This window comes from Paenibacillus montaniterrae, from assembly GCF_018403185.1.
GTDB classification, from domain to species: Bacteria; Bacillota; Bacilli; order Paenibacillales; family Paenibacillaceae; genus Pristimantibacillus; species Pristimantibacillus montaniterrae.
In genome coordinates, this window is sequence record NZ_BOSE01000005.1 from 319,085 (window position 1) to 376,755 (window position 57,671).

The 57,671-nt window shown below is 46.0% G+C and carries 49 protein-coding genes (2 of these 49 running past the window's edge); 6 read left to right on the forward strand and 43 right to left on the reverse strand.

What is annotated here, in order from left to right:
* The 4 genes from KJS52_RS15175 to KJS52_RS15190 all read right to left on the reverse strand — a co-directional run.
* Positions 1–1,597: the 5' portion of an ABC1 kinase family protein gene (locus tag KJS52_RS15175; protein ID WP_246563603.1), read on the reverse strand. Its footprint begins 74 nt before the window's first position; only the first 1,597 of its 1,671 coding nucleotides appear in the window; its start codon is at positions 1,595–1,597; its stop codon lies beyond the left edge, outside the window.
* Between the two features lie 14 nt (positions 1,598–1,611).
* Positions 1,612–1,914 carry a phasin family protein gene (locus KJS52_RS15180; RefSeq protein ID WP_213516696.1) on the reverse strand — a complete coding sequence of 101 codons (303 nt, stop codon included), beginning with the start codon at positions 1,912–1,914 and terminating at the stop codon, positions 1,612–1,614.
* A 576-nt stretch (positions 1,915–2,490) separates the two neighbouring features.
* Positions 2,491–4,602 (reverse strand): glycosyl hydrolase family 18 protein, encoded by a 2,112-nt coding sequence (locus KJS52_RS15185; RefSeq protein ID WP_373871368.1) that lies wholly within the window; start codon positions 4,600–4,602, stop codon positions 2,491–2,493.
* A gap of 383 nt (positions 4,603–4,985) precedes the next feature.
* Entirely contained in the window at positions 4,986–6,158 is a 1,173-nt protein-coding gene (locus tag KJS52_RS15190) for a bis-aminopropyl spermidine synthase family protein (RefSeq protein WP_213516698.1), read from the reverse strand.
* A gap of 467 nt (positions 6,159–6,625) precedes the next feature.
* Between KJS52_RS15190 and KJS52_RS15195 the strand changes: the two genes are divergently transcribed.
* Both KJS52_RS15195 and KJS52_RS15200 read left to right on the forward strand, forming a co-directional pair.
* Entirely contained in the window at positions 6,626–7,255 is a 630-nt protein-coding gene (locus KJS52_RS15195) for a TetR/AcrR family transcriptional regulator (protein WP_213516700.1), read from the forward strand.
* 128 nt (positions 7,256–7,383) lie between these two features.
* Positions 7,384–8,049: an ArsR/SmtB family transcription factor gene (locus KJS52_RS15200; protein ID WP_213516702.1), complete on the forward strand. Its 666-nt coding sequence runs from the start codon at positions 7,384–7,386 to the stop codon at positions 8,047–8,049.
* An 82-nt stretch (positions 8,050–8,131) separates the two neighbouring features.
* Here the strand turns inward: KJS52_RS15200 and KJS52_RS15205 are convergent, their stop codons facing one another.
* The 8 genes from KJS52_RS15205 to KJS52_RS15240 all read right to left on the reverse strand — a co-directional run bounded on the left by KJS52_RS15205 (position 8,132) and on the right by KJS52_RS15240 (position 21,897).
* Positions 8,132–9,445 (reverse strand): MFS transporter, encoded by a 1,314-nt coding sequence (locus KJS52_RS15205; protein WP_213516704.1) that lies wholly within the window; start codon positions 9,443–9,445, stop codon positions 8,132–8,134.
* Positions 9,446–9,644: 199 nt separating this feature from the next.
* Positions 9,645–9,860 carry an Rpn/YhgA-type helix-turn-helix domain-containing protein gene (locus tag KJS52_RS15210; protein WP_213516706.1) on the reverse strand — a complete coding sequence of 72 codons (216 nt, stop codon included), beginning with the start codon at positions 9,858–9,860 and terminating at the stop codon, positions 9,645–9,647.
* A gap of 77 nt (positions 9,861–9,937) precedes the next feature.
* Positions 9,938–10,162, reverse strand: a complete 225-nt coding sequence (locus KJS52_RS15215; RefSeq protein ID WP_213516708.1) for an Rpn/YhgA-type helix-turn-helix domain-containing protein — start codon at positions 10,160–10,162, stop codon at positions 9,938–9,940.
* Between the two features lie 79 nt (positions 10,163–10,241).
* The gene (locus tag KJS52_RS15220; RefSeq protein WP_213516710.1) at positions 10,242–11,198 is read right to left on the reverse strand and encodes an Rpn family recombination-promoting nuclease/putative transposase; all 957 of its coding nucleotides are present in this window, start codon (positions 11,196–11,198) and stop codon (positions 10,242–10,244) included.
* A 189-nt stretch (positions 11,199–11,387) separates the two neighbouring features.
* Complete coding sequence (locus KJS52_RS15225; RefSeq protein WP_213516712.1) at positions 11,388–18,608, reverse strand: DUF5695 domain-containing protein; 7,221 nt, start codon at positions 18,606–18,608, stop codon at positions 11,388–11,390.
* A gap of 30 nt (positions 18,609–18,638) precedes the next feature.
* On the reverse strand, positions 18,639–19,508 hold the full coding sequence (locus KJS52_RS15230) for a carbohydrate ABC transporter permease (RefSeq protein ID WP_213516714.1): 870 nt from the start codon (positions 19,506–19,508) through the stop codon (positions 18,639–18,641).
* Positions 19,505–20,428 carry a carbohydrate ABC transporter permease gene (locus KJS52_RS15235; RefSeq protein ID WP_213516716.1) on the reverse strand — a complete coding sequence of 308 codons (924 nt, stop codon included), beginning with the start codon at positions 20,426–20,428 and terminating at the stop codon, positions 19,505–19,507. Before KJS52_RS15235 ends, KJS52_RS15230 begins: the two co-directional genes overlap by 4 nt.
* A 74-nt stretch (positions 20,429–20,502) precedes the next feature.
* On the reverse strand, positions 20,503–21,897 hold the full coding sequence (locus KJS52_RS15240) for an ABC transporter substrate-binding protein (protein WP_213516718.1): 1,395 nt from the start codon (positions 21,895–21,897) through the stop codon (positions 20,503–20,505).
* A 318-nt stretch (positions 21,898–22,215) separates the two neighbouring features.
* On the opposite strand from KJS52_RS15240, the gene KJS52_RS15245 reads away from it, so the two are divergent.
* Entirely contained in the window at positions 22,216–23,115 is a 900-nt protein-coding gene (locus KJS52_RS15245) for a helix-turn-helix domain-containing protein (protein ID WP_213516720.1), read from the forward strand.
* Between the two features lie 293 nt (positions 23,116–23,408).
* Here the strand turns inward: KJS52_RS15245 and KJS52_RS15250 are convergent, their stop codons facing one another.
* From KJS52_RS15250 to KJS52_RS15295, 10 genes are all read right to left on the reverse strand, one after another.
* Complete coding sequence (locus tag KJS52_RS15250) at positions 23,409–25,844, reverse strand: hypothetical protein (RefSeq protein WP_213516721.1); 2,436 nt, start codon at positions 25,842–25,844, stop codon at positions 23,409–23,411.
* A gap of 401 nt (positions 25,845–26,245) precedes the next feature.
* Positions 26,246–26,548, reverse strand: a complete 303-nt coding sequence (locus KJS52_RS15255; RefSeq protein WP_213516723.1) for a YfzA family protein — start codon at positions 26,546–26,548, stop codon at positions 26,246–26,248.
* A gap of 549 nt (positions 26,549–27,097) precedes the next feature.
* A complete protein-coding gene (gene rsgA / locus KJS52_RS15260; protein ID WP_213516725.1) occupies positions 27,098–28,168 on the reverse strand; it encodes a ribosome small subunit-dependent GTPase A in 1,071 nt (356 codons plus the stop codon).
* Positions 28,169–28,682: 514 nt separating this feature from the next.
* On the reverse strand, positions 28,683–29,450 hold the full coding sequence (locus tag KJS52_RS15265) for a hypothetical protein (RefSeq protein ID WP_213516727.1): 768 nt from the start codon (positions 29,448–29,450) through the stop codon (positions 28,683–28,685).
* Positions 29,451–29,617: 167 nt separating this feature from the next.
* On the reverse strand, positions 29,618–30,241 hold the full coding sequence (locus KJS52_RS15270; RefSeq protein ID WP_213516729.1) for a LysE family translocator: 624 nt from the start codon (positions 30,239–30,241) through the stop codon (positions 29,618–29,620).
* Between the two features lie 73 nt (positions 30,242–30,314).
* A complete protein-coding gene (locus tag KJS52_RS15275) occupies positions 30,315–31,706 on the reverse strand; it encodes a serine hydrolase domain-containing protein (RefSeq protein ID WP_213516731.1) in 1,392 nt (463 codons plus the stop codon).
* Between the two features lie 74 nt (positions 31,707–31,780).
* Positions 31,781–32,245, reverse strand: a complete 465-nt coding sequence (locus KJS52_RS15280; RefSeq protein WP_213516733.1) for a MarR family winged helix-turn-helix transcriptional regulator — start codon at positions 32,243–32,245, stop codon at positions 31,781–31,783.
* A gap of 88 nt (positions 32,246–32,333) precedes the next feature.
* Entirely contained in the window at positions 32,334–32,723 is a 390-nt protein-coding gene (locus KJS52_RS15285; RefSeq protein WP_213516741.1) for a hypothetical protein, read from the reverse strand.
* Entirely contained in the window at positions 32,720–33,496 is a 777-nt protein-coding gene (locus tag KJS52_RS15290; protein WP_213516743.1) for a CPBP family intramembrane glutamic endopeptidase, read from the reverse strand. Before KJS52_RS15290 ends, KJS52_RS15285 begins: the two co-directional genes overlap by 4 nt.
* Before the next feature lie 50 nt (positions 33,497–33,546).
* Entirely contained in the window at positions 33,547–34,128 is a 582-nt protein-coding gene (locus tag KJS52_RS15295; protein ID WP_213516745.1) for a TetR/AcrR family transcriptional regulator, read from the reverse strand.
* A 130-nt stretch (positions 34,129–34,258) separates the two neighbouring features.
* Here KJS52_RS15295 and KJS52_RS15300 point away from each other — a divergent pair, with 130 nt between their 5' ends.
* A complete protein-coding gene (locus KJS52_RS15300) occupies positions 34,259–34,672 on the forward strand; it encodes a VOC family protein (RefSeq protein ID WP_213516747.1) in 414 nt (137 codons plus the stop codon).
* Between the two features lie 147 nt (positions 34,673–34,819).
* Here KJS52_RS15300 and KJS52_RS15305 read toward each other — a convergent pair whose 3' ends face one another.
* The 7 genes from KJS52_RS15305 to KJS52_RS15335 form a co-directional block, all read right to left on the reverse strand.
* Positions 34,820–35,803, reverse strand: a complete 984-nt coding sequence (locus KJS52_RS15305) for a hypothetical protein (RefSeq protein ID WP_213516749.1) — start codon at positions 35,801–35,803, stop codon at positions 34,820–34,822.
* Between the two features lie 336 nt (positions 35,804–36,139).
* On the reverse strand, positions 36,140–36,388 hold the full coding sequence (gene lspA, locus KJS52_RS15310; protein WP_246563608.1) for a signal peptidase II: 249 nt from the start codon (positions 36,386–36,388) through the stop codon (positions 36,140–36,142).
* Positions 36,389–36,423: 35 nt separating this feature from the next.
* The gene (locus KJS52_RS15315; protein ID WP_213516751.1) at positions 36,424–37,491 is read right to left on the reverse strand and encodes a sensor histidine kinase; all 1,068 of its coding nucleotides are present in this window, start codon (positions 37,489–37,491) and stop codon (positions 36,424–36,426) included.
* Positions 37,488–38,186 (reverse strand): response regulator transcription factor, encoded by a 699-nt coding sequence (locus KJS52_RS15320; RefSeq protein WP_213516753.1) that lies wholly within the window; start codon positions 38,184–38,186, stop codon positions 37,488–37,490. Before KJS52_RS15320 ends, KJS52_RS15315 begins: the two co-directional genes overlap by 4 nt.
* A gap of 16 nt (positions 38,187–38,202) precedes the next feature.
* Positions 38,203–38,976: an ABC transporter permease gene (locus tag KJS52_RS15325; RefSeq protein WP_213516754.1), complete on the reverse strand. Its 774-nt coding sequence runs from the start codon at positions 38,974–38,976 to the stop codon at positions 38,203–38,205.
* 14 nt (positions 38,977–38,990) lie between these two features.
* Positions 38,991–39,767 carry an ABC transporter permease gene (locus tag KJS52_RS15330; protein ID WP_306433583.1) on the reverse strand — a complete coding sequence of 259 codons (777 nt, stop codon included), beginning with the start codon at positions 39,765–39,767 and terminating at the stop codon, positions 38,991–38,993.
* A complete protein-coding gene (locus KJS52_RS15335) occupies positions 39,764–40,504 on the reverse strand; it encodes an ABC transporter ATP-binding protein (protein WP_213516758.1) in 741 nt (246 codons plus the stop codon). The genes KJS52_RS15330 and KJS52_RS15335 overlap by 4 nt, the downstream gene beginning before the upstream one ends.
* Before the next feature lie 394 nt (positions 40,505–40,898).
* Between KJS52_RS15335 and serS the strand changes: the two genes are divergently transcribed.
* Entirely contained in the window at positions 40,899–42,182 is a 1,284-nt protein-coding gene (gene serS, locus KJS52_RS15340) for a serine--tRNA ligase (RefSeq protein WP_213516760.1), read from the forward strand.
* 105 nt (positions 42,183–42,287) lie between these two features.
* Here the strand turns inward: serS and xynC are convergent, their stop codons facing one another.
* Complete coding sequence (gene xynC / locus KJS52_RS15345) at positions 42,288–43,958, reverse strand: glucuronoarabinoxylan endo-1,4-beta-xylanase XynC (RefSeq protein ID WP_213516762.1); 1,671 nt, start codon at positions 43,956–43,958, stop codon at positions 42,288–42,290.
* A 300-nt stretch (positions 43,959–44,258) separates the two neighbouring features.
* The gene (locus KJS52_RS15350; protein ID WP_213516764.1) at positions 44,259–44,987 is read right to left on the reverse strand and encodes a Fic family protein; all 729 of its coding nucleotides are present in this window, start codon (positions 44,985–44,987) and stop codon (positions 44,259–44,261) included.
* A 95-nt stretch (positions 44,988–45,082) separates the two neighbouring features.
* Here KJS52_RS15350 and KJS52_RS15355 point away from each other — a divergent pair, with 95 nt between their 5' ends.
* Entirely contained in the window at positions 45,083–45,793 is a 711-nt protein-coding gene (locus tag KJS52_RS15355) for a DNA alkylation repair protein (protein WP_213516766.1), read from the forward strand.
* A 155-nt stretch (positions 45,794–45,948) separates the two neighbouring features.
* Here the strand turns inward: KJS52_RS15355 and KJS52_RS15360 are convergent, their stop codons facing one another.
* From KJS52_RS15360 to KJS52_RS15415, 12 genes are all read right to left on the reverse strand, one after another.
* The gene (locus tag KJS52_RS15360; RefSeq protein ID WP_246563610.1) at positions 45,949–46,407 is read right to left on the reverse strand and encodes a L,D-transpeptidase family protein; all 459 of its coding nucleotides are present in this window, start codon (positions 46,405–46,407) and stop codon (positions 45,949–45,951) included.
* A 235-nt stretch (positions 46,408–46,642) separates the two neighbouring features.
* Positions 46,643–46,834, reverse strand: coding sequence for a hypothetical protein (locus tag KJS52_RS15365; protein WP_213516775.1), 192 nt, complete (start codon positions 46,832–46,834; stop codon positions 46,643–46,645).
* Positions 46,835–46,892: 58 nt separating this feature from the next.
* Positions 46,893–48,155, reverse strand: coding sequence for a HipA domain-containing protein (locus KJS52_RS15370; protein ID WP_213516784.1), 1,263 nt, complete (start codon positions 48,153–48,155; stop codon positions 46,893–46,895).
* Positions 48,156–48,606: 451 nt separating this feature from the next.
* The gene (locus KJS52_RS15375) at positions 48,607–49,272 is read right to left on the reverse strand and encodes an ABC transporter permease (RefSeq protein ID WP_213516786.1); all 666 of its coding nucleotides are present in this window, start codon (positions 49,270–49,272) and stop codon (positions 48,607–48,609) included.
* A 19-nt stretch (positions 49,273–49,291) separates the two neighbouring features.
* Positions 49,292–50,290 carry a LytTR family transcriptional regulator DNA-binding domain-containing protein gene (locus KJS52_RS15380; RefSeq protein ID WP_213516788.1) on the reverse strand — a complete coding sequence of 333 codons (999 nt, stop codon included), beginning with the start codon at positions 50,288–50,290 and terminating at the stop codon, positions 49,292–49,294.
* 30 nt (positions 50,291–50,320) lie between these two features.
* Entirely contained in the window at positions 50,321–50,506 is a 186-nt protein-coding gene (locus KJS52_RS15385; protein WP_213516790.1) for a hypothetical protein, read from the reverse strand.
* Between the two features lie 12 nt (positions 50,507–50,518).
* On the reverse strand, positions 50,519–51,022 hold the full coding sequence (locus KJS52_RS15390) for a small multi-drug export protein (RefSeq protein ID WP_213516792.1): 504 nt from the start codon (positions 51,020–51,022) through the stop codon (positions 50,519–50,521).
* Positions 51,023–51,366: 344 nt separating this feature from the next.
* A complete protein-coding gene (locus tag KJS52_RS15395) occupies positions 51,367–52,308 on the reverse strand; it encodes a fumarylacetoacetate hydrolase family protein (RefSeq protein WP_213516794.1) in 942 nt (313 codons plus the stop codon).
* Between the two features lie 61 nt (positions 52,309–52,369).
* On the reverse strand, positions 52,370–53,695 hold the full coding sequence (locus KJS52_RS15400; protein WP_213516796.1) for an aspartate aminotransferase family protein: 1,326 nt from the start codon (positions 53,693–53,695) through the stop codon (positions 52,370–52,372).
* 44 nt (positions 53,696–53,739) lie between these two features.
* Entirely contained in the window at positions 53,740–55,239 is a 1,500-nt protein-coding gene (locus tag KJS52_RS15405) for a M81 family metallopeptidase (protein ID WP_213516797.1), read from the reverse strand.
* Positions 55,236–56,912, reverse strand: coding sequence for a DUF4091 domain-containing protein (locus KJS52_RS15410; protein WP_213516799.1), 1,677 nt, complete (start codon positions 56,910–56,912; stop codon positions 55,236–55,238). Before KJS52_RS15410 ends, KJS52_RS15405 begins: the two co-directional genes overlap by 4 nt.
* A gap of 122 nt (positions 56,913–57,034) precedes the next feature.
* Positions 57,035–57,671: the 3' portion of an extracellular solute-binding protein gene (locus KJS52_RS15415; RefSeq protein ID WP_246563612.1), read on the reverse strand. 902 nt of this gene lie beyond the right edge of the window; only the last 637 of its 1,539 coding nucleotides appear in the window; its start codon lies off the right edge, out of view — the gene reads right to left on this strand; its stop codon occupies positions 57,035–57,037.

Consider the following 57,671-nt stretch of genomic DNA (forward strand, 5'->3'; position numbering starts at 1 on the left):
CAACAATCGGAATTTTCCCAATAATCGGAGACAGCGTACCGCTAATTGCCGCGCCAATAATGAAGCCAAGCATAACAATGCTTAGCGAAAGCAGCACGATGCTGAACGATAGGCGGTTCACAATTCGATCAAGCTTGGTAAGCAGCTCGTCCAATTGGGGCGAATTCGCTTCAATTCGCAGCTTGCCCTGCCGCATCACCTTTACAAGCTGCCTGAAGCCTAGCGGCACTTCCCGGATCAGATCAAAATAGTCCGGCACCTCCTCCAGCAGCTGCTTTCCAAGCTCAAGTGGATTCAATCGGTCGACAAAAAGCTTTTTGCCAAATGGCTCTGAAACGTCAATGATGCTTATAGCGGGATCAAGAGCAATCGCGACACCTTCCATGGTCAGCAGCGATTTGCCCAGCATCGTCATATCGCTTGGCATGCGAATGCGATGTTTGAAGGCTACCTGAAATAAATCCTGCACAGCGACACCAATGCTAACTTGATTCAGTGGTACCTTATAATATTTTTGTCGCAGCTCATCCACATCTTCAAATAATTTCTCTTGATCCACATCATCGGGAACAATGCCCATATGCGAAACCGCCCGAATGACTCCCTTAGTGCTTTGATTGCGCAGTGCAATGACTAGCGAAACAAAATGCTTCTTGTGATGGGGCGATAGCTTCCCGACCATCCCAAAATCTAAAAAAGCCACCCTGCCATCCGCTAGAACCATTACGTTCCCGGGATGGGGATCGGCATGAAAAAATCCATTCTCCAATATTTGACTAAATATAGCCGTTGCCAAGCGCTGCGCCAGCTGCTTGCAGTCGATGCCTGCGTTCGCCAGTCGGGTATGATCGGATAATGGGATTCCATCCACAAATTCCATCGTTAATACTCGCTTCGTTGTAAAATCCCAGTAAATCTCGGGAATATACACATAGGGCAGCTTGCTGCAGCTTTTCATCTTCTCTGCATTGCGCGCTTCCTCCAAATAATTCAGCTCTCTTATTAACGCGTAGCTTAGCTCTTCTACAGCATCTCTTAATCGGTAGTGCTTTGCCCAGCCCATTTTCGCTTCGCTAATCCTCGCCCATTCCGCTAGTATATCGAGATCCGTCTCAATTGTCGCTTGGATGCCCGGACGTTGAATTTTAACGATCACCTCTGCGCCGTTCTTCAGCACGGCCCGATGAACCTGACCGATCGAGGCCGCAGCCAGCGGCTCTTTGGAAAATGAGAGGAAAATGTCAGAAAGCGAGGCATTCAGTTCACTTTCCACTAGCTTGACCGCTTCACTATAAGAAAACGGCTTGACGTGGTCTTGAAGCTTTTGCAGCTCATCGATAATATCTGCGGGAATCAGATCCGGACGTGTGCTGGCGATTTGACCCAGCTTAACAAAGGTTGGTCCCAGCTGCTCCAGAGCCATTCGAATTCTAATGCCGAGATGATTACGCTTTGATAAATCTGCTTCCTCGTCCTTTTGAAACCAGTTCTTCCCCGTTCCCTTCAGCTCATCAGCCGCATAACCGAGGCTATTGCGCGCCAAAGTGCTCATTATCGTCTGGTAACGCAGCAAATGCTGAAATCGGTTTTTATACAAGCCCCTCCCTCCAATCAATGCTGCTGGTGGTGAGCTTGCTCAAGCGCTTCTACTCGTTGTTTTAAAAGTTCGACCTCTTCTTTAGTAGCCAGGCCCTGCTCCTTCAAAAACTCACTAAAGCGCTCCTTGGCTGTTCTTTCCACAAGTGCTTCCGTTTCCTTCCCTTTTGTTACGACGGCATCGATCCAGGCTTTAGACTCATCCTTAGTCATCTCGCCCTTTTTTACAAGCTCCTCAACAACCTTCTCCACCTGCTCCTTGCCCAATGCCGCCAGCCCAAACGCAAGCGACACAGCTTTGCCTATTGTATCCTTCATCGCAATCTTCTCCTTGTCATCATTTGCTTTTTTATAGAATGCCCAGATTGCTCTAAAAGAAACAAAAAAAGCTGCGGAGCAAAGCTTCCTCCAGTCAGCGCTCCGGAGCAAAGCTTCCTCCAGTCGCTTTTTAAATCGTAATGCTATTATTTGAATTTTAATGGTAGCATTACGATGTTAAAGGCGACCCACTTCGTTTTCCGGATGCTTTGCTCCTCCGCTGTAGTTTTTTTGAGGGCAGGACCAAGAAGCTTGGACGCTAGTAGAAGGCGAGGAGCGCAGCGTAGAGCAATTGCTACGTGAGCACCGCAGCCTTCGGTAGCGTGACATATTCGCCGTCGACTAAGTATCGAAGCACCTCATCGTCATCAAAGTCCAGTCTTTTGAACCTACCTCTTTCCAATGAGGGTTCAAAAATTCGGCTTTCAGGACCAAGAAGATGGCACGATACTAGAGGGCGAGGAGCGCAGCGTAGATAGACCTACGTGAGCACCGCAGCCCTCGGTAGCGTGACATATTCGCCGTCGACTAAGCTACAACGAAACAGCATCGTCATCAAAGTCCAGTCTTTTGAACCTACCTTAGCTGCCATAATGCTGGGGTCGTCGACGGCTCCCACCCCATCAGTGAAGTATGAGATTGCAGGCAAATGTAGGTGCTGCCGTTGTAAGTCACTTCCGTGCCCACTGTGTACGCTACGCCTGCCGCCCAAGCACCAGCTCCGCTATTGTTGCCGCCTTCGCCTCCACCGTTGTTGCCGCCTTCGCCTCCACCGTTATTGCCGCCTTCGCCTCCGCCGTTATTGCCGCCTTCGCCTCCACCATTGTTACCGCCTTCGCTTCCGCCGTTATTGCCGCCGGCTCCGTCAACGCAAGGACCAATGACTTTCCAAGCTCCCCACTCCCCGGACTGATCAGGGCGATCACCTTGCGTCCACCATTTCGCTTCATAAATGACTCCGTTGTACACTGCCCGATCGCCGCCAATATAAATAGTGCTGGCTCCCCATTCCGCTACTGGGCAGGCTGGCGTGACAGCTTCATCTGTCGTTACGCTTAGCGGAGCGCTTGCTGCTGACAGGTTGCCCGCCGCATCGCGTGCTTTAACTGTAAATACGTAAGTCGTATTGCTGCTTAATCCGCCTATCGTCGCGCTAGTTCCCGCTACGCTTGATGCGAGCGCACCGTCTTTAAATACTTGGTAGCCTGTTACTGCTTTGTTATCCGTCGCAGCCGTCCAGCTCAATGATACTGAGGTTGCTGTTTTGCCCGTAACTGTCAAGCCTGTCGGAGCAGTAGGCGGTGTCGTGTCTGGCTCACCCGTGCCTGGGCCTGGACCCTCCCCGTTGTTTAATTGCTCAGCCAGTACATCGAGCAGCTTCGTACCGCTGCAGCTGAATTTGCTGCTAACGCGACAGTCGCCGGACAGCTCCCAGAACATCGCGCCGCCAAGACCTTTGGATTTGATGTAATTAACCTTATTTTCAAATGATTGAGGATCGTCATAGCTAATAAAGGTTCCCGAGGCAGCATTGTACAGATAAGGCACTTTTGCTTCATCGTTCCAGTAACGGACAAAGCCATTTTTATTGACATAGTTCGCAGCGAGATCGCCATAATCAAATACGCCCGCTTCCCAGGTTCCCGCAGGTGTGCCTGTACATTGCTGATATTGACCATCACCGTTTGGCCCAGGCGCACATCCAGTCCAGCCACGGCCATAGAACGGCACTCCAAGCACGATTTTTTCGGCTGGAACGCCTGCATCAAGATGACCTTGCACGCCGCTGTTTGTATTGAAGGTTGCAGCATTCTCTACGTTGGCCGCCACAGCTGCGTTATCAAGATATAAAGGAGAATTATGAGCGCTTTGATTGCTCCAGCCGCCATTGAAGTCATATGTCATAATGTTGATCCAATCGACGATTTCACTAATTTCATCCAGCTCATTGTTTTGCGCATAAGTTGGTGAAGCAGAGGAAGCAATTGTCAGCGTATAGGTTTTGCCATCTGCGACTTCCGCAGCATCCAAATAATTGCGTACTTCCTGTAGAAGAAGCGTATGGTTTTGCTTGTCTTCCGGTCGGTAGCTGTTGCCAGGAAGACCGCCGCTTACCGGATACTCCCAGTCAAGATCTACGCCGTCCATTTGGTATTTGCGAATGAAGTCAACCGCAGATTGTGCAAAGGCTTTACGCGTCGCATCAGTTGCCGCTACATCGGAGAAGCGGTTCGACCACGACCAGCCTCCAACTGAGATGATAGTCTTCAAATGAGGATATTTCTGCTTCAGCTTGATTAGCTCATTCAAATTGCCACGTATCGGCTGATCCCAGGTGTCGCCCGGGAATGATTTTTGCGCGTCAATCCACGGATCGCCTAGCACGATCGTGCCGTTCGGCACGTTGATCGCTTGCCCTGCTTCATTTTGACAAGACCATGTTTGCGGATTAGGGCTTGCCGGATCGGGATTGCCGTGTATGCCATTCCAGCAAATATCAGCAAAAGCATAATTAATATGAGTCAGCTTGGAGCCATCAATATCAGCAACGTTGAAATTGCGACCATATGCTCCCCATGAAGGAAAGTAACCTACAATCTTATAGCCGTCCTCCTGCTGCGTGCTTGCAAAAGCTGCTGCAAATGTCGTCGGACCGAAAGCGCTTACAATAAGTAGTAGCATCGACATCAGCATTAATCGAGCTGACCATTTCTTTCCACGTTTAACCGAAACCATATAACCATCTCTCCCTTCGATTTGGCAAAGCGATTTTAGCGACATCTACCATGCTGCGAACGGTTCAAAAGCAATTTTACAACGGCATCACCTCATGTATAAAATTGGATGATTATGCAATTGTTTCTTCTCTGTACTTCTATTTTGCTGGATAAATGCTTACGTTGAACAGGGGGGATTTTTTGTTTGCCGGGGAGAAATTTATTTAACTTGCATCGTTCTGCAGGTAATTTCGCATGAATCATGCATGTTAAAGAGCGAGTTCATCGCTTTGGAGCAAAGCGTTCCTCCAGTCGTTTTTCGGAATGCTTTGCTCCTTTGCAGTTAGTTTTAATTTAGCGATCCTCTCGCGATAACTGTTTTTTGGCTATCATATCGAAGATATCGTGGCCGCAGCCTGTACATCCTTCATTTTTAAGCTGTTCAATGGTCGCAAACTGACCACTTATGCCAACATAGACCTCTCTTAAGCATCGCTTGCAGCGGTAAGTGCGCAATGTTTGTCTCACTTCTCCGGTATACAAAGCATCGTTGAATGTCCCGGAGTATTCCGGCTTCGTCTGATCTGTTGTGCGCAGAATAAACATTTGGCTGCGATTGGCGATCATCTCCGCCCCTTCGTAAGCGTTGAATTGTGGGAAATTAGCACTGACTGTCAACCCCATTCGAACAAATTCACGCTGCATGGCAAGCATAAACTCAGGCGACTTATGGGCGAAGGATAGAAATATCGGGAGTCCCTTCTCCTTCTTCAAGGCCTGTATACCTCGTGAAACGAACAAACCAATTCCTTGAAGCGTGTAAGGTGGATCGGTAAAAAAGCAATCATACTGGCTATGCAGGCTTGACGGAAGCGGCTCTCTTAAATCAAGTCGATGACATCCAATCGACAATCCCCACTCCTTGGCAATCGATTCGATATAGCTTAAAAACCTTTCGTCAATATCAAAAACATTCACTTTCGTAACGGTATGTCCTCCATCTGGAAACAAGCGCTGCAGCAGCAAACCGACAGAAACACTTACAAGATCATCATCGCCAACACATAAAATCTTCTTTCCGATTAGTGCATGCTGCTTCAAACAAAGGATAGCTCGACGCAGACTTGTTTCCGGCGTGCATTTGGACTGATCAAGCTGAACATCGACGGTCGGCCTCAGCGAAAACAACTCCTCTAAAACAGGCAGCAAATCCTTTACACTTTCTCTCCATTTTGTATCATCAAGCAAAGCTCGATAAAGAGGAAAATTCAAACCGCGGTAACCCCATTGCTGTTCAATCCATGCGAGCCCATTCGTTGTGCAGCGGACGCCGCGTTCCTGCATAAGTGCCCCCGCATTAATCAATTCACGTTTAATTGCCGCCGCCACTGGGGTAGGAAGCAGCGTTTTGCGCGCTAGCTCCTTCGTTGAAATTCCCGGGTTCAAGTAGCATTCAAGCAACAACTGCTCAATCACTTGAGTCCCTTCCTGCAATCGTATATTGCGACTAGCTTGTTCAATGTACATATTTAAACAAATCCTCCTGTTTTTTCCGTTATATAAATACAAAAAGGGCAGGAATGAACATACGTCATCCCTGCCCTTTAAAATCGCTGACTAAATAAACACCCTCTACAAACAAAAAAATCCGAGCTGAACCCAGCACGGATTGTAGGTGCATAACAATAGCAGCACGAAGGCCATGATTATTATCCGCTGTTCTTAACTAATTCCGAAGCGCTCAAAAATCCCACAACAAATAAACCACGCTAAATTAGCGATTGGTAACAGGACTGTTGAAAGCTTCAAGTATGGAATTTGGTTAGTTAAGAACGACCGCCGACATCAACATCTCTCCTTATAAGTGCTTATTTCATCCTACTATACGCATTTGAAATAGTCAAGCTGATTGGTGCGTCTCTATTAGCCTAGTTTCATCCGAGCTAGTGCTCATGTTATAAAAGGTAGTATAATGTTGCAAAGTAGGTGATCAGATGGATAAGAAAATGGAAAGACGCAAAAATATGATTCAAGCAGCTAAAAAGCTATTTGCTGAACATGGTTTTGAAAAAACTACGATGCAGAAAATTGCTGACGAGGCCAATTTAGGAGTAGCTACTCTATTTCGCTATTTCCCGAAAAAAGAGCATTTAATGATTGAAGTGATTAAAGAGGTTATTGAACAACAAGTACCTTACTTTGAAAAGATTATTCATTCAAACAAATCGGGGATTGAGAAAATTGATGACGTACTAACAACTTATATCAAGTATATTTCGGAAGAAAACAGTGTCTCAACCAAGCTGTTAGAAGCATTTGAACTGTATATTGCCTTTATGCCCATTGAAGCAGGTCTTTTAGAAGAAATCAACAAGGAATACGGGAAAATTAGAAACATCATCAATGCCATTGTGCAGCAAGGGAAGCATGACGGCAGCATACAGCTTTCCGCAAGCAATGAACTAGCTACCAGCACCTTGTTGAATCTGTTCGGAACATCTGTAAAGAAGTATTCATTATACACCATATTGCCAGAGGATGTTATAGTCCCTGTTCCAAAAAGAGAGGAGCTCATTACAGTAAAAAACATGCTCCTCTCCTTCTTGCAGCAAGGCAAATCATGAGCATCCCTCCTATATGAAACGATCCATTCGGCTCTCAATCCTTTTGATCAATTGAATGCTTGAACAAATTGAGGTACACTATATACGACCTATAAGCTAATAATCGGGCAGAAAGGATGGTTAACATGATGACTGATAGGCTAGACTCTGCGAATAGTTTAAAAGAAGAGCTTTATCGGCAACTATCGAGAATTGGAAAATGTCTGTCGAGCGATAAACGTTTGGAGATTTTGAATTTATTGTCTCAAGGACCGAAAACGGTGGAAAAGCTAACGACTGCCTCGGGTATGAATTTTGCAAATGTATCTCGCCATCTGCAGGTTTTGCTGGACGCGAAGCTTGTTAAGTTTACAAAGCGAGGCACCTACGTCATCTATTCATTGGCATCGCCAGCTATTGTTGATTTGTTAACTTCCTTATGGAGAATTAGCGAGCAGCAACTTCCAGAGATCGCAAGGCTGAAGGACGACTTTTTTCATAACTTCGATAATATCGAAACGCTAACGATGGATGAAGTTATGGAAAAATTGCATACAGAATCGGTCATTCTTTTGGATTTGCGGCCAAAAGAAGAGTATGAAACCAGTCATATTGAGGGCGCGATATCCGTCCCAATGGAGGAGTTGGAATATTATATGCGCGAACTACCTAAGGATGCTGAAATCGTAGCTTATTGCCGTGGGCCGCTTTGTGCGTATTCTGCAATTGCTGCACAGAAATTGCAGGCAGAAGGCTTTAAAGCCTATCGGATGGATGAGGGATTGAATGAATGGCAGGAGCATTTCGCCCACTAACTCGCTTCATATAAATAGCCCCCTGCATACCTGACAGAATGTCCTGCCTTGTATGAGAGGGGCTTTGAAATCTGGCATGAAACTACTTTTCATTCTGCTTATGCGACCAGATCACAACTGGAATTAAAAGCAACGACATGAAGCCTCCAGCTAGCGAAAGTGTGGAATAACTGGACGAAGCGACAACCATCCCGGACAGTGCTCCGCCTGAGGCACCTGCCAAAGCGATCAGAACATCAACACTGCCTTGTGTCTTTGCCCGATTTTGCGGTGATGTTGCATCGACGATTGCTGCAGTCCCGCTAATCAAGCCGAAGTTCCAACCGATGCCTAGCAAAGCCAGCGCCAATATAAGCATAGCCATAGAATCGCCAGGTGCAAATGCAGCTAATAAGCCAGCGAGCAGCAAGGTAACACCTGAAGCGTAGGACATTTTAGTACGTCCAAATTTGTCAACGAGCACTCCGGTAATCAGGGAAGGCAAGTACATTGCCGCGACGTGAATGCCGATAACGATCCCCACCGCTCCTAGTCCGTGCCCGTGGTGCTGCATATGAACCGGTGTCATCGTCATAATTGCAACCATTACAATTTGCGTTAAGACCATAACGGTGGCCCCGACCACGATGCCTGGCTTGTGAACAGGTTGTTGTTCAGCATTTGGCATAGTCGCCACGCTGCGCTGTCCGTCCTTCACACGTTCAAGCTCTGCAATTGCCTTGGATACAATAAGCGGATCAGGACGTAGAAACAGCAGAAGCACAATCCCGGCTAACATAAAGGCTGCGGATGCCAGCATAAAAGGTCCTGAAAGTGCAGGAGCGCCCAAGGAAGTTGCAAACTTTCCAGTCACAGTAACCAGATTCGGCCCTGCGACCGCACCAAATGTTGTAAATACCATAGCGGCACTTATCGCTTTTGCCCGCTGATTCGGCTGTGCCAAATCCGTGCCCGCATAACGCGCCTGCAAATTTGTTGCGGTACCTGCACCATAAACCAGCAAAGAAATAAACAACAGCGCCACATTATTCAAAATCGCGGCAAGGACCACACCTGCAGCACCAAGCCCACCTGCTAAAAACCCGGCTGCAAGCCCAATGCGGCGACCTGAGCGTTGGGAAAGTCGGCCCACAAGAAATGCTGCTGCCGCTGACCCTAATGTAAACAAAGCGGAAGGAATTCCCGCATATCCTTCTGTTCCAAGCATATCTTGCGCGAGCAAGGCTCCTACTGTAATTCCAGCAGCCAATCCCGCACCGCCAAAAATTTGCGAAGCAATTACGATCCTCATCGTCTTCTTATACAACTGGCGCTGCCTGTCTGGCGAAGCATATTCCTTTAAAGGCTCAGGAATGTGTATTAACTTTTCTTCACCGACAGTTGAAATTTCAGGCATACCTATTCTCCCTATCCTCTTTAGATTCAATTGATCAAACGATCCAAATTGCGCAGCATCTAGTTGATGCTATACTATTCAATCAATTAATTGAATTATAGTCTTCAATTCTCTTTCTCGTCAAGCTCCTCTCTAAAAATACTATTCGATACAACAAAAAAGACCGCTCTGCGAACGGCCTTCATACAATCAATGAAATTTAATGAGATTTTTCCCGCAACTGATCGATCCTTTCGGGAGAGAAGCCGGTAGCTGCAGCGATCAGCGAGACATCCAGCCCCAAGTCAAGCATGCGTTTGGCTACTTCTTCTTTGCCTTCGATTCTGCCTTCGATCTTGCCTTCTATTCTGCCTTCAATTCTACCTTCGCGCTTTTCTTCTCTTATTATCTTTCTTAACGTTTGTGCCAAACCCATAATAGCTGCGCCCCCCTTCACGGTAGTAAAGTGGTATTGGAAGAAGGACATTCCCTTTTCCCGCAACACTTCACTAATTAATAGGATTCCCGCAACTGCTCGATCCTTTCGGGAGAGAAGCCGGTAGCTGCAGCGATCAGCGAGACATCCAGTCCCAAGTCAAGCATGCGTTTGGCTACTTCTTCTTTGCCTTCTATTTTGCCTTCTATTTTGCCTTCTATTTTGCCTTCTATTTTGCCTTCAATTCTGCCTTCGCGCTTTTCTTCTCTTATTATCTTTCTTAGCGTTTGTGCCAAACCCATAATAGCTGCGCCTCCCTTCACGGCAGAAAAGTGGTACTGAAAAAAAGGAACATTCCCTTTTCCCGCAACACTTCACTATTCAATAGGATTCCCCACGCAACTGCTCGATCTTTTCCGGAGAGAAGCCAGTTGCAGCAGCGATCACTGTCACTTCCATTCCCAAGTCAAGCATACGTTTGGCTACTTCTTCTTTCCCTTCAATTCTTCCTTCTAATTTACCTTCGTGCCTTTCTTCTTTTCTGATCTTTTTTAGCGTTTGTTCCAAGCCCATAATAGCTGCGCCTCCCTTCACGTTTTTCACAAGTTCTTCGATATGTGATTCGCCTGTTGGCAATTGTTGTTTTAATACATTTGCCATCCACGCCGTAAATTTCTGCTGGCTATCTTCCGGCAATTGTTGAATTGTATGCATGAGCTTGCCGAGTCGTTCCAACAGCTGTCCTTGGTCTTCCGTCTGGTCGAGTAAAAAGACTGCGCCAATCGTATTGGATAATGAGAGCAGTTCCTCCTCGGTGTATCGGGCCACATCAATTAATAAATATTCAAAGTCCAATAGCTCCGTACCAAACATTTCTTCATGCCCCAGCAGCTTGCGAAACTGGCGCTCCGCCGTCCATCGCTGTTTTCCGTTGTATAGTACAATTGGCACAATCGGCGGCAGACGGAATGACTTTTTACGGATTTGGGCTTTCTTTTCGTCTTTTAACAAGTATCGCCAAATCTCCACCTGGTATAACAACAGGCGATATGGCATCTGGAAGTCTACTTTCGATTGCATTTCCAGCAGCAAGTAAAAAACAACTTCCTGTCCGTTTAACTGTACGCGATAAACGAGATCCGCTTCCTTGCGCTTGAAGTCTTGAAGCACAAATGAATGCGGAATTTCCTGGACGTTCATTTCATCAATGCTGTTTACCCATCCTTTATGCACAAAAGAACGGAGCAATTCCACAAACAGTTTCTTGCTGGAAAGCAGGAAGCGATACGATGTATCGTGACGCTGGTGAACAAATTCCTCGCGATCATCGGTATTCATTCGTATCCACTCCAATCGGATTCTTCTCTTATATTATATCGCTTATAGCAATGGATCACAACGAATGTGAAGGCTCTCTGACTCACGTAGTGACAGAAAAATGGTATGGAAAGAGGGGAACATCCTCTTCCATACCATCTTCATTTGCTATAGCTTTTTTAGGCTCTTGCTTCTTATGTGACAATAAGGCTATTTGCCATTTAGCTGCAAATAAATCTTATACAAGACCTGCGCCGCCTCTGCTCTCGTTGTTGCATCAATAGGGTTCAACATATGATTGCCCCGCCCATTGATGAATCCTGACTCGATCATTGCAGCCATATCTTCCGTAGCGTATTTTGCTAATGCTGAGGCATCTTTAAATTGCAAGAGTTCCTCAGTTGAAGCGCTCTGCAGTTCTTTATTTACTGCTCGCAGCGCTCTCATCGTTATTACAGCCATATCCTGCCTTGTTAATTCCGCTTCAGAGTTGAACTTGCCATTGTAGCCAACAATTATTCCAAGTGCTTTGGCTACTCCTACTTCGTCATAATGCTTGCTTGTTTCCTCAATATCGCTGAAGTTTGTGCTAAATTCAGCAGTAAGCTCCAATGTCCTTACAAGCCATGCTACATATTCAGCTCTTGTAATCTTATTGTCGGGACTGAAGCTTGTAGTCGATGTGCCGTCTATAAAGTGCTTGGACGCCATCATTTCAACTGCTGCTTCGTACCAAGAGTTGCTTGCTACGTCATCGAAGCTTATCTTGCTGTAAGCCACTACGTAAAGACCTAAATGAGTCGTTGTAAATACAATAGCTTTTTCAGCAGCGTTGTACTTGGCATTTTTGATTGGGACAGGTTTTCCGTTTCCATCCATATACCAAACCTCAAGGTATTCGGTGCTTGCCAGTTCTTCAGCAGTAGGGACATATGGTATTTTCACCTCTACTGGTGCATTCAGGCTGCTCTCGCTAATTGCAGTTCCATCTATGCTGACCGCAAACTCTATTGCAGGTCTGCTGCCAGTAACGCTTTTTATGTCAGCAGCAAGTGTTGATGTGTCTGCCAGACGAATGATCAGCTCCACACTCTTTGTAGCTGATGCTTTTGCCTTGAGCATATTTGCCGGCACGACTATGGTACCGATATTTGTAGCAACGACCACCCTTACATTTGCTTTATCCGACATTATTGTAGCTTCAGGAAGCTTAACAGCATACGCTTTGGCTCCATCTGTTTTCGGTATTTCCACCTTAACAGTCTGAATACCGCTGCTGTCTGTTTTCGCATGTTCCAGTGCTTTATTAATGTCTTCCTGCTTTATCGGTACTACTGTTGCTATGCCAGTCACTTTATCCAAGCTTGGCGGCTCAACCTTAATTGTATCTCCGTCAACTGTGACAGCAGCCGGTGTCGGCGGCTGTGAAGTCGGAGCCGACGTTGGTGCCACTGTCGGTGTTGGCGTCATGCTCGGCGTTGGTGCCACCGTCGGTGTTGGCGTCATGCTCGGCGTTGGTGCCACCGTCGGTGTTGGCGCCACCGTCGGCGTTGGCGTTGGCGTCACCGTCGGTGTTGGCGCCACCGTCGGCGTTGGCGTTGGTGCCACTGTCGGTGTTGGCTTCACCGTCGGCGTTGGTGCCACCGTTGGTGTTGGCGTTGGTGCCGCCGTCGGTGTTGGTGCCACCGTTGGCGTTGGCTTCACCGTCGGTGTTGGCGTCACCGTCGGCGTCGGCTCCACCGTTGGCGTTGGCTCCACCGTTGGCGTTGGCTTCACCGTCGGCGTTGGCGTCACTGTCGGCGTTGGTGCCACTGGCGGTGTTGGCGTCACTGGCGGTGTTGGCGTCGGTGTGGCTGCCACTGGTGTTCCGCTTACGTTAACGCCCGCTGATCTATTGCCTGCCTTATCGACAGTCTGCAGCGTTATGGTATAGGTAGTCCCGTTTACAAGTCCGGTGATGGTTGCAAGATTGGCGCCTCCACCGATGTTTTGCGCAGCTATCCCTTTTCCTGTCACTAGAACGTGATCAAATTCCGCATTTATCGGATTGATCCATGTAATCGTTAATGCTTTATCACCAGCCGTTACTTTTACTTCTGTCACTTCCTCAAGCTCCGGATCGGTCGGATCTACAGGCGGATTGCTAATGATGACGATCACTGAGTTGCTAGCGTAGTGAGTTGCTGTCTCCTTATATCTCACGTAGTAGGTTCCGACGTCGAGATTCGCGACTTCTATGTCGGTAATCGACGTCCAGTCGTCTGGATTTGCCCCTTGCTTCTGGTACTCCATCGTGGAATCAACACCAATGATTTTGCCGTCGTTTCCATCAATGACGGTCGGTGCAACTCCTGTTGGTGTTGTTGGCGCTTCCTGCTCCTGCTTGGAAGCCGCCTGAATGACTTCCCACTCCCATAAGCCTACGCCAACTCCACTGCTTGCAGACTGCTTCGTCATCGTTACACGCAGCGCTTTAAGCTTCAGCGGCTCGTCAAATTCATATAGATTGGAAGAGCCGATTGGCGTATTATGGACCAGCGTAATCCCTTCGGTAATGGTTCCCGCCGTTACCCATTCATTGGAAGCGCTATCGACCGGGATATAGGCGTACTCGTACTTTACAGGCGCTAGTATACCGCCTTCGTCAGACCATAGCACCAGATTGGAGCTTTCAATTGTTGCGCCCTGCGGCCATTCATATTGCACCCATTCCTCCGTTCCACTATTGCCCCATGTTCCCCAATGCGGAATATTGCTCTCTGTTTTTCTGCCGTCATTAACGGCGGCCAGGCTTTCCCAAGGCGATGTGTAGCTGGAAGTTACAAGGGCTAGAAACGCCATATTGTTGTCGCGTGGGCTGAGCAGCTTCATGTCAGCAAGCAGCCTTTCAAGCGCTTGGGCAACCTCCTCCTCTGTAGCGTCCATCTTTTGAATGACAGCCGATGCGCCTGCCTTTGCCGCTTCAATTGGCGCAAGGCCTTGATCAACAAAGTTTAAAGGATTTAATGTATTGACATGATTGTAAACGCTGATCAGCTCTGACTTGTCTACTGCTCCTGTATAGCCATATACCTTCCATTCCAAAATCCCGCTTCCGCTTGCTGCAGGCCTCATATCAATCCGAACCCCAGTAATATAGGCGGGCTCAAAGGTAGTAGTGTTGTACTTATCCAGCTCATTTCCAAGTCCGGATATTGCTCTTGGCGTATACCAGACTCCATTCTCGTCGCGGAGCTTGAGCTGCATATCCTTAGGACGGAAGTTGCCGGCGCCGTCCTGGAAAACATACACATCCATTGACGAAGCGAGGAATGGCTGCTCCCATTCATACGTAACCCATGCCGGATCTCCTTCTCTTCCCCAGTTGTGCCATGCGCTGTTCGGAGCATTGCGATTAGGCGAGAAATCTCTTGAGCTTTTCGGCTCAACGCCGTTATTCATCGCTTCCGGGTACCCGTCACCACCAGAGAAGCTAGCAGAAGGCTTGGCTGTTAACGCGGCGTTTTGCAGCGGCACATCTACCACATATACGGTGGCGCGCACCTCCAGATCGCTGCCTGCAACTTTACCGCGAGCTTCAAAGCTGCCAATTGCCGCATAGCTGTCTGGATCGATCTCATCCCACTCGATCTCGCTCGCTTTATAGCCATCATCAAATAAAATATTCATCTGCCCTTGAAGCGTCGGTGCTATACCTTTCTGTGTCACGACACTAACTGCCCGATATGCATCAACAGTGTCCGCTTCAATAACAATCGTTACATCCTTGCTTGCCGTCTTGTCTCCATCAGCAGCTGTGAATGTAAACACATAGGTACCAGCCTTGCCGACTCGCGCATAAGCGGTCGCTTTGTCTCCATCAACGAATGTAATATCCCCTGCGCCTTCCGGCTTTTCCTTGACCGTCCATGCATAGCTCATCTCAGGCTCAAATGCTGCACTGTGTACAGGGTCGGGAATGGCCGTACCCGATAGGACCAAAATGCTTTCATTCGCGATATCTTGAACAGCCGTCACATCGCTTATCTGTGGAGGCTGTTTTTCCGGCGGGGCAGCCAGTTCGAAGGTCAGTTCGTCTGAACCGCTCAGCTGCCCATCATTGGCAGTGAGTCTGACTGTGTAGGAGCCTTCCCTTGTACCGACAGCCTGCGTAATGCTTGCATTAGGATAAACAAAGCTCAGCTTGCCATCTTGCGGTGCGCTTATGAGCTCCCATTGATAGGTGAGTCTGCCATCAGGCGCGCCATCGTCGCTTACAATTCCGTTCAGCATAAATGGAATCAGCGCCTGCGGGCCTTGTGTCGCCGTCTCTGCATGAACCTGCGGAGCTTGATTTTCACCCGCGTCCAGCTTTTCAATTGTTAATTGAGCGGTTGGATCACTGTTCATTTGGAACATCGCAATTCCTTTATTGTTTTGCACGTAAAATTGTCCGGTCGGTTCATTATTCAGCTTGATGGTATAATAGCCATTTTCCAGTCCGGCCCCGTCAATTTTAATTCTTGAAGCATGCTCTTTTTTATCAAGGTTCGAAAGTGTCAGCTGAAACAGCTTGCCGTCTTTTTCAATTTCTGCATGCTCTATCTTTTCATTTTGCGAAACGATATAAATGTTCTCATCGAGCAAATTGATCCGTTTGCCAAAGCCGTCCAGTGGCGTAATCTCATAGCTGCTGCCTTTATCTGCAACCAAAGCTCCGTACCCGAATAGGCCAAATACGGGATCAGTTACTATATCCGAGCTGATGCTTAGCAAGGAGCCATAAATGCCCTCACCCGCTTCGCCAGAAAAATCATTCCAGCCGTTGTTCATGACGCGGGAGCCGCCATCGAACACGTCCTTGGTGCCGGTGCCTCCCTTATACATGGAATATCTCCAGGAGGTACTGCCTACAGACTGTGCTGAGATTTGTCCCATGTTGATCGCATTGAAGTTTGAAATTTTCGCCGCATAGTTGCGCTGCTGTGCAATGGCTGTTTGAGCAGCAGATCTGCCGTCATCCTGATAACGGAGCCAGTCATCCATAATATATCCCGCCAAGGAGGCAGTATATTGGAAGTTCCACCAGCCCTCGCCGCCACGGAATACCGGTACAGCATAATGGTACCAGGTTGGCTGAATGCCGCGCATTGCACGAGTTTTCCAGTCGGCCATTTCCATGCTTTTCTCGGCTGCCGCTGCTTGCCCGTCCTCAGGGTAGTATGTGCGCAGCGCCTTGGCTGCGGCATATGCGCCTTCTTCTCCGGTATTGTCATATTCGAACTCCGAGCCGTAAGGATAAGCAGCGAATGTCATGCTGCGCCCTTTGTCCAGAGCAAACTTATTCTTCAAATTTTCATACTCCGCATGCATTCCTTCTTCCTTCAGCGCCTCAATCATATCCGGGACTTGCTGTTCGCCGTAGTAGCCGATGGCGCCGCTGGAAATGCGATTATAGTAGATGCCGTAGGCTTTTTCCAAATAGTACTGCGGCGATTCGCGATACTCGATCAGATGCGGATACGCCTTTTGGATCCGATACATGTTGAAGAAGCCCGTCGCTGCCATCATTTCGGAAAACTCTCGTGTATATGGCTTATCCTTATCCGTGAATGCCCCCGAATCTCTCAGCCAGTTCGCAACGATAAAGCTGTCCTGCGTATGCTTCATAAAGCGTTCCCACATAAAATCGATCAGGTACATTTCAATCGAGCGAATTTCATCCGGGTTGGGGTCCAGGTAATTTTTCATGGCTATGGCATTGATATTGTCATGCCCCCAGTCATCTCCCCAATGATTAATATCCCGATCAAGACCGCCTGTAAGATACCAATCAAAGTAGTTGCCGTAGGTAGGACTTTGAGGGTCCTTGTCCTGCGTATGCTCTACCATAAATTCGGTATGGGTTCGCATCGTTTCATCAAGCTCGGCCATAACATTGAATTCAAGCTGAGTGAATTTGTCCACCCATTCATCGCCGACCTTCAGCTGATAGTCTACCCGTACGCTGTTATTGCCCAAATTGCCAAACTGCAGCTCATAAATATGATACTGCTCCCCATCTACCACTTTGGTCTCCAGAAATTGATAGGCTTCCGTATAGCCCGGGTTTCCGTCAGCAAGTCCGCGTCCGGTGCGTGAATTGTTAACCATCTCGCTTCTTTGCTTGCCAGGCTTAATATTCGGAATATGCGTTTCATCAAACGGATCATTTTCATGAACAGATTGAATCTCTAGCGATGTAACGTTAATTTTACTGTCATCATAATGCAGGGCCAGCTTGGTTGGCATATTGATCGCGGTCTGGAAGCCAGGCAGCGCAACTGCGTCAATCATGCCGGATCGGTACAGGATGGAGCGAAGGTTTTTCTCACGCTCCTCCATGGAATTGGAAGCATTATTTGTGCTTTGAGCATTTTCCTGCGGCTGGTTGTCGCCTGCACGCACCGCTGAAAATTTAAACTGATAGGTTTTTTCCTCATCCGGGCCCAGTACAAGGCTGGAGGCATCGGTAAAATACCCTCGACCGGTTTTCTGAATATCCTTGGAGTGAATATAGAGCACATTCAGACCCGGAAACCAGCCGCCGCTGTCGCCAGTCCAGTTGGCGAACGTCTCTCCTGCCCGCAGCTCCCCTTCTTCGTGCATCCAGTAATCGACATATTCGATGCGTGCGCCACTTTCCGGCACTGGGGTAAACAGCATGAAATTTCCTTCTCCGCTAGTGCGAATAGCATAAGCGTATCCACTGTCCGCACCGGCAAAGTTATGCACCGTCACACGATTGTCGTACGTATCCGATACTGAACGATATTTGTTGTTCCAAGGCATCGGCAAGCCGATATCGCCGAATTCAATATATTTATCGCTTTTGTTTTTCACGGTTATTTCCCATAGCATCGAGCCATCATCCGTGTTCATATCAAACACCGACTTTACGTCAAAGCCTTTCATCGCTCGCTGAGCGGTAGAGCTCAGGTCCTGACCGATAAAGTTAATCTCAACCTTCTTGCCGTCAGCCGAAGTCGTTCTCTCAAAATAAGGATTATCAGGATTAATAGCAGAATAGGTTGTTGATCCACCAGCCGCCAATGTTTTATTGGTGTCGACCTCGACAAAGTCCTCCCTGTTGTCAGGAAAATGCTCATCGTCTCCGGTGCGGTAAGAAAAAATCATTTCGCCCATCCATTGATGCTGGACATTGTTCTGTGGCGATGTATCGTTTGGCAGCACAAAATTGATTGGATTGCCATTTCTATTCGCAGGGTTATTGTTGATGTACAGCTCTTCAATCTGACCTAAATCACCGATCTTGGCAGAAAGGCTGGCATTGGAAATTCCATCATTTGCTGCGGCTGCCGAAGTCGCTGCGCTAATCTGCAAAGGCAGCATCTGAAAAACTAGCAGCAGTGTGAGCGTGAGTGGCATCAGTTTCTTCGTAATCGTTTTCATCTTAACCTCCTGCTTGTACATGGATAATGGTTAATTTTTCAGTCCAGTCAGCGTAATTCCCTCTACGAAATACCTTTGACCAATGAGGTAGAAGATGACGCCTGGCGCAAACGATAAGCATGTTGCCGCCATCGTCAACGACCAGTCGCTTTTTAGCTGTCCTCTAAAGTTGGTTAGCCCAAGCGCAATCGTATATTTTTCACTCGAATTAATGTAAATCATCTGCTGCAGCAAATCGTTCCATAAGCCGATGAAGATAAACAACGCGACCACAATCATAGCTGGTCGAATCGCTGGCATAATGATACTGAACAAAATCCGGAAGTAGCCGGCACCGTCAATTGTTGCTGCTTGATCAAGCTCTCGCGGTATGGACATAATAAACTGCCGAATCAAGAAAATATTAAACGCGCCGCCACCGCAAAAATAAGGCAAAATCAATGGCCAATAGCTGTCGCTAAATCCCAGACCTCGCGTCCAACCAATGTAAAGCGGAATAAGCGTAACCATGGCTGGCAGCAGCATGGAGCCAATGCAAAGCGCCCAGATCAGGCTTTTACCGCGAAATCGCAGCCTTGCAAAGGCATAGCCGCACAGCGTAGCCGTAAACGTCCCTGCCAAACAAGAAGGAACGATAATCAACATCGTGTTCCATAAATACTTCCAAAATTTAAATACCTCTAGCGTTTTCTCATAATTGGAAAACAACCAATTCCCCGGTATAAGCGCCGGCGGATAGCGATAGATTTCGGCGCTCGACATGAGCGACGTACGAAAAATCCACCAAATTGGAAAGATAGCCAGAAGGGCGAAAAATACGACAGCGACAAAAGTGAGAATATTCATCGTTCTGTCTCTGCGTTTTTTGCTTCTTAGTCTGCCATATGCCGCTACGCTCATTTGTCGTCGCCTCCTTCATTGTAAATCCACAAATTGGACGTCTTAAACAGCACAAGCGTAAAGACAGCAAGAATAACAAAAATAATTACGGTTGTTGCTGATGCGTAGCCTATTCTGTAATTGACAAACGCCTGATCATACATCAAATACGTCAAAAATCGGGAAGAATTGCCCGGGCCGCCGTTAGTTAAGGCAAGCGCCGGCGTTACCACCTGAAGATTGGCGATTAAGCTTAGCAGCAGGTTGTAAAAGATGATCGGCGTCATGCATGGCAAAGTAATATGCCGAAAGCGCTGCCAACCGTTCGCACCATCCATTTCCGCGGCCTCATGATACACACCCGGAACATTTTGCAGCCCGGCCAAAAAAATAACGATCAAATTCCCCGCCAACCAAACCGAAATCAAGGAGAGCGACGGGATAACATAGCTGGAATCGGCGATAAATAATATTTTATTCAGTCCGAGCTCGGAGAGAAGATAGTTGAAAAAACCAAAGTTCCCCTCGTAAAGCCATGACCACCCTACATAGATTGCAACGGCTGGCAACACATACGGCACATAAAATACAGCTCTGAAAAAACCGCGTGCCGGAATTTTACGATTCAGCAGCAGCGCAATAAATAGCGAATAAATCATGCTACCCGCTACAGATAAAAACGCAAAGTAGATCGTCGCAATAATAGAATCCTTAATATAAGGATCAGTGGTAAAAATTTTAATATAATTATCAATACCGATGAACTCCGGACTTTTCAAGCCGGTCCAATTCGTCAAGCTAATGCCCAGCACCCCTAGAAGAGGCAGGTACGTCAGAAAGATCAATCCTACAAAAGCAGGAATCAAGCAAATATATGCAACGCGCGCCTCACTCGAATAAATACGGGAACGGCGCTTTCGCAGTTTATTAACGGCTTCCATATTCCACTCACCACCTCATTATTAGGATGGCCGCACCTATCCAATATCGTAATAGCGGCCACCCCTCTTATCTATTATTTGTTGCCTGCATGAGCCGCCTTCAAGGCGTCAAGATTTTTCGTAATAGCATCTTTAGCGGTCGTTTTTCCAGTCCAGACATCGCCCAGAACTGAGCCGAGCAACGTGTTAAAGTCCGATGTATAATTCGTATAGAACCATGCAGCAGGTCTGGCAGCAGAGGATTGTGCATAGTCGACTACCGCTGATTTGTACTCGTCATATGGAGGGAAGTTTGGATTTTCGACCCATTTGCGAGTGAGCGTTTCATCCTTGTACCATTTATCAAGCGTTGGCATCCAAATTCCCGATGAGATAAGCGTCCAGTTGTTTTCCTCGGAGTTGTACCATTTTAGCCATTCCATCGCTTCTTCTGGATGCTTCGTTTGGGAGAATACGACATTGGCGCCACCGGTGTTAAGCGTGACTTTATCCTTCATGTAAGGCAATACCGCTACACCGTAGTTCAATCCTTCTTCTTTGGCCGTATTCAGGCTGGTCCCTATGTTCCATTGTCCGTTTGTTGCCATCGCAACTGTGCCTGCAATGATCGTGCGCTGAATTCCGTCATCCGTCTGTCCAACCGACAATGGAGCAACATGATCCTTCAAGTACAGATCAGCAACCTTCTGGATCGCTTCAATGCTGGCATCTTCCCCGATTCTAACTTCTGTGCCATCCTCGGAATAGAAGCCGCCGCCATTGCTCAGTGCCCAGGTTTCCAGCTGCCATGGTAGATTTTCAACGGATGCGCCATACTGAACGATGCTTTGCGAATCAAAGCCCTCCTCGCCAGGATGCTTGCCGTTTTTGTCAATCGTCAGCTTCTTGGCCGTCTCTACAAATTCATCCCATGTCCATGCTTGATCGAGCGCAGATGGAGGATACGGTACATTCGCTTCATCAAACATATCCTTGTTGTAGTACAGCAGCAAAATTTCATTAGCAGCCGCATATGCTACCGTTTTGCCTTCATATTTGTAGGCAAGGCTATCCAACGGCTTGCTCTCGCTCCCCTCATACATCGCGCTTACATCATTCAGCATGCCTTCAGCAGACCATTGAATGACACCGCCTTCCTGCAGCATCCCTGTATCGGGCAGCTGACCACCGGTTGCGAGCGCATTCAACTTTGTCATATAATTTTCCCAAGGAATCGCCATCACTTCGACCTCGATTCTATCCTGAGATGCATTAAATTTGTCTGCTACCGCCTGAGTCGCACTCCCTTCCGACGCACTTCCCCACATCGAGTAAACGATCTTGACCTTTTCTTCCTTTGAGCTTGCAGGTGTATTTGCAGCATTCGACCCTGGTGTTGCCGTGTTCCCTCCATTGTTTGCACATCCTACTGCACTCATTGTCAATGCCGTCAGGATTAGACCTACTCCAAGCTTCTTAACTGTTTTCATTGCCCCCATACTCCCTTCAAAATTTGCTTTAATAAAGTTAAACGTTTAGAATAATATCTTTAAGAAAACGCTTACTTAATTGTAGCATTCCTCGTTTATGTTGAAAAACAAAAATTCCAACCTATATTTATGATATTTCAACCTATTTGTTTCTGTTTGAAAATTACGGGTAATTGTGCTATTTTAATACAAAAGTCTCTGATTCGCCCTACAATTATATTATTTTGCAAACATAGATTTCATTCTAGCAAAACGTTTAGATTTAATTTCTTCTTATGTTATTTCACCTTATTTTAGCGCGAAGTGAGGAAAATCATTATGTCAGAGTTCATCTTGCACTTTGTAACTCCACCTATACCTTATTTTATTGACAGCGGAAAGCATACTTTTTTACCGGGAGAACGTCATGTTAGCCGTTATTCTATTAATGTGTTCGATATTATTATCGTTACCAAAGGAAAGCTGTTTCTAGGTGAAAATGATAATGAGTGGGTCATAGGCAAAGATGAAGCGATTATTTTAAGACCTGATGCCTATCACTATAGCACTGCCCCATGTGAAGAAGAGACCGAAATTACATGGATTCATTTTCAAACATTTGGAGCCTGGGACGAAATGCGCAGCATCAATGAGTGCTATGAAAACCAGATTACTTTATTTGAAAAACATAAGCAGCAAGCTTACCTCAACCATTGCGAAGTGAGTTCGATCTTTATACCAAAGAAATTAAAGCTGTCAAGCAAATCAATGAACGATCTCACTGAATTTTACTCCCTGGATACGGCTCCACGTTCGCTGCGCAATTGGAAAAAGCAAACTGCTTTTCAAACCTTTATGCAAGATATCAACTACGAATCCGTAATTTCAATAAATTCAACGGCAATACATCTTGCTGAAAAAATTGAATTGTTTATTCGCCAAAACTATACTTCAAAGATCACGAACTCCTTACTTAAGGCTGAATTCAATTATCATCCCAACTACTTAGCCAAATGCATGTTAAAAGTTTACGGCGTAACACCCATTGATTACGTGCTGCAATATCGGATAGAGCAAGCAAAAAAACTGCTCATTCAAACTGACTGGTCAATTGCTCGAATCGCTGATGAATTAGGCTTTAGCAATCCTGCCTATTTCTCCTCCGTCTTCACTAATAAGCAAGGAATTTCTCCCGCAAATTTTCGCAAAAAGGAGTTTCGCAAGCCTGAACTTAGCTAGTAGAAAACGAGGAGCGCTAGCTGCGGCAAAAAACTACGTGAGCACCGCAGGCTCCCGATGAATGCTATATTCGACGTCGACTAAGCTCCGAAGCAACCGCATCGTCATCAAAGTCGTGCTTTTTGAACCTCCACTTCAATAAGAGTTCAAAAAGCTCGGCTTTCAGGACCAAGAAGATGGCACGATACTAGAAAGCGAGGAGCGCAGCGTAGGCACAAGCTACGTGAGCACCGGAGCTTTCGGTAGCGTGACATATTCGCCGTCGACTAAGCTGCAACGAAGTTACATCGTCATCAAAGCTGAGCTTTTTGAACCTCCTCTCTTTCGAACTTATCACCAGTGAACAGTACCCGCTTCACTCCCTCCCCAGCCTGGGCTGTGAATATGAGACCTTTTTCCAGCATTACATATCTGCTTGGATATGCAGCATAGCTAGTAATTTCATATCCTTTTTCGGTGGGCTCAATATAGCCGTTTACACATCTTAGCTCCCCCTCCCCATCTGTATAAAGATACGTCGTTGAACCAAAACCAAGCATGTAAGCTACAAGCTCTTCTCCCATATCCCAATCATCACTTTCAATATTTGCGAAAAGGCTGCTGAATAATGGGTCGCTTGATTTCTTGAATATCGATTGGCCAAAGCGGTTTCGGGAAAGCTCAGGCATGTTTAAATTGGGAGCTGCAATGCTATACGTAGAGGCGGCCTCACCCGGCTTTAGCTTGCGCATTGTCGACTGGACATTCCAGTCATAACAATTAAACACAGCCATCGTTGCCCGGTACCCCGCTTCCAATAAGCGTGTATCTCCAAGCTTTTCATAAGCAGCTCTGGCAGCGCCTGCGACCAATCCTCCCCATAACGAGTGCGTCATATAAGATAGTGCTTCCCACCAACGATCCGGTGCGTTAGCTCTATAATCGTTACTAAAGCCGATATTGGCAATAATTAGCGGCGCATACAATCTCGCTTCATCTGTTAACTCGGCTAGACATAACGCTTCACAAGTAGGGCCAAACCCGGCATTATCATAGAAATGCTCTGTTACAGCGCCTTTATACCCTTGCGAGCCTTGTTTTAGCCCCGTTACAAATGCTAGCCATAGCTTGTTAAGCTTGGCATACCAATCCGTTAATTCTTTTTTCTTCAAATCCTCTAGCAAGTCAGCAATATAAAGAATAAATACACCTACAAGTTGCGATTCTTCTTGTTCACGCTTATTTCGATGACATTCTGGATCCAGCCGCATGCACATAATTTGAGCGGCCCAGCATAAATAGGTTTCCGGATCTCCATAAGTCAAAAGAGATTTATCGAACTTAGACAACAAATAATATACATGACCAATATAATCAAAATCATAAATACGGTAAAAAGAGCCATACAGCGATTTGGGAAGCGTAAAGTCCCCATTTTCAAACCAATGCTGCTTCAGGTCAAGAAATGCAGACATTTCAACCTTTTTGACTTGTGCTGGCACAGGCGGAGATAAAAGATTTTTCATTAAAATAAATGATAATTTGCCAAGCGACTCTCCTTGATTCGATAATGGCAAAAAAGCGTATGGCCGGGTTTCCTCAGCAGATTGAAAGCTATGGTCACATAGCCAAGCTGCCCTCTCCTCTAATATGGCATGAATGGGCTCCAGCACATTTCCAACAAGTACATCGCATTTTCCGTTAGTGAGTTTAGCGACGAGCTTAATCTCGCCAGCTGACTTCAGCGTCAGCACTGCACGTAAACGTTTAGAATTGACATTTGAATTTAACTGGAATGTATTTGAAATGTCGAACTCCTTAATCGTGCCATTGTCAGCCGTCACGCTTAACATCTTTACCGAATCCAGCTCAGCATGTTCTGGCAAATCCACTTCAGCAACAAATTTACCTTCCGTAGTTGTAACCGGCGAATATGTCCAATGTGGATGTCCATACTTTTTTGCATTTTTATAAAATTGTTCTTGCTCTCCAAACGGTGTGAAGACAAACGACCATTCTCTTTCTTCTAAGGGGTTAAGTGTAATAGAGGAGTAGCCACCGCCATAGATCCAATCACTATCAGCCGACTGTTCCATAGAACGACCATCCTCAATAAATGATAATCGGTGGTAAAGCAATCCATCTAATGATGGCGAGACCTGTTCCAAAAATCGGTTTGTATAGCAGCAATACGTGCCGAAAGCTGCAACACGATCGCCAGTACTGTAAATGGCAAGATGAGGAGCCTCATTGCTTCTGCGCATCGCAGCAAATTTGGCAAAATCACCTCCCAAATGCGGGAACACCGCACAAGAATGCTTCATGTTCTTTAACACATCAGGATCGCGGAACATAATATACGCCAGCGAGAGCCAGCTATGAAATCCGCTTACCTTTACACAATTTTGCGCTGGATTCGAGCAACGAATAATCCACTTCCATTCACCATTTTGATGCAGCAGATATTCATACTGAACTTTAAAGGCATCATGTAAAAAAGTAACAATCGCCGACTGATCACTTACGACTTCAATATGCGGCTGCAGGTTAACACTTTCAATGAGGACATCATCCACGGTAGCACTCCACTGTCCAAAACGCTTATGCTGATTAGCATAACCAGCCTCCGCCACATATTGCGAATCAATTACCCAGTTCATTTTTTCCGGATCATCTGTCAATAATAACGACTCCACAGTTCCTTGCGGGGACAGATAAACTTCAAAAGTATCGTTGCGAAGCAGTTTCAAGTTCTCACTCCTATGATCATAATTGTTTCTAACGGATAGTAGCCAAAGCTAAGCACCTCACAAATTTAAACGTTTAAATAAAAGCTTACAAAACAGCGTTTTCTTAATGATATCAAGCAATCCTTTTGCACTCACGGGTCAAGCATCCATACAATAATTATTCTGATTCACTATAAGCAAAAACAAAATCTAAACGTTTAAGTTAAGTCTTACTATTTTTATATCATATGATTACAGTTATTTGCAAGCGCTTTTTCTGCGCAGCGCCCTAGAACAACGCCTATTGGCTCCATGTCGATGATCCAATTTCAAAATCAAGCCGCATAAAAAAAGCAGCCTCAGTTTTTTAGCAGGACTACTAGGACTGAAGGCCGCATTTCGTTCTTTGGAAGGTATGTAGCTTATTTTTTCTTTATAATGGAATAAATCTCACATATGGCCAGTATCAAAATCACTGCCAGATGAACGGTCAAGAACATATTGAAGAATGAAAAGGAATAAGGAGCAATCCATTCTGTGAATAGCCTCGATTCCAGAATCCCTCTCCCTATCCGGGCAAACAGGTTGCCGCTATCATTAATATTGGGCTTCAGGGAACTGCCATCCACAAGCATAAAGATCAATTGAACAATTACAAATGTACCAATTATGATTAGCCATCGTTTGACTCGATTCAAGTAAGTCGATTTTTCTGTACGTGGCATTGAACACCTCTCCTCCTAACATGTATATAGTGTATATATACATCATATACACTTAATTTAATCAGTGTCAAGCAACTAGAAGGAGAAATGAGCAACAGTCGGCTTATTTATTGTTACATTGATCGATATTGAAAATTTTTGAATACCACATGAGAGAAGAAAACATCTTTAAGCTTCCTTATATAGGGTATAATGGTAGCAAGAACTTTAAGGGGGAGTCTTGGGCATGAATAATAGAACCATGTTAAGAAAACGGATCATAGCGATAGGTGCTTTCTTTGTGGCTATTGGCATAGGCTTTTTATTCGTGGAGACGTTTAGTACAATGATTGGCATCATACTGCTCGCTATTGGTATCGCTCTATATATCGCTTCAAACTTCTTTAGAACGAAAATGACCGAAAAGAATTAACGAAGCTGGATAACGTTATTTGTGATCAATGAAGCCTTTCTCATTCTAAGGAATATACAGGTTATGCATATTCGTTAGAATGTCCATCACCTGCAAACTGATCATTTAACGTTATCCAGATTCTTTAAACCTTCACTTTAACTGCGCTTTTCGCCTTTTTTCCTCTGTCTTTCCGATACCTTCAATGCAACATGTTGAGCATCCTTGTTGCGCAAATAGGCTGCGCGATCCTCCACAAATGCCGCTTCCTTCTTTAAGGCAAGATAGCTGTCCCAACGTTCTACCGGCAGCTGTCCGCTTTCAATCGCTCCCTTGATGGCACAGCCCGGTTCGCTTTGATGCTTGCAGTCAGAGAACCTGCATTTGCCGAAAAAGTGCTCCACATCAGAAAAGCCCTCCGAAATCCCTTCGTCAACCTCCCACATCCCCAGCTCCCGCATGCCTGGCGTATCGATAATGATTACGCCGCTGTCCAGCAGAATCAATTGGCGATGGGTGGTCGTATGCCTGCCCTTGCTGTCTTCCTCACGGATATCGCTGACTAACATGACTTCCTTTCCTGCAAGCGTATTGGCAAGGCTGGATTTACCTACGCCGGAAGAACCAAGAAAAACGATCGTTTTACCTTTCTTCAGATAGTTGGCAAGTGCTTCCATACCGTACCCCGTTTTCACGCTGATCGGATGAACGGTAGCACCAACTGCGATTTTTTCAACCTGAGCCACATATTCCGCGACATCTGCGATCAAATCTGCTTTTGTCAATATGACAACTGGAATAGCTCCTGACTGCCAGGCCTGGGCCAGATAGCGTTCGATCCGTCGCCGATTAAAGTCATGGTTCAACGATTGCATAATGAATACATAGTCAAAATTTGCTGCTACCGTCTGCTCTTTTATCGTCTTAACAAAGCCCGCCGCATGGCCTGAAAAGTCATTTCGAGAAAACTTGGATTTTCGTGGAAGTGTTTTAGTAATCAAGCTTTCGCCGTTGGGATTGTATTGAATCTCTACGAAATCTCCTGTAGTCGGAAATTCCTCAGTACAGTTGATGTAGTATACGCCCGGCTTCAACCTTGCAAGGCATTCCCCCTGCTCTGTGATGAGGCTGAATCGCTGCTTATGAACAGCGGTTACTCTGGCGTAGGTTCCTCCTGTATTTAATGAATCATGTTGCGGCACAAAGCCGTAGTCGTTAAGTGTTAACATATAAATGCCTCCCTGCTTATGAATTTAAAGAAAAAACGTACCTGGTAATGTCCAACCTTGCTTCTCCTTTCTGATCAGGGCGCAAACAAAAATACCGCAGCAAGCAGCCGTTCATGGCTGTCTGCTGCGGTCCGGTTTCAACTAAAGGTAATGGGTGGAAATGTGCACAAAAAAACACACCCTAAAGTGTGCTACCGTTGCTTTTGACCAAAGCGATATATTCACGAAAGGTTACTTTTTGGCATACTGAAATAAAGGTGGATTATCCCTTTCAATCAGTACTGCGCCCGTATTCAGTTTTAAGTGACGAACACCTCATAAGTTGTAGTCATTTAAACCAGCTCCTTTCATTTGTGCAAGTAAAAGCTTCACTTGTTTATTGTATCAGGTTTCAAGTTAGAAGTCCATATTTTGGTAACTTTGGTTGTAACCATAAAGAGAACGCCCACAAGACGTTCCCTTTGCTTGTGCTATCCTTCATTAAACATACTAAAATGTGAATTGAGGTTCACCATCATGATGAAGGAAAGTAGTTTACCGGGATTACGGATAGCCTAATTTGCCATAACTCAACTGAAATAACAGTATTAGTATACCATCCTATATTAGCATTGAACTGAACATGATCAGTGGTTGATGAGGCTTGATAGAAGTTTGAATGAGCAAATAGATAATCGTTAGGAGACGAAGCCGTATTTACAGGTAAACAGGGATGATACTTACTGTTGTTTGTAGTTGCGCCAGCTCCGGAAACCCAGAAATTAGGAAATATAAAAGGTTCGGCACCATATATATCGTTCACTTTTATAAAAGCTATTATTTCCACTTTGTAATATTGCTGCGGTATGAGATCATTCAATGTTTGAGAGAATATCGTTTGAGTTTGCCATGACTCAGTCATTAAATCCAGTGTAAAATCAGGAAAACTGAAATACATCCCATATCCAGCTGATCCAGTTGGACCTGTCGGGCCGACCACTCCCTGCGGGCCTTGTGATCCCGTATCCCCTTTCGCTCCAGGCGGGCCGCTCTCTCCCTGCGGGCCTTGTGGACCCGTATCCCCCTTCGCTCCCGTCGGACCCTGTAGACCTGTATCGCCTTTTGCTCCGGTTGGACCCGTAGGACCGCCTCCTGATGGGCCTGTTGGACCCGCTGGACCTGTCGGACCGTTAAATCCATTCTGTCCATTTAACCCTCTTTGTCCGTTTGGGCCTGTCGGACCTGTCGGACCTGTTGGGCCGATCGCGTCGGACACTATTGAATTTTCTTGATCTTTGTCCATGATTTTCAACCTTTCATATACAGAACTTAATAAGATGCTTATTTTAACATCTATTATCAATCTAATATATGTAAGGATTCATTTGCTGCGCGGGCCTTTAATACTTCATTTTGTAAAAAGCAGGATGCAGGCTTGCTTGTCCCATAGGTTAAAATTGTAAAACAATGCTAAGCCGTAAACAAAGCCCATAAGCCATACCCGACAATAATGACGCCGGACAGCCGGTTGATCCATAGCAAACCGCCCGGCTTCAGCTTTTTCCGAAAGAGTGATGCCGCAGAAGAAAGGAACAGCCACCAAAGCAATGAACCGCTGAACACACCTCCTACTAATAGCAGAGCAGGACCAGCCAATTGTTGCTCCACAGCTATCCCTGCTCCGGCAATAATGCCTGCAAAGGCCAATATCGTCATTGGGTTTGTTAACGTAATTGCAAGTACGGAAGCGTAAGCGGCAAGCATTTTTTTCCGTGGAGCCTCTGCCTCTGCATTTGAATACAGATCAGCAGGTCGAGAACGCCATGTGCGCCAGCCCATCCAAAGCAGCAGCATGCCGCCACATAGCTGAAGCCACATCTGATAGCCAATAAGCAGGTTTGTCAACCAGGCAAAGCCGAATGCGGCGATACAACCGTAAATCGCATCAGCTGTTGCCGCTCCCAGACCAGAAACAAATCCGTACAACCCCCCCTGAGCCAACGAGCGCCGAATGCAAATGACTCCTACCGGACCTACTGGTGCTGCAATCGCAAAGCCAATAATTACTCCCTTGAGCAAAATAGTCGCCGTCATCAGGACCTCCATTTATATAAATTTGATCGTTTGCCTATAATCTCATGAATATGTGCCAAAGATTGACTGCAAATTAGGCTTCAACTCGTTCTGCTACGTTCTCCTTCTCGTGCTCGTACCAGATCAAGCGGGAGCTTGGGCTCGACTCAACGGCGGAAAATTCCAATTCGGTTGCCGTTTGCTGCTCATAGAAACGTACGCTGCTAATTGGCAGCAGCGATAATACCATGCCATTGTCCAGCTTCATATAAAGTTGGTCTTGCTCTACATATACCTCCGCAATCAGCGACTTGCCCTGTTCAAGCGAAAAACGATACTTACCAAGAAACGGTTCATATTCTTCCGGCGCAAGAGGGACAATTTTGGGAAGCGCCACTTGTCGAGGCAGTTCAAACTGCTCGCCTGCAAGGATCTGTTCAATACTTTGAATCACCTGCTCGGTATAGGCATATTCCCGCTCTCCATTTTGCAGTAGGATTAGCGTTGCATCATGGTCGACATAGCGTTTAAACATTGTTGCATATCCCGGCCATCCGCCGCTATGCCATATAACTTTGCCAAGCTGATTATGCTGCTCAGTCAGCCATCCAAAGCCGTAGTCAAAGGTTTCACCGTTATTCAGCACCACCGGGCCAAACATCGCCTCACGCAGCTGTGAGCTTATAAACTCGTCATCATAAAGCGCGCGATCCAGACGCAGCAGATCCCCTGCCGTGCTGTTCACCATTCCATCTCCCTGCAAGCCATCCAAATAATAGACATAGTTCAGCTCCGCCACTTCGTCAGGCAGCACATAACCACCACGCTCCAATCGATAGACATAGCCCCAGGCATAGTCCTTCGGGACTAAGTCTGGATCAACCCGTCGATTGTATACCAGTGATCGTGTCATGCCAAGCGGTTGAAAAAGCTGCTCGGACAGAAAATCCGCGTATGACTGACCACTAATTCGCTCAACTAAAATAGCTAGCAAAACATAACCGGTATTGCTATACATCCAGCTATCATTAGGCGCAAATAATGATTCAGGTCGATGAGTAGCGAGCATCTGCAGTACATCTTCATTGGTAGCAATTATCGCAGGATCCCACTTCTTGGCGAACAGTTCCATATAGTCCGGCAAACCTGATGTATGGGTCAACAAGTGGCGCACCGTAATACCCGGATATGGCAATTCAGGCAGCCATCTGGAAACCGGATCATCCCACTGCAGTTTGCCAAGCTGCTGCAAGCGGACGATGGCCAGTGCCGTAATCGGCTTGGATACGGATGCTAGCTCAAACATTGAATCAGTGGTAAGCGGACGTACGCCCTCCTTGCTAAATTCCGCATTCCCTATCGCTTCACTAAGCAGAGGCTTGCCCTGTTCGGCGACCAGGATCACCCCATTAAAAGCTGCCTGTTCTCTTACATGTCCTATTAGTTCCGACAATTGTGCGATTCGTTCCTTCTTTGCTGCTATCATTTCCGTTCCTCCTTTATTCAACAATCGAAGCAAAGAGCAAGATATATTCCAATAGTCTCATTGTAAGCTCTCCCCTATAGATCAGCTGATTGCCTGTTCGCTCTTTCCGAAATAATAATCTCTTTAAACTGCGTCATGATGCGTTTCAAATGCTGTAAGTCTTCCCAAGGGAGCTTAGCGTAGAAACGTTCAATAATAGACAATTCAATTTGGCGATTAAGGTTCAAGTAATCAATTCCTGCTTGGTCCAATTCAACAAAAATTTCGCGACGGCTATCCGGATTGATATAGCGGCGGATAAATTGCTTCTTCTCCAGCTTGTTTAGCATTTGACTGACGGCACTGGGGGTAATATTTAGCAATTCGGCTAATTCACCCGTTAGTATACGTCCTTTCTCCTCCAGATGATTCAATGTAATCAGTTGCTTCTCTGAAATTGAATCGTCGAGCAAGGCAGCGTATTCTTGATTAAGCATCGCATGACAGTCGTATTCAATTTGGTTCAATTCAAGCAGAAATGAAATTCGTTCATCATTCATTTTATCATCCTTAATATTTAATTATGCTTAAATATTAATAAAGTCTTAGTATTCTGTCAAGATGCGGAAACAACGCCCGCAAAATTGATCACTTTCTTCCCTTTTCTTTTCTCGCATATATAAACTCAACCATCGGCAATATGATCATAGAAAAGCCTAGCAGCGCCAAGAGCAAAATATTCGTGGTACGGTGCATTAACATGTCCACGGCCATAGCGACAAGGATGAAAATTGTTAGTAGAAAATAGCTAAGCTTGTAGCTCTGTGCAGTAGTATTTGGATCTAGCTCCTCATCCTGTTGTGCCCCTTCTTCGCCGCGCCATGTCATCGTTGTGAAATATGTCATCCATAAAGAACTGATCGCAATCACCTCGTTCAGCCCCACCTCTCGGTCGGTGCTAATTTTGTAAATGGCCAACAGGATGACGGCCCAGGACGCTATCATCAAAATAATTGAGGCTGTTGTACGTAAACTCATTGCACTTCCTCCTTGCCAGGCCGATTTCTGTACTTAAGCTCCCACGGATACCATATAATATGAAACAACATATGGACAACGATAGCCGCAATAATGCCATACTGCCAGAAAAGATAGCCGCATATGACTGAAACCCACAGATTGCCGAGCACCATTGAGGCGATCAAAAATGGTGAAGGAATGCAGCCCTTGGCTATATTACCAGGCAAATGAGCCAAGCCAAATAATACGCCGGTTGTAATGATAGAAATCCAGAATGCAGCTGATTGAGATGGCGTCACGAATAGAACCGCCCACATCGTTAAGCTAAGCAATCCCCAGCGGAAAATAATCTCCTCCGTAATTCCGCCAGAAGTAATTCGCGCTGCAAGTCCAAGCTGTTGCCTGGCTTGCTCGGAGGCCAGCACGGAGGCTGTATCAATTCTGGGCCGAATAAAACAATAATAGCTCACAATCCATACCAAAGCGCAAATGATTCCGGCGATTATACCGATCCCCACTTGTTGAACCAGATTCGCTAGCTCCAATTCTCCGCGACTCAGTCCTTTCAGGAACGGGTCTGTAAGTCCAACCTTGCTGCCAAAATAAATCCCTGCTACTGCGGACAAGCCGACGATAACGATGGTTTGCAGGACCATCATTATAAATAGAGTTCGTTTGGATAGCTGGTTATCAGGCTTGTCAAACAGATCACTCGCTGTATATTTGCTCATTAGCCATATGCCCGGCATGCAAAGTGCAACCAAGATCAACGCTAAAATAAAATGATCCATTCCATCGCTCCCGATCAAATAATTTTTACTCTAACTACAACTCTGACAAATCACCGTGTGCTTAAGCCATCAAGCAGGATTTGAACGGCCTGTCTATAAATACGTTTATTTTCATGTTTATTATTCGTATAGTAGATTTTCCCAAGACCCTCCAACGTGCTGCTGACAATGAGAACTGCATCCTCAACGCTTATATTTTGAAGCTCCTTCTGCTCAATTCCTTTCATTATAATGGAACGGCAAGCCTGCAAGGTTACTTCATTAATGGACGTGATCTTTGCCAGAATCTCCTCCGTAATGACCTGGCTTCTCGCAAATTCCTCCAGTGCTGTAGATAGCGGATTTTGAAAATCCTCTGCATAATGCTCTGCCAGCAAATATAACTGCTGCTTAGCAGATTGTTCAGCTTGCGTTAAGTGCACCCATTTGCTTTGCCATTGTCTGGCATCCTCCTCGATTACCTCTAACAGCAGCTGTTCCTTGCTCTGAAAATGATGGTACAGACTGCCCTTGCTAACGCTTGCCGCCTTGCAAATATCATTTACACTTACGGCATTGTAGCCTTTTTCCATAAAAAGCTGCCCAGCCTGCTCCATAATCATTTGCTTCGTTTCACCGTGTTTTCTGTTCATAGCCTCACCTCCAATCCGACCGGTCGGTCTAATTATATCATAGTGACAACCAAAGTCTAGTTCTTTTTTCCATATCTTATGTTATATTAATTGGTAAGTGTAAAATTTAGCAAATATAGGAGGGGTATGAATGAGGCGTACGGAATTTCAATTAAAAGGTATTGCACAAATTTCAATTCGTGTACATAACATGGAAGCCGCTGTTCAATTTTATCGGGATATTTTGGGGCTGAAGCTCTTGTTTCAAGTACCTAACATGACTTTTTTTGAATGTAATGGGGTGCAAATTGTGTTGAGCATTGCGGAGAGTGCCCAATTTGATCATCCCAGCTCTGTATTTTATTTTAATGTAGATGATATTCACGCTGCTTATGAACTATTAGTAGAGAAGCAAGTGCAGTTTTTGGACAAGCCTCATAAAGTTGTCGAGACAGGACATTCGGAAACGTGGATGACTTTCTTTTATGATCCAGATCAAAATGTACACGCATTAATGTGTGAAATTCCTACTTTGCTTGATGAAGCCGGTCAGCCTCACAAGTAATCTTAAAGGCTTGCTTCATCAATTGGCGCGTGTAATACATCAAGGTGCTTTCGGGAATTGGAGACACAGTAAGCTCTGCTTCCAATTCCCTCACTCTTAGCTCATAATTTTCCGCTAGAAATTAAAACCGTAATTGTATACACCATATTACTGCAAACCTTCTCGTTCTGGCTGTGGTGATGTTGCATGAATTTGCAGCAAATAATCACCTTGATCCGTCATCAATAAGTTTATACGAAGTCCGCTACGGTCCAGCCCCTCCCATATCATATGCTCTCCCTGCTCTGAGGAACGAGCTGCTTGATCCAACACTGCCAAATTGTTCGTCCTTGGCTCTGACAAACCGTTAGTTAAAAGGGCTTTCAATTCTTTGCCCATCTCAACAAAATATTGCTCATCAGAGGTAACAAACCAGTATTCCCCTGACACCAATTGATCATCTTGAAAATTATAAATGACCGTTTGCTCTACTTCGGCATCCAAGTCAAGAGCCCCTTCAACAATAATTCTATTCGTCTCCTCTGACTGGATAGCTCCCTGCACTTGTTGATCGATTACTTCTTGTTTAGATATTAGCCAAGGCAGATTCTCGAACAGAAATGAACCATCTTTGCTAGTCTTTTCTAAAAGTTGGCTCAAGCTTCCATCATTTACAAAGGAAAATTTGTGGATCTTAAGAGAAGTCAAAACTGTTTCTGTTTCTATATCCACAATCTGAATTTCAATAGCATTACTGTTCTCATCTTGAAAATTAATGAAATCACCTTTTTCCGTAGATATCTGTAAATTATCTCCCCCTTGATACGTATCTCCCGATTCCAGCTTTATTCCTTCTCCTCCCAATTCTTTATACGAGGAATATTCTTTGAATCCTAATAAATCATGTAGAGTTTGTCCATGAATCACATAATTAACATAAAAGGGACCTATACTTTCCTTAGTCTGATTGGTAATTCGATATTCGATACTAAGCAAATTTTCATTTTGATTACTAAGCTCCACAAAATGGATCTTTGTGGTTTGCTCATCGATTACAATATTGCTGCTATCCGTATTATCGTTTGCGGCGCTTTTACCGCAACCTGCTATAGTGATAAGTGCAACTACTATTAAAAAGATTCTCTTTAACATGAATTCTACCTCCCATCAAAGTAAATAGAACCATTCCTTCGCCCTTCCCCAAAAAATCCAAAATGAGGATGTTCTCTCAATTTTAAGCATAAAAATCAAGGATGTAAATAACTTATCGACTTTACAATGCGAATGACTGGCACTCTTCTAAATTTTGATGAGTTAGGGCGTGTATGCAAACCCGCTTAGGGGCATCTTACACCACCTGTTCGCCCCCTGCTGCGTTGCCTTTCCTTGACGTACACCCGGTACGCCTTCGAAAAAGCGCCTTGCATGGAACGAACATTCGGCATAATCTGCTCCCTTCTGAGTTTGCATACACGCCCTAGTAGGAATTCAAGAAGTTGTAGAAGCATTTGAGGATGATTCCTTCAAAGATTGAAGTAGCACAATCATGACACCAATACATAAGAAGGAATCAGCTACATTAAATACTGGGAAGTTGATAACATGAATGTTGATCATATCCACAACTTCCCCTTTAGACACTCGATCGATATAATTGCCCAATGCTCCGCCTAATATAAGAGCCAAACCATAGGGCAATATCGTCTTCTCGCGGTGTGCATAAGGTAAATAGAGCACAATTCCCGATTTTCATGTAAGTCGACACAAGGATGCTATTTAATAATCGGCAAAGTCAAATAAAACTCAGTACCGATCCCCTGTTTGCTCTGCACTCCAATACGTCCGCCATGCTTTTCTACAATTTGCTTGCATATTGCAAGGCCAAGCCCCGCTCCTCCAAATGCACGGGAGCGCGACTTTTCTCCTCGGTAAAAGCGTTCGAACAAGTGAGGGAGATCATCTTCTGAGATGCCGATTCCGCTATCTTTAATCATAATTCGAATCCAGTTTCCTTCTTCCTGTGCCGAAATAGTCATTTCAGCGGGACGACCGCCATATTTTTTGGCATTTTCGATTATATTTTCAAATACTTGTGCCATGCGATCACGATCGACTTGAATGAGTCTGGAAGGAAAAGGCCGCACGACAGTTAACTCAACACTCGAGTCTTCATGGAATTCCAATTCAAATGGGGCTGCCATCGCTTCAAGGAACTCGCGACTGTCTGATTCCCGCAGCTCCATCGCTAATTGTCCAGATTCCAGTTGCGAAAATTGAAACAAATCTTCGATCAAGCGGTCAAGCTGATCCGTTTTGTTTTTAATGACTGCAAGATATCGGGCGACCTTCTGCTCATCTCGAGCTATGCCATCCTGCAAACCTTCGACATATCCGCGAATAGATGTAATCGGTGTTCGCAAGTCGTGGGAAATATTCGCCACCAGCTCATTGCGAGCCTGCTCATAAGCAGCTTGCTGATCCAGCGATTCTTTTAGCCTTGCTCTCATGACATCGAAGGCCGAAATAAAATTGCCCATCTCGTCATTGTACCGGCTGCGAATTTCGACATCGAGGTTGCCATTCATAATTTGTTCCGAAGCATCATTCAGTTCTTTCAGCGGCAGAAGGATACGCCTTGTAATGAATCGTGCCAATAGGTAAGCACATAACACAAACGCAACTACCAGAAAACCAAGCACGAACATAAAGTTAATGCCAGTTGCCCCATTAGCTGAGTCTCCATGATTTTCTCGAACCCCGGATATGCTCATCAAAACAACCGGAATGAAAATGATCCCGGTTAGCGATGCGATTAACTTGAAACGAATGCCGAGCTTCATCGCGGACCACCGTCGAGCTTATAGCCGACTCCCCACACCGTTTTGATCAGCGTTGGATTTGCAGGATCGACTTCGATTTTTTCCCGGATTTTCTTAATATGAACGGTTACAGTGTTTAAATCCCCATGCTCGTCGAAGCCCCATACATACCGGAAAATTTGTTCACGAGTTAATACCTGATTCGGGTGAAGAGCTAAATAACGCAGCACTTCAAATTCTCTGGCCGAGAGCGGGACAGGTTGATTTCGAACCGTAACTTCATAAGCTTTAACATTAAGCGCCAGCTCTTGATAGCGTATAATTTCAGCCGTCTCAGCAAGAGACGAAAGCTGATTTGCCCGACGGAGCTGTGCTTTGACCCGTGCAATCATCTCGCCCGGACTAAATGGTTTAACGACATAATCATCCGCGCCAATCCCTAGCCCGACAATTTTATCTACATCGCTTTTCTTGGCGCTAAGCATGATGATCGGGATTGCTGACTGTGATCGGATTATGCGACATACTTCTATCCCGTCAAACCTCGGAAGCATAATGTCCAAAATCATCAATTGCGGCCTACATTCACTAAACAGCTGTATTGCCTCTTGTCCGTCACTGGCGACGATAACCTCGAAGCGTTCTGCCTCCAAATAGTCTTTTAACAATTCTGCAATTTCTTTCTCATCTTCCACGATTAATATTTTGTCAAACAACGCGGGCTCACCCCATTTACGTCAAAATATCTTTCTTCCTTATCATCATAACACTACCTGTATATGAAACACTAAGATAGGTGAGAATGACGGTCAAGCCGCCCAGCAAATTGTGCGCTGCCGGGTCGTGCAAAGGAAGAAATGGAAAGGCTCTTAGCTGATACCCGATAAACAAATGCTCGAGCTGCGAAATGCCCTCGAGCAACGGAGAAAGTACAATAAGCACAAGAGCCGTTCCGATGGAAGCGCCTGGATTCGACGTTACCAGGGCCACAAATATTACGATCATGCCAAACGCCAGATTAGGCGGTACAGATAGAAGAATCATATGCATCAAAAGCTGTACCCCTTCGCTAAATGAGTATATGACTTCGCCAACAGCAGTTCGATCTCCCCACCCAAAAGCTATCGTCCCGACAACGTAGGAAGAAAAAACTAAAAATATAAGCAGAACCATCATAACCGTAAACATCGACACGATTTTGGCGTGAAGCAGATCCAATCTGCTTATCGGGCAAAGAAGTGCTTTCTTGAGCGTACCGCTTCGATATTCCTCTGCAATGGAATCGGCGGCCAGAATTGCAACAAAAATAGCGATAAACAATGGGCCGTTATGAAGGATGAGCAGTGGAAATGATTGACCGTTGGGTCCAGTATCAGTAAAGCCGGATGCATCCCACTCATATTGAAAAACTGCCGATATTTCCACCGCAATTTGAATAAGCATAAACAGGTACAGCTTCTTCTGTCTAAACACTTTAAATAGTTCGAAATGGATTAGCTTACTCAAGCGAGGTCCCACCTTTAAAGAATAAAGTCTCTTTTCTTGATCATGATTGCGCTAATGAAATAAGAAACGATGAGGTAACCGGCAAGCACCACGACGTTTTGTAATATAGCTGCTATGTTTGCCTGATGAATAGATTCATGAAAAAAGTACATTTGATTTACAATGGAATACGGCTTGAGTGTATCAACAATATTCAAATATTGCGCAGCTGTCAAAAGGCCGATTGACAACCCAATCGCCGCACTTATATTCGTAGCAGACAGGGCAACGATGATTACAATCATTCCGCAAGCCATATATGGCAGCAGCATGGAAAATGCCAGGCGAAGCGTTAGCCATACGCCTTCTGTCTGTGAATATAATGTATCAGCATAGATGGTCTGTTCTCCCCAACCAAAGGCCAGCGTTCCGATCACATATTCCGCTGCTATAGAAAAAGCAAGCAGTACTACCAAGAATGCGAATAAGGAGACAATCTTGGCGCAAAGCCATTCGATTCGCCGGACTGGGCACAGCAATGACAATTTTAACGTACCGCTGTTCACTTCACTTGTGATCATGTCAGCAACATAGATTGGAATAAAAACGATCATAAATTGAGCCATACTATTAAGAAGTGTTAACGGAAGAGACTGACCATTCGGCACCACGATCACCGACTTCCACTCCCCGCCCGCGTTATAGAAATAGGCCGTTAACCATGCATGCACGGCCAGAATCGCCATAAAAATATAAAGCTTTTTTAATCTGACCATTTTGTAGAGCTCGTTTTGGATCAGCCTGAGCATCATAGCCGGCCATCTCCTTCCGTAATGTCGAAAAAGAATTGCTCCAGCGTCCTAGTTTCCTTCCCTGAAGCAAGCAATTGCTTTACCTCCCCTTCTGCAATCAGCTTCCCTTTCCGGATCACAGCTGCCTTGTTGCATATTTGTTCAACATCATGAAGCAGATGACTCGAAATTAGAAAAGAAATGCCCTGCTCAGCAGCAAGCTGCACGATCAGCTCCTTGATCTCCTTCATGCCTTGCGGATCGAGTCCGTTCGTAGGCTCGTCCAGTATAATTAGCTTCGGCTGATTCAGCAGTGCGCCAGCAATGCCAAGCCGCTGCTTCATGCCAAGTGAAAAGGACGCGACTTTATCTTTCGCACGTTCGGATAGTCCGGCGATCTCCAGCACTTCATCTACTCGCTTCCGTGTTACGCTCGGATACAGATTCGCCATTAACTTAAGATTGTCATAGGCAGAAAGATAACCGTAAAAAGCCGGATTCTCGACGATCGCGCCGACAAGCGAAATTGCGGATTTGAACTGTGATTTTAGATGAAACCCGCCTATCCGTACTTCGCCGGCATCGGGATGAATGAGACCGGTAATCATGCGGATTGTCGTCGTTTTACCCGAACCGTTCGTGCCAAGAAACCCGTATATATCTCCTTCCGCTATACGAATATTCAGACGATCCACTGCCACCCTCGAGCCAAAGGTTTTCGTAAGCCCTTGTACTTCCAACAGTACCTGGTTTCCCATAAGCTTTCTCCTCCATTATTTTTATAGATAGCCTTACTCCTTTCATCGTAACCATTGAAAATAAACAGCTGCCGTTATAAAAATTAACATTTCATATTGAAATGATTAAAATTCGATAAAGCGTATAAAGAAGGCTCTTGAATACAACGAGCAGTCTGAGTATAATACTATGTAAATAACGACATCAGGCCGATGAAGAGAATCCAACTCGGAGGCGTTTTCGTCAAGGGGAAGTCATTCCCCCTAAGTTAACCGGGTCCGCCCGTTACCGCGGAACTAAGGGGATTGGGCAGTTTTGCTGCTCAATCAATTTGGGTGGCACCGCGAGAATAGCGCTCTTCGTCCCAATTGGACGAGAGCGCTTTTTATATTCTCATAAAAGGAGTGCACTGCCATGTTGGACATTAAATGGATCAGGCAAAATCAAGCAACGGTACAATCGATTGCAGACCAAAAGGGGATCTCTGTCTCAATCTCTCAATTAATCGAATACGATGACAAACGGCGGGCCTTGCTCTTTCAGTTGGAGCGGCTGCGGCAAGATCGTAATCGGCTAAGTCAGGAAATCCGGGAACTGATGCGGAGCAATAAGCGTGAGGAAGCTGAACGCAGCAAGCAATTTGTTAAAAAAATCAATCAACGCTTAAGCACAATTGAAGATGAGCATAAAGAAGTCGAAAGTCAGTATCACCAGCTTATGCTCCATGTGCCTAATATAGTATCACCGGATACGCCGATAGGCGTCTCCGATCACGACAATGTGGAGATTAGACGAGTAGGTGAACCAACGACGTTTGCTTTTGAAGCTAAAGATCATGTGACGCTTGGCAAGCTCCATCAGATGATCGATATTCCTCGCGGCGTCAAGACAGCTGGCAGCCGGAATTATTATCTTACCGGCATGGGGGCGCTCCTACACCGGGCTGTACAGCAGTTGGCCGTTGATCTGTTAATTCAAAAAGGATTTACACTGCTTGAGGTGCCGCTCATGGTCCGTACAGAGGCTTTGCTCAATACTGCACACTTCCCGCTTAGCCAAAGCCAGACATTCAAAATAGCGGAAGAGGATAAGTGGCTGGTGGGGACCTCAGAGGTGCCGCTAGTGTCATATTACGAACATGAAATCGTCGACCTTACCGAACCGATTCGACTTGCCGCTGTCTCTACCTGCTTCCGCAATGAAATCGGATCGGCAGGAAAAGACGTTCATGGCTTGTACCGATTGCACCAGTTTTCTAAGGTCGAGCAAGTGATTCTGTGCGAAGCAAGTTTAGATACAGCGGAGCAGCTATTGCAAGAGATTACAGCCAATGCAGAGAAAATCCTGTCGTTGCTGGAGCTTCCTTATCGCGTCATGGCTGTATGCACTGGCGACATGTCTCAGAAAACCTACAAACAATGGGACATCGAGACCTGGATGCCAAGCCGCCAGGCGTATGGTGAGACTCACTCCGCCTCCAACCTGCTGGATTTTCAAGCCCGCCGTTCGAACATTCGATACCGAAATGCAGACGGAAAGACGCAATTTTGTTACACCCTGAACAATACTGCCATCGCCTCGCCCCGTATATTGATCCCACTGCTGGAAAATCATCAGCAGGAAGACGGCTCTATTCGGATTCCGCAAGCGTTGCAGCGATACATGCAAGGGCTGAAATATTTGAAGCCCGGCTATTAGCACCTGGTGATCTCGCTAAAGTAATGGAACTCCCATTAACTTGATTTACTCTCATATTGATCAAAATTAGGCCCATGCGCAATGACATGGGCCTTCAAAAAGAACCTACTGAGCCGTAACCTGAATATTGTCAATATTCGGGCCTTCTGTACCGGTTGTTACGACTCGCAGCGTGTTATTCCCGGCATTCATTGATACCTGGATCGTTTTTTCACCCCAGGTTGACCAACTGCCGGTTGCTGTAAACGGGGTATTGCTAATCGCTTTCGTTCCATTCACATAGACGTCCAGATTTCTTGTTCCTGATTCCAGTGCATAGCGAATTTTCACATTCTTTGTTCCTGTAACAGCAGCGTAGATATTATTCCACTGAATGGCTGCATCGGACAAAGCGTTAAAGTTGACATAACCGCTGCCGCTATAGCCCGAATAAATGGTTTCTACGACTGCGTTAGTCAATGTCGTATTCGTCTCCGCTTCATACGTAGTGCCGGCGCCGCTGCCGCTTAGTTCAGCTACAAAAGTCGTTACGCTGTTGGCAGGAAGATGCGCAAAGAAGGAGCCGCTCGATGCATTTAGTGGTGTTCCTGCTTCCAAATTGCGGATGCTGTCCGTGATCCATCTGGATACGTTCGATGCAGCTCCATTTTGCAGGACAAAGTTCTGGTTGACGGCTGAATTGCCTCTGTTGACTGCCACGATCACAAGCTTGTTGTCGCCTTTATATGCGGATATAAACACGTTCGTATCGGGATTTTTCGTAGCGTCGACTCTTACATAACCGGGACGAACAAATTTCGAGTAATGAGCCATCGAATATCCGCGCTTGCTAATGGTTCCATCCTCTTTCATCGGGCCGTATTGCCTGCGGATATACCACCAGATATAAGCCTGGAATTCAGCCTCCACCATATTATGATGGATGTGATACGCAACGTCCAATGCCTCAGGCCACAGATCAGCCGAGTTGTTGTTGCTGTTCGGGTAGTATACTTCGGTCATCCAGAGTTCTTTTCCCGCCCCTTTTTGTTTGAACAGCGGATAAGGGAAATTGCTAAACTGGGTACCGTACGTATGAGCGCCAAGAATATCCATATTGGCGAGAGCTTGCGGATCGTTCAAGATCGGGTCGGACATATTTTTCAGATATTGAAATGACTCTGGCGCGATGACCTTGCAATTAATCGATCCAGCATTTTCCTTCATAAAGCGCAGCATTTCTTGCGGGGTCCACCATGTCCAGTCATGGGCGTAATCCGGCTCATTTTGGACTGAAATAGCATATAGGTCGACACCGTTATTTTTCATAAATGTGACGAAATCGTTAAGATGTTGCGCATAAGCAGCGTACTTGTCGTATCTGAGCCGTTTTGCATTTGGATCGCCATTGCGGTTGAAGGTCTCGACCATGTCACTTGGGGGATTCCATGGCGAAGCAATGACTAACGCCCCAAGTTCAGCTGCTCTTTTAGCCGTGGCTACTTCTCTGTGCCAATTATTTCGATTATCATCTACATAGATTCTTACAATCGTAAATCCGAGTTGGTTCGGCCCATTGCCAAACGCTGTTTCTCTTTGCGAGGCTGTCAGATCACCGATCCATGCCGGATGGTTCATGCCGCCAAAACCACGAATCACTTGCTTCTCTGAGGATAAATTAATGACGGCATCACTCGCCGCAGACACTATGGCAGGTGCCGGTGCGGCTAGCATGAGCGGCAACGCAGTCAGACATGCCAGCAGTACGAGCATTGACTTTTTTACGCGTGAAATCATTTCCTTCATCTCCTCTTAAAATTAAATCTTGATACGCTTTCACCGGGCAGCACAATTCGGTATAACGGTTGACCGCACAACCTGATCTGATCACCCCCTTTCGCGACTCATGCGAAATATCGAATCGAATGTATGCGCTTTCTTGTGTTATTTGATAATTATAGAAAAAGAAAAACGGTATCACAATTACCATTTCTTAACTTTGTTACCTTTTGTTTTCTTTCGTGCGTTGTTAAGGAATAAAAACACAAAAAAAGCTCATCAGAAATTACCGATGAACTGTTTTTTATTAAAGCATATTTAATCTAAGACACTTAAATATAGATCCAAAGATTTTTCGGTAGCCGAAGCGACAAGCTCTATGAACTTGTTGTAGTTTTTTTTAGCAATTGCCTCATCCAACGACTCATAGTATGCCAGTCGATGCTTTACTTCTATAATAATAGGTGGATATCCAGACTTCATTAGCTCCAGGTTCAACAGCAATCTCGATGTTCGTCCGTTACAATCTATAAAGGGATGTATGCCAACAAAAATAGCATGCAGCATAGTCCCTCGTACAATTGGATGAAGAGCTGTAGCTTCCTTCTCATACCAATTCATTAATGCTTCCATTTCACTATCCAGCTGATAATGGGGCGGGGGAGTATGGGAAGCGCCTGCTATCAGCACTTGTTGATCTCGATATACACCGGCATAATCATCGTTAATTCCCTTTAAAATGAGTCGATGTATATTTTTGATCTGCCATTGCGACATAGGCTCTTCTTTGCGAACAATATCCTCTACATAAGAAATAGCTTGTTGATGGTTAATCACTTCCAAGTGTTCGCGCAGCGTTTTACCGCCAACGGTTATACCTTCCAATACAACCTTTGTCTCACTTAAAGTCAAGGTGTTGCCTTCGATCGCATTGGTGTTGTACGTCCATTCTAGTAAAATCTTTTCCCGCAAGCTTTTTAATGTATATTCAGGCAACGGCCTCTTGTTATCTAGCAATAACTTTTTGGCATCTATTTTACTAAACAACGCTCACACCCCCATAACTACAATCTACCAACATTATATACCATCTATACTATATAATTAAACAATCCAAGGTAATCGAAAGGAGTTTAACGTACATGGACACTTATACTGCTGAACGCTTTATACATGAGTTGCAGCAATATCAGAATGAAGCGGAAATCGAAAAAATGAAGAAGTTTTTTAAAGGCTCAGATAAAAATACGAAGTGCTTGGGTCTAAACATGCGCACCGTGTTCGAAATTGCCAAACAATTTATGAATATGCCCTTATCGGAAATCGAACTGCTTCTGGAAAGCGATTATTATGAAGTGAGAATGGGTGCCGTGAGCATTATGGATTTTCAAGCCAAAGCCAAGAAACTCCCGGAAGAAAACAGGCAGGCATTGTACGAGCTGTATATTCGGAGACATGATCGAATCAACAACTGGGACTTTGTTGATCGTGCCGCTCCTTCTGTAGTCGGGACCTATTTGCTAGATAAACCCAAGGATAAACTGTACGAAATGGCACACTCCTCCAATATTTGGGAACGAAGAACTGCTATGGTAAGTACGTATAGCTTTATTAAACAGGGAAACACCGAGGACACCTTTGCCATCGCCGAAATACTCGTAAACGATCGGGAGGAATTAATTAACAAAGCAGTTGGCAGCTTCATTCGAGAAGCCGGCAAAAAAGACGAAGCAACGCTGAGGTCTTTCCTGGATAAGCATGCTCGCACCATGCCCAGAACCACTTTAAGATACGCAATCGAGAAGTTTGATAAAAGCACAAAAGACTACTACCTAAATCTAATGAAGAGTTAGCGTTTATGATGACGGCCCAAGGTCTGATGCCTGGCGTTACAGCGTCAGAGAAAATTACAATAAGATTGTCGCCATCAAATAAAAATATTTGCGACATAGTTCCGATCAGAAATAAAGAGAGAATTCAGAATTGTCCTGAATTCCCTCTCCTTATGCTAAATCTTGTTCCACGGAGCATTGACTTCATATATTTTAAGTAAATTGTTGATCGTAATCATTCCCGTACCGCCACCAGCATGCTCAATCGCTTCAATCAGCGCCTTTTGGTTCGAGTTTTCCAAACGAATGCAGCCAAATGTCGGGCGAAGCGGATACCAGGGCAAAGATTTATCCGTAGTCAGTTCTCCACCATGAATCAAAATCCCATTGCGCCCGGCCTCCTCTGCAATTTTGGCATCACCTGAAAGAGCAGGATGCAGCCAAACCCTATTGTATGGACCATATGAGAATATTGAGGGGCCTGGTGCGATCACCGATGTTGCGTACTCGCCCGTTGGTACATCGGCATCCTTCTTTATCCATTGCGTATGGTCAAATCCATTTGTCGGCAAATTAGAACCTCGGCCAAGAGCTTCAACAGGGCCGAATACTAAATTCCCCGCATTATTATACATTTCCAGTGTCCCCTTAAAATTACGATCTGCTGGAAAACTCGCTACCAAATGATACTGATAAGCCATTTAATTACTTCCTCCTTAATAAAAGGGCTCCGCATGTAAGTTATACGTATGTTTAAATTTCCTAAAACATACCTGGTGTTGGATGAAAATTAATCTTCAGAATAAAAAACCGCTCAAAGCCTTGAAATCCAAGGCTCTGAACGGTTTCCTCGTTAAAATCGAGCTATGCTTACAACCCTAATAATTGCTTTTTCTTTGTGTCAAATTGTTCTTGAGTAATAACACCAGAGCCAGAGTCGCCTTTCTTGCTAGGTTGAATAAGTTCCAATTGTACTACTCCTTGATCCGTTGCGGTATACTGCACAACTAGCTTGGAGTCTTCTTCTGTATAGAACGAATCCTCATCAAGATATCCCTCCATAGAACTTGAATTGAACAATTTCTTAATTAGAGTTGATGTTCAATTACTACCGATAACGTTATTGCTCAGGCTCCCAATCATCCTCTCTTGGCGTGCCGCTGTAGGCAATATTCTCCTGAACATCTGCACTTCGATTATCCGTCCAATACCGAGGCGTTCGGGAATGCACAATCTCGGCCAACATCTCGATCCGTTTTTGTAAAGCACTGCAAAGTGCGTCTCGTCTTGCTTCATCAATAAACATGGAGCCCTCCAGGATATCCCGATATTCTTCCTCAATGCCACGCAACAGAGACAGATCAAGCCATTCAAAAGACGTGACCAGTTTGATTTGCTCATTGTGATCATTTTTGAACGGTTTGCATGTGATTTTACTCGTTGCCGAAATGAGTGCTTTCGGCTTCGCAAACCATAAGGAAGACCCGCTGTCATAAATCGGGGCGGCTCCAATCCATTCTAACGTTTCCGCATGGCGAATGACGCCGAAATTATTTTGATGCCTATCCTCATTGGCGATAAGGTAGTCTACGACAATCATACGATCAAGTGCATCTACGATTCCAGTTATGCCGAGCGCCTCACAGCAGTTAACATAATGCTGATAAACAGACACATTATTAGATTTTTGCTGTGTCTGCATCACATACCACGCTGTTACAAGTTCAGTCTGTGGGGTAATGAAATTTTCACATACGCTGTAAGGATAATTGTCCTGGATTAGTAACGTATAAGCAACATGAGGAATGCCAAGCCGCTCCATCAATCGGCTTGCCAGCACTTCATTATATGGCTCCTGCTGGGTTGCTCCGCTGCCGCCTTTGATAAGACAACGTTTCCCATCCACGATCGTCCACTTCTTTTTTAGCCAGCCATCCGATGTGTTGTCCGGCGACATTAAGCTTATGTTACCTTCCTTTTCCCCTCTGCCAAGTAACACATTTCCAACATCTTCGGAAAAAACATTTTCAAAAAAATTAAGCTGTGACCAATCGGCATCCGAACCCGAAGGACAAATCCAATATTGATCGGATAAACTTAGACCCAAACTTTTATCCAACAGCTTTTGCGGGGTAGCTATGTTTAAATCGATCAACGCCTCTTTAATGCCGTCCCGACTGGCAGGAATTGCGCGCCCTCGCCACCATTCATTAAGCGCAGCACGGTCAATGCGACCTTTTTTAATAGGTACACCTACTGGAACGTGGCGCTCATCATACACACGACCGATAGCAGAAATGGCACCCGTCGCTTCATCAAGTTCAATTTCCACAACTGGGGCGTTTTTATGTTTCAGCACAAATCTTTTATTCCAGGCGTCCATCGTATCTTCAACTCCTTCTTACCCGTTTACATATTGTTTAGCCCAGCTGTCTATAGCTATCATTTAAATGTGAAGCAAAAGCTGCAATTAATAAATAAGCAGCTACTCCTATAACAACATTTCCGAGAGCAATCAATAATGTTTTTTTCATTGATCTGATACTTCTCCTTATGTAGAGATAACCTCTCAAAAACTAACATTTTTCCAATTATAGCACTTTATAATCTTATTATTGCTCTCCATACGCTCAGCCAGCCAACCCAAAGCGCTTGGGGTCCTCTTCCGTGCTTGAAGAGCGACAGAGACGTAAATAATCGCTTGATCAATTGACTGGCCAGATCGTATAGCAGTATCTATATAAAATTCAACAACACTGATTAGTATCCTTCTCCTCTGAAAACTACTCCCCGGTACACTGCCCTAATAGCTTAGGTTATAGTATGATATCCACTCAGACTCTAGTAATTCTCCACACCATGCGGACAGCAACGGCGCACCACAAGAAGGGTACTAACAAGTACACCCCCCAGAGCTCTCCTGCCTGAAGTTTCAGCATGCCATAATGAATGTGATAATTAGGGATGATAACAAACCAAAGTCCTGACGTTGGTTCCAGGTTCATAACTAAACTTTCAACCAAAAAATAAAAAAGGATGATTGGCCAGGCGTACAAACTGACATCCACTGTATTTTTAGATGCTTGACCAAGCAAAGTGCCGATCCCCAAAAACATTCCGATCACTGGCGAAACCAGTATTAACGTCTTAAAGATTTGTATCCAGCTATAGCCGTTCAGCAAGAAAAAAGCCAGCAAATGCAATACGGTTAACAGAGCGGTGATAGAAGCTTTTATTAATATCATTTCAAGCGGCTTCACACCAGCTTGTCGCAATACGCGGTTAGTATTCTGTTCGTGTTCCTCCACCATTAAGTTGCCTTGCATCAGCAAGGTCAGCATACACATAGTGAACGCAACGAAGAATGAATCATGTATTTCATGCGGAGCAAGCAAAAAACCTGCGTTCACGATAAGAACAGAAGCCACAATTAGCATAATTTGCCCGTTCCAGCGCAAGTCACAAAGCTCTTTGTAATAAAGAGCATAACGTCTGCTCATCTTGACGGTCCTCCAATGGCTATAGATGAATTAATTGTTTGAGCGCAGCATAGTTCCCTTTTGATAGAGGAATCGTGCTTTTCGCTTTGTTATCAAGGCTTAGACTGTAGCTGTTTTTGCTCCATACGATGATCTCGCGCACCCGCTGCAGGTTAACAAGATAAGAGCGATGGCAGCGAAAAAAACCAAACGGAACAAGCCTGATTTCCAGCTCCTTCAGGGCCGTTGAGGAAACGAATGTCTCATTGTTTACAAACAATAAGGTTTGTCCATCACGAGATTCCAAATAATCGATTTCCAGAGGATTAAACAGAATTATTTTATCCTCGACTTTAGCGAGAATCTTCTCAAACTTCACTTGACGCAAATCCGATTCCGGGATTTCGCTTTCCTCGTTGCCATTCCCCGTTTTTTCTTCCACTAGCACAAGTCCTCTGGCAGAAAAACGGTATACACGGGTCCCCAGGAGAATCGCTTCTTCCAGCGAAGAAGTAACAATCAGCACACAACCTCCATCCGCACTTATACGCTCCAAAATGGCGCTAAAAATGTACTTGCTTTGCAAATCAAGCCCATAGGTCGGATCTTCAAACAAATAAGCGGATGCTGGCTGAATAAGAGCCCGTGCGAAATGCAGCCGCCTTTGCTCGGAATACGTCAGACGCTTGTTAGCCCGTAAAGGCAAGGCGTTCAGTTCGCACAGTGCCAGAAGTTCTTCCACATTCGCGTCAGCACCGTATAAAGTCGACCAGAATTTGAGCGTTTGCCGCGCGTTTAACCGCTTGTACAGCCCATCCTCGCGTTGGCAGAGATACAAGCTGGAAGAGGAATCACCCGAAAATTCAATTTTATCTGAGACATACAACCCGGGATCATTCATAAGTGCAAATAGCGTTTGCATGTATTCCGCTTCCATCTGCACGGCCACGATTTCTCCCGCTTCCACGGACAAACTGAGCTCGGGCAGCAAAACCTGATTCTGCTCAATTTTGCCCAACTTATGGAGTGCAAACCTCATCACATCACCCCTTCATACATCGTACATAGGTTACTTGTCTCTTAACCATAACCCGAGCAGAACAATCAACGCAATTGAAACGAAACTTATTGGAACAAAAAAGCCGGGAGTAGACAACTTAGGTAAAAAAGGAATTGCCTGAGCCAAATAATCATATACCACAAGTGCAGGAATGATGGATAAAGCCACTAACAGGAAATTACGCAGTTTTCGCATGATATTCTCCTCCTAAGAAAAAGGGTTGAGATTCGGGATATATTCAAGCAAATTAATTCCGAACCCAAACGCGATTCCCAAAGCGATGGACCATCCGGCTATGGCGATCGTTTGCCAAAGCATAATGTAAGATTTGCTTGTACCAGCGCCAAGTGCGATGGCTGCCGCTACATGGAAGCAAATAATCGGTCCCAGCAGCGATACACCCGGCACTCCATACTTTTGAAAAAGCTTCTGCGCTCTTTGCCAACGGTTGCTGCGCATCTTCCCGTCCCGCGGTTTCTTATTCCGCCTCAATCGGGAGACTGCCAACACAAATACTATGACCGAAATCCAATTTCCTAAAGCGCCAATGATCACGACCGGTACAATAGGGAATCCGAATACAATTCCGATCGGAATCGTGACATAGGATTCGAAGAAAGGAATCGCGGAAACTACGAATACACTCAATAGTTTTATCCATAAATTCGCCTCCATAATCTGAATTAATAGCTCTTGCAACCATTCTGCCATACTTCTCTCACTCCATTCATTTATTGTGTTGCTTTCACTAACACATTAAGCCATGAAGGAGCAAATTGCCTTATATTACGGGCAAAAGGAGGGAAAAGAGACATGAATGGAGGAAAATCTGAGGGGAATGAACCTACTTAAAACAGATCAGCCATTGGCTTTATTACTGATTTTGACTGCGAGGCAGTTGCACAGTAACCGATGTGTCAGCGCGGAGGGGCAAGCGAAGCTGTCAAATCTAATCGCCATGAAAAGAAAAAACTCCTGTTCCTGTCGGAACAATGGAGTTTATCTGTCATTTAAAGTAGCAAGGGATGCGAATTTTTAAGCAGTGACTGGGCACTTCAAAGTTCCTCTACAAAGCTGTTTTGTAATTCTCCCAGCTTTTCGATCCTGACTTTGACTTCATCGCCCGGCTTTAAATATACTTGCTGATCTTCAGGATAGCCCAATACTACCCCCTCTGGAGTTCCCGTCAAGATGACATCTCCCGGCAGCAGTGTGAAATGATGAGATAAATAGCTAATAATCTCATCACAATAAAATATCATGTCGGCTGTGTTTGAATGCTGCCTTACCTCGTCATTGACGAACGTCTGAATGGATAACGCATTAGGATCTCCCACAGCATCCGCCGTCACGATCCATGGGCCAAGAGGCGCAAAGCCATCACAAACTTTGCCAAGCATCCACTGTGATGTACGCATCTGCAAGTCGCGCGCCGACAAGTCATTGGCGATCGTGTACCCAAAAACATAATCAAGCGCATATTCTCGCTGCACAAAACGAGCTTGTCGCCCTATAACAATTGCCAGTTCCGCCTCATAGTCCAGCTTGGAGGTCGCTCCAGGAATCACGATGGGCGAACGATGACCGGTTAACGCATTGTTGAACTTGTTGAATAAAATCGGGGCTTGCGGAATTGGAGAGCCCGTCTCCTCCGCATGTCTTCGATAGTTGAGTCCAACGCATATAATTTTCTGCGGGGAAGTAACCGCAGGCTCCCAGGTTAAGCCTGACTCACTCTTCAAGTAATCACTTGCTCGCTCTCCCTTCTCGACTGCAGATAACTCAAGCTTAAATCTCGCTGACTCCAACAGGTCCGCAATATAGGCCTCCAGTGCTCTTAAGGTTTGCTTGCCGCCCTGGATTACAGCCATCATATCCGTAGCAATCTGACACTTGGACGGATATTCCTGCAAAGCTGCAGCAACATCGATGATGCCATGCGATGTTCGAACACCCAGACGTGTTTCTTCTCCTTGTCTGAAAGACAACAGTTCCATACTTATTATTCCTCCTCGTTCATTTCCCCGTATCCTGCAGTCCCGTATGCGCCTTACATACTCATCCTATCGCTTCGGCCAGCAATCTTCCCATGGCACGATCTGCAGCCAAAAGAGTCTTCCTTGCCTCTTGCTCACTGTGAATAGCCGACACGTACCACAGTCCGTTCGGGCGAAGAAGCACGCCCTCCTCCAGCATGAGAGCGGCAAATTTTGCGTACAGTACGCCGTCTCGCTTGCTGAATGCTTCGAAGCTCTCTACCTTGCGTTCTTCTATAAACATCATATGGAACACAGGACCCTCCCGGTTAACAATGCCCGGCAGTCCGTGCTTTTTCATTAATTCTCTTATCCCGGTTGTCAATTGATTCGTTATTCGGTTCATCCGAATGTACGCTGCGCCATCGTCAGCAGCCAGCTCCCGGATCGTGGCCAGCGCGGCAGCGGTCGCAGCTGTGCTGCCATTCAGTGTGCCCAAGTGACTTACCGCACCTGTCTCTATCAGCTTCATAATTTCCGCACTTCCCGCGACTGCGCTTATAGCTATCCCGCCGCCGAGCGCTTTGCCCACCGTTACCAAATCCGGGTCAATTCCGAAATGTCCGTGTGCGCCGCCAAGACCGAGTCGAAATCCTGTAATAACTTCATCCAGAATCATCACAATTCCAAGCTCCCGTGTTAATGAACGCATCTGTTCCAGATAGCCCGCCTTGGGACGAATGCATCCAGAATTGCACATAATCGGCTCCGAGATGACAGCAGCAATCTCATTATGCTGCTCTTTCAGCGTCTGTTCGAGGGCAGCAGGATCGTTCCACGGCAATAGAATAATATCATCGAGACTGCTGGCGGATTGCCCGCCCGTCCCCGGAACGACAGGCCCTTGGGCTGCCGTCAGCGACGATGACAACTTCATGTCCGCGCTTGGGAACGATGTGAAGATGGCGTCGGACCAGCCATGGTAATGACCATGAAACCGAACGACCTTACGCTTGTTCGTATGCGCCCGCGCCAACCTTAATGCAAGCATGACCGCTTCCGTACCGGAGCCGCTCAAGGCTACGCGCTCAGCACAAGGCAATAGCTCGCATAGCGTACGTGCCAATTCAATCTCTCCTGCATGCTGCAGGCCGTACGCCACACCGCCCCGAGCAGCAGCTTCCAAAGCACCGATCAGTGAAGGATGGGCATGGCCGAGTATTAACGGACCGTAGCCGAGCAAATAATCAATGTACTCATTGCCGTCTACATCGCGAATGTACGGGCCGCTCCCGGATTCGGCAAACAACGGTGTCGGCTGCATTGCCGCCCTTAATGTACTAGCCACTCCTCCCGCCAGAAACTGCTTTGATTGCTCTAAATCAGCTATTGATTTCTTATAAGTCATTAACCATTTACCTCCTGATTCTCAAGCATTGTCATGCTCAGTATTTATACCCCCGACACTTCGTCCAATGGATACACGGGACGCCTTACGAAGCGATAATTAAAATGATGCAAATTAGCGCTGCAGCACCCTGGCGTATCCAACTGATAAACCGCGCGAGCCATCTTGCCGAAAGCAGCCTGCCAAGCAATCGCTGATTTGACGACAATTACCTTGTAGGTCAACGGATCCAGCCCCAAGGAGAGAAGATGACCGATGTCCCAGGGAGCGGTTCGACGCTCCGTTAACACCAGAGTCAGCAGTCCGCATTCCAGCACCGCCGTCTTGCCCATTTCGGCGTAATGTCCAGTATTGTACGGCCCGACATGCTGATAGCTACCATCTGACAAAAGCTTAACCGTCCCCGTCACTGTTACAGGCGCTCCATGCATCGCATCGCTCTTGCCGCCGACATTAGCCTTCAAGCGAGCTCCAACTCCAGCTTCAGCCGCAAGCCTTACTGTTTCCGGATCGCACAATACCTGCAGCGCACGCTGGGGAGGGTCAACGAGCAATTTTAGGAGATGAGTGGCATCCGCAGGCGCTCCGCCCCCAACATTATCCGCTCCTTCCGCAAGAATGACTGGCCCTGCAGGCAAGCGCCAGGCTTCAGCTAACGCTTCCTCCGGTAACCACAGTTCGACAGCAAAACGTTCCTTCTCCTTCAGCATCCAATTCGTAAGCAAAGCCAAGCAGTGATCAGCAACCGCTGAATCTCCGTTAGCCGTCACCACAAATGCCATGCCAGCATCCGGAACATCACTATATGGAAACCCTCCCGCGACCGTAATGTTGATCAGAGCGTATTCGTCCTCCAGCCGAAATGCTAGCTCCATCAATTCGCGCATTGCCCCTACTTCCGTTGTCATCGCTTGCGGTGCAAGCAGCATACCCGTGTGCGCATAGGAATGAACAGGCCGTATCTGTCCATCAATGTACGCTGTCAGCTTGTTATAAGCCTCTACCGCTCGCTCATACATATCCACATGCGGGTAGGTGTCATAGCCGACAATGATATCCGCATGTATCACCATCTGCTCGCTAATATTGGCATGCAAATCCAGCAGCAATGCGATAGGAAAGTCTTGGCCTACCTTGCTTCGAATCAAGCGCAAACATTCGCCTTCCACATCTGGACAATGCTCTGCCACCATTGCTCCATGCATGATCAGTATCAGCCCGTCTGCCGAAGCATCTATGGAATCGACCAGCCGATTCAACAGCTTGCGCGCCGTCTGTTCTTCCACCATGCCGCTTGGGGTAGCAGCGGTATAGAATCCAACTGTAATGCTATCGCCTTGATCTGCAGCAGCCTGAAGTATTCCTCCCATTGAGGTTCCGCTGCCTGTATAACGGGCTGCAAATTGCTTCTCTCCCTCCACCCACTCACCGTGAAAATGTTCCAGTTCCGTTATCCCGGGAGCAAAGGTATTGGTTTCATGAAAAATACCGCCTACCGCTATTCTGTGCGAAGCTCTGGCAGCTTCCTTCCTCCATGTTCTCAACCTGTCGCATCCTCCTTCTCCACTGACATAGCAATGGCAATGGCCCGGTTAATCCGTTCACGGAGCTGCAGCAGCCAATCCGCGCTGTGCGGATATGAGGTAAATGTTATCGGTTCTTCAAGTCCTTCCTCAATCAATTCCAGCACAGCAGTCCTGCCGACCAGACTTTCCAGCAGCTTTAACGCCCGCAAATCTTGCAATGCTTCATATAATACTTCCATTCGGATCGATTCTATCGGACCGTCCTCCCCTGGATAGACAAGGTAGGCATCGCCCGAACAAAAGGCAAGCCCCGCATCGGTTATTTTGAACGGATCAATCGCTTTGCGAGAAAACTGCGTATACCAGAAGTTATAGCCCCAATGCAAAAAACCTTCGATATTGTATTTATACAACTGAATGCCAATAATTCGATTGCGGGCCGACGGGAAACTGAAGAAGCGATTAGATACCTCAAGTTCTTGCGCGACACAATAATAAGTCCAGAGCGGCTTTACACCGCCGGATATAAACGGCTCCATATGATCGTTCGCGGGAATTGGAATGCCGACAATACCCTGCTCATAGAATGCATAATCCGACAGTGCATCAATAATAGGAAAATCACTTAAAAATTGCTCGAGGAATGCCCGATTATCCCGGTATTGCTCCAAATGCTCGCTATGCGGTTCATCGGAAATATGAAAATAGCAACGCCGCTCCAGTTTACGCGCTCGAATAAACTGTACAAGCTCGGGCAAAAACTGCGAGAGGAAAGAGCGATACTCTGGACTCGACGCATCAGTATCCCAGCCAAAAATCCGACGCTGTTCACCGTTCTCAACAGCCATCACTTTCGGCGCATGCTTGGCCCCCCATTGAGTAAAAAGATGAGCGTATTCGAAATAGTTGACTCCCAGCCGCTCGCACAGAATAGTCCAACGCTCAAGCTTGTCAAAGCCAAACTGATAATGATCGCCGTCCTTAATAACATCAACAAGCTGAACAGTCGGACGCTCTCCCCCCACCTCCGTATCCAGCGGCGGTGTAAACAGAGGCGTCAAAATCATATTAATACCGTGTCTTGCCGCAGTGTCTATATAACGCTCAATCAGTTGCCAGTGCGCTTCACTGAACATCTCTACTTCGTAATGGGTGGCCAAACAATCAGCATGGAACCATTCGGTATGTATAAGCTCCTGTTCCGGCAAATACGCATCGATAAGCTCCAGCTCAAAGCTGGCGCAGCCAATCTCATTCCCTTCGGCCCCCTCCAGAATAATCCGGATTGGGTAACTTCCCGAAACGACCCCGTCGGCAGGCGCGACGGACACCCACAATGCCCGCCATTGCCCCGGAGGCACATCTATCCGGCCTTTCTCAAGCGACAGCAGCGGATCGGGAAACAGCCCCGGTGTCGTTCGCAGCGTCCAACCGTCACAGCTCTCCTGACGCAAGGTCGGCAATTCGGACGGAACAAGCCCGACATTTCGAACAGTCACAACATTTGCAAGCAGTGATTCCACCTTGACCCGTACAGATTTAAGCGGCGCATTCGATCGATAAGCAACCTGAAACGCAAACGTCTCGTTCAGAAGCGATGTCGCCCGCACATACGCCTGTTCCCGATGCTCCTCATCAGCAAATATTTTAGCCAGCGAGTTGACACATATCAGTTCCAGCAAATGCTTCACTTCCTTATTTATAATTGCAAACGCAGCCCCGCTTGAGATGGGACAAACAAGTCTTGTCCCGCCGCGCTCAAGCGGGGCTGCGCACCTAAACGCATCAAGTGAGTTGGCCTGTTAGCAGACTACTAGTTTCCGTATCCGAGAGCGTTAAGCTGCTCAATGGCCGAATCTACATACAGCTTGTAGTTCATCGTATTTTCCATCGTTTCAAGGAAGGCATCATATTCTTCCAGCGGGCGAAGTCCGTATACAAATTTCGTAAACTCCTCCTCCAGATAACGATCGGCATCAGCCGGATTATAGCCTTCAGGATAACTAAGGAAGCCGTTCAGCACCTCGATCCGCGGCAATGTACTCGCAAAATCAATATATTCCGCCTGATCTGCAAACTTCACTTTCAAGTATTCAACCTCCGGACGGCCCGTGAACTGATACAGCCAGCTATATCCCGCTTCTTGCGCCATCAGTTCAGTAGCGACAACCTGGTCGCCTTCAATATTGAAATGCTTGCCTTCAATCCCAAATTGCACAAGCCTTGATCCTTCACCTTCCGAGACATAATTCAACAATTCGAATACTTTATTGAGTGTGTCCTTGTCCTTCTCCAACGACTTCGGAATGGCAAACATCGTACCGGCATTTCCGATATCGAACGAGTTTGCATAATTTCCGCCAGGTCCTTCCGGCGAATGGATCTGAATCCATTCAGCATTCGGATTCACCGTTTTAATTTGCTCGACAAATTCGTTTTTGCTCATGTTC

Bases quoted from the DNA above. Each gene is read 5' to 3' on its own strand.
- KJS52_RS15315 (WP_213516751.1), bottom strand. From the start codon at position 37,491: ATGAAGCTCGGCATTCGTTTCAAGTTAATCGCATCGCTAACCGGGATC.
- KJS52_RS15335 (WP_213516758.1), bottom strand. From the start codon at position 40,504: ATGGGAAACCAGGTACTGTTGGAAGTACAAGGGCTTACGAAAACCTTT.
- KJS52_RS15300 (WP_213516747.1), top strand. From the start codon at position 34,259: ATGAGGCGTACGGAATTTCAATTAAAAGGTATTGCACAAATTTCAATT.
- KJS52_RS15195 (WP_213516700.1), top strand. From the start codon at position 6,626: ATGGATAAGAAAATGGAAAGACGCAAAAATATGATTCAAGCAGCTAAA.
- KJS52_RS15280 (WP_213516733.1), bottom strand. From the start codon at position 32,245: ATGAATGATGAACGAATTTCATTTCTGCTTGAATTGAACCAAATTGAA.
- KJS52_RS15390 (WP_213516792.1), bottom strand. From the start codon at position 51,022: ATGGCAGAATGGTTGCAAGAGCTATTAATTCAGATTATGGAGGCGAAT.
- KJS52_RS15395 (WP_213516794.1), bottom strand. From the start codon at position 52,308: ATGGAACTGTTGTCTTTCAGACAAGGAGAAGAAACACGTCTGGGTGTT.
- KJS52_RS15255 (WP_213516723.1), bottom strand. From the start codon at position 26,548: ATGCCACGTACAGAAAAATCGACTTACTTGAATCGAGTCAAACGATGG.
- KJS52_RS15275 (WP_213516731.1), bottom strand. From the start codon at position 31,706: ATGATAGCAGCAAAGAAGGAACGAATCGCACAATTGTCGGAACTAATA.
- KJS52_RS15355 (WP_213516766.1), top strand. From the start codon at position 45,083: ATGGACACTTATACTGCTGAACGCTTTATACATGAGTTGCAGCAATAT.
- KJS52_RS15235 (WP_213516716.1), bottom strand. From the start codon at position 20,428: ATGGAAGCCGTTAATAAACTGCGAAAGCGCCGTTCCCGTATTTATTCG.
- KJS52_RS15265 (WP_213516727.1), bottom strand. From the start codon at position 29,450: ATGGACAAAGATCAAGAAAATTCAATAGTGTCCGACGCGATCGGCCCA.
- KJS52_RS15245 (WP_213516720.1), top strand. From the start codon at position 22,216: ATGTCAGAGTTCATCTTGCACTTTGTAACTCCACCTATACCTTATTTT.
- KJS52_RS15230 (WP_213516714.1), bottom strand. From the start codon at position 19,508: ATGAGCGTAGCGGCATATGGCAGACTAAGAAGCAAAAAACGCAGAGAC.
- KJS52_RS15330 (WP_306433583.1), bottom strand. From the start codon at position 39,767: ATGATGCTCAGGCTGATCCAAAACGAGCTCTACAAAATGGTCAGATTA.
- xynC (WP_213516762.1), bottom strand. From the start codon at position 43,958: ATGATTTCACGCGTAAAAAAGTCAATGCTCGTACTGCTGGCATGTCTG.
- KJS52_RS15185 (WP_373871368.1), bottom strand. From the start codon at position 4,602: ATGTCGATGCTACTACTTATTGTAAGCGCTTTCGGTCCGACGACATTT.
- KJS52_RS15210 (WP_213516706.1), bottom strand. From the start codon at position 9,860: ATGGGTTTGGCACAAACGTTAAGAAAGATAATAAGAGAAGAAAAGCGC.
- KJS52_RS15360 (WP_246563610.1), bottom strand. From the start codon at position 46,407: ATGTATAATAATGCGGGGAATTTAGTATTCGGCCCTGTTGAAGCTCTT.
- KJS52_RS15285 (WP_213516741.1), bottom strand. From the start codon at position 32,723: ATGAGTTTACGTACAACAGCCTCAATTATTTTGATGATAGCGTCCTGG.
- KJS52_RS15305 (WP_213516749.1), bottom strand. From the start codon at position 35,803: ATGTTAAAGAGAATCTTTTTAATAGTAGTTGCACTTATCACTATAGCA.
- KJS52_RS15190 (WP_213516698.1), bottom strand. From the start codon at position 6,158: ATGTACATTGAACAAGCTAGTCGCAATATACGATTGCAGGAAGGGACT.
- KJS52_RS15365 (WP_213516775.1), bottom strand. From the start codon at position 46,834: ATGGAGGGATATCTTGATGAGGATTCGTTCTATACAGAAGAAGACTCC.
- rsgA (WP_213516725.1), bottom strand. From the start codon at position 28,168: ATGTTAACACTTAACGACTACGGCTTTGTGCCGCAACATGATTCATTA.
- KJS52_RS15290 (WP_213516743.1), bottom strand. From the start codon at position 33,496: ATGGATCATTTTATTTTAGCGTTGATCTTGGTTGCACTTTGCATGCCG.
- KJS52_RS15375 (WP_213516786.1), bottom strand. From the start codon at position 49,272: ATGAGCAGACGTTATGCTCTTTATTACAAAGAGCTTTGTGACTTGCGC.
- KJS52_RS15400 (WP_213516796.1), bottom strand. From the start codon at position 53,695: ATGACTTATAAGAAATCAATAGCTGATTTAGAGCAATCAAAGCAGTTT.
- KJS52_RS15240 (WP_213516718.1), bottom strand. From the start codon at position 21,897: ATGAAAACAGTTAAGAAGCTTGGAGTAGGTCTAATCCTGACGGCATTG.
- KJS52_RS15200 (WP_213516702.1), top strand. From the start codon at position 7,384: ATGACTGATAGGCTAGACTCTGCGAATAGTTTAAAAGAAGAGCTTTAT.
- KJS52_RS15215 (WP_213516708.1), bottom strand. From the start codon at position 10,162: ATGGGTTTGGCACAAACGCTAAGAAAGATAATAAGAGAAGAAAAGCGC.
- KJS52_RS15295 (WP_213516745.1), bottom strand. From the start codon at position 34,128: ATGAACAGAAAACACGGTGAAACGAAGCAAATGATTATGGAGCAGGCT.
- serS (WP_213516760.1), top strand. From the start codon at position 40,899: ATGTTGGACATTAAATGGATCAGGCAAAATCAAGCAACGGTACAATCG.
- KJS52_RS15205 (WP_213516704.1), bottom strand. From the start codon at position 9,445: ATGCCTGAAATTTCAACTGTCGGTGAAGAAAAGTTAATACACATTCCT.
- KJS52_RS15225 (WP_213516712.1), bottom strand. From the start codon at position 18,608: ATGAAAACGATTACGAAGAAACTGATGCCACTCACGCTCACACTGCTG.
- KJS52_RS15270 (WP_213516729.1), bottom strand. From the start codon at position 30,241: ATGACGGCGACTATTTTGCTCAAGGGAGTAATTATTGGCTTTGCGATT.
- KJS52_RS15370 (WP_213516784.1), bottom strand. From the start codon at position 48,155: ATGGACGCCTGGAATAAAAGATTTGTGCTGAAACATAAAAACGCCCCA.
- KJS52_RS15385 (WP_213516790.1), bottom strand. From the start codon at position 50,506: ATGCGAAAACTGCGTAATTTCCTGTTAGTGGCTTTATCCATCATTCCT.
- KJS52_RS15220 (WP_213516710.1), bottom strand. From the start codon at position 11,198: ATGAATACCGATGATCGCGAGGAATTTGTTCACCAGCGTCACGATACA.
- KJS52_RS15180 (WP_213516696.1), bottom strand. From the start codon at position 1,914: ATGAAGGATACAATAGGCAAAGCTGTGTCGCTTGCGTTTGGGCTGGCG.
- KJS52_RS15380 (WP_213516788.1), bottom strand. From the start codon at position 50,290: ATGAGGTTTGCACTCCATAAGTTGGGCAAAATTGAGCAGAATCAGGTT.